This is a genomic window from Sandarakinorhabdus glacialis (genome assembly GCF_014643455.1).
In the GTDB taxonomy this organism is placed as follows: Bacteria; Pseudomonadota; Alphaproteobacteria; order Sphingomonadales; family Sphingomonadaceae; genus Sandarakinorhabdus; species Sandarakinorhabdus glacialis.
Window position 1 is genome coordinate 227189 of sequence record NZ_BMJM01000003.1, and the last position, 56106, is coordinate 283294.

Genomic DNA, 56106 nt, shown 5'->3' on the forward strand with positions numbered 1-56106 from the left:
CGGTCGATAGCGTTGGCTTCAACGCTGAGTCATTGCCGCGCCTGCACGGCTGGTTGGCGCGGCATTTGGAGTCAGCGTTGTTTGCACGGGCTATGGTTCGGCTGGGGCCGTGGTCGCCTGGCGCTCCGCCGGTGGTGTGGCCCGAATAGCTCTGCCGGCCAGCGGGCGCTCCCGTACGTCAAACGCCCCATTGGCCCAAATCACCCCGCTTCATAGCTATTGTGACGGATTGACGGCGAACACGCTGCAACCATCGAGACCTTGGGAGGACGAACCGGCCGAACTTTCGGCAGCAGGGGGACGAGATGATTGCGAGCTTCAGGGTCAAGACGGCGCTGCTATGTGCCAGCATGATGACGACGGCGATCGCCTCCGCACCGGCGATTGCCCAGGTCCAGCTGGCTTCCGCTGACGCGGCCGATGACGCTACCATGGATTCGGACGCGATCATCGTCACCGCGACCCGCCGGGCGGTCAGCCTCGCCGACGTGCCGATCAATATTGCCGCAATCGGGGCCGAGCAATTGCGCGAACAGCGGATCGACGACATCCGCTCGCTCGGCAGCTTCACGCCGGGTGTGACGATCATCGATTCAGGCCCGCGCGGTGCCGGCAACATCGTTTTGCGCGGCATTTCGGCCGATGACACCAGCACCGGCGGCGCCAATACCGACAGCGCGCTGGCGATCTATCTTGGTGAAATCCCGCTTTATCTCGACTTCAAGCTGCTCGACATGCAGCGTGTCGAAGTGCTGCTAGGGCCGCAGGGCACGCTGTACGGCCTCGGCACGCTGGCCGGTGCCATTCGCTATATTCCGAACCGCCCGGACACCGAGAACTGGTCGGTCGACCTGCATAGCCGGGTGTCGGCGCGGGCCGAGAGCAAGGACCTGGGCTTCGTCGGCGACTTCACCCTCAATGTGCCGATCATCAAGGACCATGTCGCCTTCCGGACGACCAGCGGCTATTATTACGAGCCCGGTTTTATCGATTATCCGTTCGTCCTGCAGAACCCCGGCACCTCGTTGCCGCAGCCGGGCGGGACCAACCTGGGCACTGCGGCGCAACAGGGCTCCAACCTGCGGCGGGAGCGCGATGTCAACTATGAGCGGACCTACACGACGCGCAACCAGCTGCTTTTGCAGGCCAACGACGACATCAAGGCTTATCTGACCTATGCCTTCCAGCAGACCGAAACCGGCGGCCGCCAGGCCAATGGGGCGGGCGTGCTGGGCAGCGGCAAATACGAAGGGCCATGGCGCTATCTCGAGCCGCAGAAGCGCAAGGCGCATCTGTTTGCCGGCGAGCTCGATATCAACCTCGGCGATATCGCGCAGCTGGTGACGGCGACGGCGTATACCAAACAGGATATCGATGCGATCGGCGACAATACCGACCTGCTGCTCGACCTCGATTACGACTATGAGCAGTTCCCGGCGTTCAGTTCCTATGCGCCGTCGCATAGCGAATACAAGCAGTTCAACCAGGAAGTTCGCTTTGTTTCGACGCACGGCGGCCCGTTCAGCTGGGTCGTCGGCGGGTTCTACAACAAGTTCGAGGTCGACAATAACCGGCAGGAATATGTACCGGGTTATTACGCCGCGTTCCCGACCGGGAAGCCCAACCCGAGCTTTTCGCGGACCCGGCCGGACGATCTCGAATATATGTCGTTCGTGCAGACCAAGACGGTCGAAAAGGCGCTGTTCGGCGAGGTGACCTTCAAGCCGATCGACGCCTGGCAGATCACCGGCGGCCTGCGCTATTATGACTACACCGCCGAAGCCACCGGCGGCACCGAGATCCCCATGACCGGCGGCGGCGTGCGGCGGACGCCATATCCGCTGGTCCGGTTCGACCCTTCGCGGATCCGCTCGGGCAGCACGAGTTCGGATGGTTTCGTCTATAAATTCAACACCTCGTACAAGTTCCGCGACGGTCTGCTGGCCTATGCGACCTATTCGACCGGCTACCGGATCGGCGGCGTCAACCGGGTGCCGCCGTGCATCATCCCGCTACCGGCGGGGCAGAATGTCTGCGCCTTGCCCAACGAGCTGGTGTTCGGGCCTGACAAGACCAGGAACAAGGAAATCGGGCTGCGCGCGTCGTTCTTCGACAACCGGCTGACGGTCAATCTGGCGGGCTTCATCGTCGACTGGAGCGATGTGCAGGTCGGTAGCCAGACGGCGAATGGTGCCGTCGGGATCACGATCAATGCCGCCGAGGCGAAGTCCCAGGGGATCGAGTTCTCGGGAACGGCGAAGCTGACCGACAGGCTGACCTTGTCGGCGACCTATGCCTATCTCGATGCCAAGCTGACGGCCGACGCGCCCGGGCTGGTGACCGGGCTCGATGCGTCCAAGGGTGATCGCCTGCCGGGTTCGATGAAGAATTCGGGCAGCCTGATCGCCAATTACGTCCAGCCGGTGACCGAGGATGGCGATGTCGTGCTCAATTGGGCCGTGACCTACCAGGGCGATGTCCTGACACGGGTGGGCGAGCGCAACTTCGGCGAGACACTGCCTGACTATTGGTTGAACCGGGCGACGGTCTTTTACCGCACCAGCCAGTTCGAGTTCGGGGTGTTCGCCAACAACATATTCAATGTCTATGCGGTTACTTCGATCGGACAGGACTATTCGAAGCAGACGGTCAATGATGGGCAGTATCTGCGATTCTACAGCCAGGGCGTGCTGACACCGCGGACTGTCGGGTTCGAGGGCCGTATTAAATTCTGAGCTGTTGACGGGGACGGGACGAGGGGCTGCTCCGGGAACCGGACGGCCCCTTTTTTTGGCGTCGGGTGTTTTTTGAGAAGTCGAGCGATTTTAGGGCGTTAAAGGCTACAAGTTCACTGGGACGCGAATTTTTTACGTGGTGTTTTTCGCGGTTTGGGCGGGTGTACGGATCGAGTCTGGAGGCGACTGCTTGCCATCAATAACCGATATGGTTTGTTTTGTCAAGGTTTGCGGTTGGGGGGCGGTTTTACGGCGACGGGGGACCATCCCCACCCGGGCCGCGAAGACGCGTCTCTCGCCTCCCCCCTTGAGGGGGAGGGCAAGATATGCCCTGTTCCTCGAGCAAAGCCTTGGCCGGAGCGAGGGCGCCGGCATGGGCTTGCCAGCGGGCGACCGCGTCGGTGTAGATCGGGCGGCGGACCTGCGCGGCGCTCGGGGTGGCGACGGGGGCGGACTGGGTGTGGAAATCGAGCGCCTTGTCGGTCCATTCGAGGTTGCAGTGCGCGTAGAGCGCGCGGCTCTGCTGCTCCTGGTTGGCGACAAGGGCTTCGTAGGAGAGTTGCAGGATGCGGCCGGGCAAAAGGCGGTCCCAGAAGGCCATCAGCCGGTCGAAACGGGCGTAGTAGCGGGCGGTGTCGAGCAAGTCGTAGCTGTAATGGTAGTAGGTCGAGGTCGTAGCAAAGAGGTTTTTGTAGTTGCTCCAGATGGTGTCGAGGGGGTGGCGGCGCAGGCAGATGATGGCGGCAGCGGGCAATGCGCGGGCAATATGAGCGATGTAGAGGCTGTTCGCCGGTAGTTTGTCGATGAAACGGCCCCCGGATTCTTGGGCGTACTGGTTGGCGCGGGACATGTAGAGGCGGCCGACGGTTTCGGGGGCGAGGGCGCCCGAGGCGGCGATGGTTTCGGGGTCGATGACGAGGCGCGAACGCGTGCCGGTGAGTTGCTTGATGGCCAGCGGCATGGCCTGGAATTCGCCGGCGCTGTGGACCTGGGGATGCGATGACAGGATGCGATCGACGAGGGTGGTGCCGGTGCGCGGCATGCCGGTGATGAAGATCGGCGCGTCGGTGACGGTGCTGGGGCCGGTGAAGAAACCGGGCGCGGAAAAGCCGGTTTCGAGGGCGTCGAAGATGGCGGCGTCCTGGGCAAAATCATAGCCGATGCGCGCCTTGTGGGCGGTGTTGGCGGCCTCGAGGTGACGGTATGCGGGTTCGGCTTGCCCTAGCTCCTCATATTCCTTGGCGAGGGCGTAGCGAATGCGGAGCGCGTCGGCGGGGGGGGCGGCGGGGAGGACGGCTTCGAGGCGGGCTATGTGGTTTTGTTCGGCGCTGGCCTTGGTCAGGCCGGACAGGGCGTAATGGGCGCGGCCGTTGGTGGGGGCGCGGGCGATGATGAACTCGTATTGCGCGGCGGACTCAGTGGTGCGGCCGATGAAGCCGAGGGCGGCGGCGAGATTGTAGCGGAATTCGAGGTTGCCGCCGTCCATGGCGACGGCGGGTTCGAAGGCGTGGAGCGCGGCGTGGTGATCACCCAATCGGGCATAGACGCAGCCGATGGTGTCGTGGGTGAGCGCGTCCTGCGGTCCGATGGCGCGGGCGGTGTCGGCGGCGGCGCGGGCCTGGGCTTCGCGGCGGACGGTGATGAGCAGACGGGCGTGCTGGGCGAGATATTCGGCGGTGGGGTGGAGGGCGATGGCGGCTTCGAGGTGGGTGATGCCGGCGGTGATGCGGCCTTGCAGGGCTTCGGCGAGGCCGGTGATGAAGCGGGCTTCGGCGGGATTGGCGATGTTGCGCGCGATGCGGCGGGCGGAATCGGGGTCGTTTTGGGCGAGGGCTTCGCGGGCGGCGGTGGTGCGGGGGTCCATCAGGGGGTGGTTCTTTGCATGGCGGGATAGCGCAGGAGAAACTGGGTCCCGGGTCAAGCCCGGGATGACAGATTTTGTTGGGGGTTTGGTATTACGACGAACAGAAGAAACACCCACCCCCGACCCCTCCGTTGACGCGAAGGCGTCGCCTGCGGCTGAAGAAGGGAGGGGAGAAGAGGGGTCAGGTGAAGCTGGCGACGCGTTCGAAGAGCCAGAAGCTGCCGATGGCGCCGGCGCCGTAGAGGGCGGCGAGGCGGAAGGGTTGGGCCTGGCCGGCGGTGCGGGCCAGCGCGGCGAGGCTGATGACGGCGGCGACGAAGGCCAGTTGTCCGGCTTCGACGCCGAGGTTGAAGAAGACCAGCCCGGTGACGCGCTCATGGTCGGGGACGCCGAGTTCGCCGAGGACGGTGGCGAAGCCGAGGCCGTGGAGCAGCCCGAAGGCGCCGACGACAACAGCATAGCGGAGGCGGGTGGTGCGGTCCTCGTGGCCGGGATTTTTGGCGAGCAGCGCCTCGCGCGCCATGAAGGCGATCGACAGGGCGATCACGGCTTCGACGGGGGGCACGGGGACGCTGACGACTTCGAAGAATGCCAGCGCCAGCGACAGCGAGTGGCCGACCGTGAAGATCGTTACCAGCATGACCAGGGTGCGGCCGCGGGTCAGCATGCAGAGGCAGAGGACGAAGGCGAGGTGATCCCAGTTGCCGAGGATGTGCCAGAAACCTTGGGTGAGGAAATCGCCGGCGACGGTGGTGAAGGGGCGCTGGACGACATCGGTGACGCCGATCGGCAGGACGACGCCGGTTTCTGTCGCTTGGAGTTGCGACTGCGCCTGGACGCCCATCGCGCTGCTGGTGAAGGCGGCGCCGTCGACCGCCCAGGGGGTGGTGATGGTGTCGGCGCGGACGAGGTCGCGGTCGCACTTGATCGTGAACGACAGGCGGGCGCGGCCGGATTGGGTCTGGCGGCTTTGATCGATCTGGGTGCAGCCGGCGGGCCAGATGACGGGGCTGGCGTTGGTGACTGCCTCGGGCAGGCTGACGATGAGCTCGTAGAGGCCGGGTTCTTCGCCGAGGATGAAGCTGTATTCGCCGAGGTTGAAGACGTCGGCGCGGGCGGGTTGGGCGGTCGAGAAGGCGATCGCCATGACGAGGAGGGCGATGGCGAGGAGACGGTTGAGGAGAAGGGACGAGGGGTTGGGGGCTGCGGTGGTCGGCAGGACAGTGGCGCCCTGACGCCGGCGATTGGTGCTTGGCGGCACGGCTGGATGCCAGCCTTCGCTGGCATGACGGGGGGGGAATTTGGTGGTGGTGGCCATTGGGTCAGCCTTTAATGTCGACGGCATATTTGGCTTCCATGCGCGTGATCGCGGCGTCGACGGCGCCGCTGGACTGGGCGGCGGCCATGTCCTGGCGGACCTGGTCGCGGACGTCGGTGTAACGCATCAGCGCGGGCGGGTTGCGGGCCGCGACGCGGAGGTAGTGGACGCCGCGTGCCGAGGGGTACGGGCCGACCCAGGTGCCGATGGGGGCCTTGCGTGCCGCGGCGAGAACCGGCGCGCCGAACATGCCGCGGAGCATCGATTCGCCGTAGTTGGGGAAACGCTTGCCCATCCAGAAATCGTCGCCGTCGATGCGGTCGCCGCGGTTGAGCGCAGCGAGGATCGCGTCGGGAGCCGGCGGCCCCTCCTTGGAAACAGGCAGGGCCGTGAAAAAGACCTGGTCGAGGGTGATCTGCGGTTCGGCGCGGTAGAGGTCGCCGTGTTCGGAATAGAAATCGAGCTGGTCGGCTTCGGACGGCGTCTGTGGGGCACCGGCGATGAGAAAGCGCAGCCGGTCGACAAGGCGGGCCTTGGTGGTGCGGTCGGTCAGGTGCATGCCGCGCTCGATGGCCTCGCGGAACAGGATTTCGTCGGCGACATAGTCCTTGACCAGCTTGCGGCGCTGGGCGGCGTCGGGCTCGCGGCCGGTCATCATCCTGTAGTCGGCGACTAGGCTTTGCTGGACCGCGGCCGAGATCTCGATGGTGTTGTGGCTGCGGCCGAGCGCCCACCAGCCGAGGAAAAGTGCGGCGCCGAGTGCGAGGAAGATGGCGAGCGGGTCGCGGAGCAGGCGGCGTGCGGTCATGGCTGACTCCGGGGCTTTTTCCGGGCCGGATACGGCGGCAGGTTGTGGTTGGTGGTCAGCGGGCTGAGATAGTGTTCCGACGTCAGGCCCCTTTTGCGCATGGCGAGGCCGGTCAGGCATTCGCGCAGGATGCGGTTGGCGTTAAGGGCGCTGGTGTAGCCGGGGTCGACTAGGGGATTGGTCTCGACGAGTTCGAAGCCGATAACGTTGGTCTCGGCGCACAGGCGGCGGACGATCGGCATGGCCTCGCGCATGGTCAGCCCGCCGGGTTCGGGGGTGCCGGTGCCGGGCATGAACGCCGGATCGAGAACGTCGACGTCGAAGCTGATGAAGATCTTGTCGGAGCCGTCGCGGGCTTCACGGACGGCCTTGTCCATGACGGTTTTCCAGTCGGTTTTTTCGACTTCGGCCATCGGGTGGTAGCGGAAGCCCTGCTCGCGCATCCATTCGAAGCCGGCCTGGTTGGGGAAATAGCCGCGCAGGCCGATCTGGACGAAGTTGCGGCCGTTGACGAGGCCTTCCTTGAAGATGCGGTAGACCGGCTGGCCGTGGCTGGTGAGGTGGTCGCCATACTGCGAGGCGTCGTAATGCGCGTCGAAGTGGACGATGCCGAACTTGCCCTTGCCATGGACGTCGGCCATGGCGCCGGCGTCGGGATACATCAGCGAATGGTCGCCGCCGACGATGATCGGGATGGTGCCGGTGCGGGCGACCGCGGCGACCTGCTGGCGAATATGGGCGAGGCTGCGCTCGGTCGACATCTGGTCGACGGCGATATCGCCGTAATCGACGACGTTGAGTTCGTTGAAGGGCGAGACCATGACGTGCATGTTTTCGGGGGTGACAAAGCCCATGCCCTTGTAGACTTCGCCGGTGCGGATGGCGCGCGGGCCATAGGCGGCGCCGCGATAGCCCGAGCCCTGGTCGAGGCCGATGCCCATGATGGCGACGTCGACCTTGCCGGCGACGAGGTCCTCGGGCGTGATGGCGACGGGCTGGTTGAAGAAGGTCGGGATGCCGAGCTTGGGTCCGGAGCCGAGGTAGCGGTTGAGGTTGATCGGGCCGGGGGTGCGCGGCGTGTCCATGGCGGGCGGGCGCAGGACCTTCCAGCCGTTGAAGCCGGCGTCGCCCGTGTTGAGCGGGATGGTGGCCTCGTCCTTGCCGGGGTGGAACTTGCGCTCCTCGACGACCGCCATCATGCCGTCGATATAGGCTTCGATCTCGGCGGGGGTCTTGGTTTCGAAGCGCTTGAAGAGCAGTTCCTTGCGGGCGGCGAAGCTGCCGGTGTCGTCGGACAGGAGGAAGGCGCGCTTGTCCTTGGAGAGGCCGGCGATCTTGGGGGCGAGCCAGTCGGGGATGGTGACGGCGGTCTGGGCGAAGACCAGCGCGCCGGATGCGGCAGCGAGGAGGAGGACGGCCCCTGCCCTTTTCAGTCGATGCAATGCCATTGGTTTTTCCCCTGCGCGGCCATTGAATACACCTTGGGCGAGGCCGCAAGAGCTACGTCAAATAACACATATCGGCATGGGGAGCGGCGACTAGAGAATTGGCGGCACGGGGCAATTTTTGTTGTGAAGGCTCGCCATGATCTACCGCTTTTTGCTTGGCTGTGCTGTCCTGGCTTCGGTGCCCGCCCATGCGGCGACGCCGGTCAAGGTCGGCGTCCTGCAGTCCCTGACCGGGACCATGGCGATCAGCGAAGTGACGGTCAAAAATGCCGAACTGATGGCGATCGACGAGATCAACGCCAAGGGCGGCGTGATGGGTCGGCCGATACTGGCGATCGTCGAGGATGGCGGATCGGACCCGGCGACGTTCGCGCAAAAGGCCGGCAAGCTGATCCAGTCGAACGGCGTGGCGACGGTGTTCGGCGGCTGGACCTCCGCCAGCCGCAAGGCGATGCTGCCGGTGTTCCAGCGCGCCAAGGGGCTGTTGTGGTATCCGGTGCAGTTCGAGGGCAATGAATGCTCGCCCAACATCATGTACACGGGCGCGCAGCCGAACCAGCAGATCCTGCCGGCGCTGCGCTGGGCGACGGCTGAGGGGTACAAGAACTATTTCCTGATCGGGTCGGATTATGTGTTTCCGCGCACGGCGAACTTGATCCTGAAGAAGCGCATCGGGCAGGCGAAGCTGGGCGTCGCCGGCGAGGAATATGTGCCGCTGGGCGGGACGGACTTCAGTGCCGTGATCGCCAAGGTGCGTGCCGCCAAGCCGGACATCATTTTTTCGACGCTGAATGGCGATAGCAATGTGGCGTTCTTCAAGCAGATGGCGGCCGCTGGCATGACATCGGCCAAATTGCCGGTGATGAGCTTCAGCATCGCCGAGCAGGAGGCGCAGGCGATGGGGCCGGCGCTGGTCAATGGCAGCTATGCAGTGTGGAATTATTTCCAGTCCTTGCCGACGGCCGAGAACAAGGCGTTCGTGGCGGCGTACAAGAAGAAATACGGCGCCAGGGCGGCGATTACCGACCCGATGGTCCATGGTTATGCCAACGTTTACCTGTGGAAGGCGGCGGTCGAGAAGGCCGGGAGCTTCGAGCCGGAAAAGGTGCGCAAGGCGGCAGTTTCGATGGCGGCGATCCCGTCACCAATGGGGCCGATCAAGATGGCGCCGAACCAGAGCCTCGTGCAGCGGGCCTATGTGGGGAAATTGCAGCCGGATGGGCAGTTCAAGGTGGTGTCACAGTTGGCCGGGATGATCGCGCCGCTGCCGTATGATGCGCTGGCGTTTCCTGGGAAGAGTTGCAAGCCGATTTGATGGTGGGCGTGGTTTCAGAGCCTCCGGCGGCTGGGGCCTGGGGTCCCGGGCCATTTTTTGTCGTGCCCGTGATTGCGGGATTTGTGCTTGCGGGGAGACTGGATACCAGCCTTCGCTGGTATGACAGTGGTGCGGAGGCCTTGTAGTGGAGTTGCTCCTTGGCCAGGTCTTTAACGGGTTCAGCGTGGCTTCGCTGTACCTGCTGGCGGCGCTCGGGCTGGCGCTGAGTTTCGGGTTGATGCGGGTCATCAACATGGCGCACGGCGAGATGCTGATGATCGGCGGGTACCTGGCGTATCTGACGTTGCAGGTGGTGCCGGGGCCGTGGAGATTGGTGGCGGCGTTGCCGGTGGCGTTTGTGGGGGCGGCCTTGTTCGGGGCGCTGATCCATGTGGTGCTCATCCGGCGACTGTCGGCGCGGCCGCTGGATACGTTGCTGGCGACATGGGGGCTGAGCCTGATCCTGCAGCAGGGGGCGCGGAGTTTGTTCGGGGCGATCGGTGTCGAGGTGACGGCGCCGGCGTGGCTCGATGGCGGGATAAGTGTTTTGGGGATCGAGTTGCCGGCGGTGCGGTTGTTCATCATCGGGGTGGCGATTGCGGTGCTGGCGGGGCTGGCGTTGTTGCTGTCGCGGACGCGGATCGGCTTGCTGGTGCGGGCGGTGAACCAGGACCGGATGATGGCGGCGGCGACGGGGATCGATGCCGGGCGGGTCGACCTGGTGGTGTTTGCGCTGGGTACGGGCATCGCCGGGCTGGCGGGGGTGATGCTGGCGTTGCTGGGGCCGGTGACGCCGACGGTGGGGCAGAGTTATATCGTGCCGGCGTTTTTGGTCGTGGTGATGGGCGGGCTGGGGTCGATCCGCGGAACGGTGGCGGCGGCGGTGATTTTGGGGCTGGTTGGGTCTTTGGCGCAGATCAGTGTCGATGCGAGCGTGGCGCAGGTGCTGATGCTGGTTTTCGTGATCCTGTTTATCCAGATCCGGCCCGAGGGCGTGGTGGCGAACAAATCGCGGGCGCTCGATGTTTAGGTTGAAGCGCCAGTTTGTCGTTGCGGCAGGGGTGGCGGGTGTCGCTGCGTTCGCGCCGTTCGTGCTAGGCGGGTATGATCTGAATTTGCTGGCGCGGTTTCTGGCGCTGAGCTTGCTGGCGCTGGGTATCGTGCTGACCTGGGGGCATGGCGGGATCCTCAGTCTTGGGCAGGGCGTGTTCTTTGGGCTGGGCGGGTATGCGCTGGCGATGCACATGAAGCTGACGCCGCTCGCGCCGGGCGAAGTGCCGGATTTCATGATGCTGGGCGGGCTGGAGGCGCTGCCGGCTTGGTGGGTGCCGTTCGGCAATCCGGGGTTTGCCTTGCTGGCGGTGGTGCTGGTGCCGGGGATCGTCGCGGCGCTGTTTGCCTGGTCGGTGTTCGGGCGGCGCGTTGGCGGCACGTATTTTGCGCTGATCACCCAGGCGCTGGCGCTGGCGTTTGCGACGTTGCTGGTGAGTGCGCAGGAGACAACGGGGGGGTTCAATGGCCTGACCGATTTCCAGGTCGTGCTGGGGCTCGACCTGAACGGCGCGGAGGCCGGGCGGACATTGTACTGGGTGACCTTGCTGGTGCTGGCGCTGGGCTGGGCTGGGGTAGCGGCGTTGCTGGCGTCGCGGTTCGGGACGATGCTGCGGGCGGTGCGTGACGGCGAGAACCGGGTGCGGTTCCTGGGCCATGATGCGGCGGCGTACAAGATCATCGCCTTTGCCGTGGCGGCGATGCTGGCGGGCGCGGCGGGGGCGTTGTTCACGCTGCATGCGGGGGTGATCTCGCCGGCGATGGTCGGGGTGGTTCCGTCGATCGAGATGGTGATCTGGGTGGCGATCGGTGGGCGGACGAGTCTGGCCGGGGCGATCGCGGGGACGCTGGCGGTGAATTTCGCGCGCGATGCGATCAGCAGCGCGTTTCCGGACTTACGGCCTTATGCGCTGGGGTTGTTATTTATCCTCGTGGTGACGCTGCTGCCGGGCGGGTTGGCGGAATTGCTGGCGGCGCGTTTTCGGAAGGTGGCACGATGAGCCCCCTGCCCGACCGGTTGCTTGAGGTGGACGGCGTCACGGTCGACTATGATGGCTTCAAGGCGCTCGACGGGTTTTCGCTGACACTGGATGCAGGCGAAATCCGGGTGGTGATCGGGCCGAACGGTGCCGGCAAGTCGACATTGTGCGATACGATCATCGGGCGGGTGCGGCCCTCGGCGGGGCGGGTGCTGTTTCGTGGGCAGGATATTTCGAAATTGCCCGAGCACCGGATTGCCGGGCTGGGGATCTGCCGGAAGTTCCAGGCGCCGGGGGTGCTGGCATCGCTCAGCGTGGCGGACAATCTCGGAATTGCCGCGGCGATCGACAAGCGGTGGTGGCGGTCGTTCGGCTTCGGTACGCCGCCTGCCGAGGCCGAGCGGATCGCGGTCATCCTCGAGCGTATCGGGCTGGCGGGGCGGCGTGATGTGCTGGCCGGCACGCTGGCGCACGGCGAGAAGCAGTGGCTCGAGATCGGCATGGTGGTGGCGACAGAGGCCGAATTGCTGCTGCTCGACGAGCCGACGGCGGGCATGGGACCGGCCGAGACGACGCGCACGGCGGAGCTGATCCGGTCGTTGGCGGGGGATCATTCGATCATCGTCATCGATCATGACATGGCGTTCGTCGAGCAACTGGCGGCCAGGGTGACGGTGATGCACCAGGGACAGTTCCTGATGCAGGGGTCGATTGCCGAGGTGCGGGCGGATGCGCGGGTGGCGGAAGTCTATCTGGGGCGGGCGAAGTGAGGGGGTCCAACCTGTTCGTCACCCCGGCGCAGGCCGGGGCCCATCTCCTGCACGTCCCGGAGATGGGCCCCGGCCTGCGCCGGGGTGACGGCAAGAGAGGGGCATGGTGATGCCGTTGGTCGTCATGACAGGCGTCGCTTCCGGCTATGGGGCCGCGCGGGTTCTGCATGACGTGGAGCTGGCGCTGGCGGCAGGGTCGGTTACGGCGCTGATCGGGCGCAATGGTGTCGGCAAGACGACGTTGCTGCGGACGATCATGGGCATCCGGCCGCTCGATGCGGGGACGATGATCTTCGACGGCGGCGATATCGGGCGTCTGCCGCCGTCGGCGCGGGCGCGGGCGGGGATCGGTTATGTGCCGCAGGGACGGCATATTTTTCCGCAACTGACGGTTGCCGAGAATCTGGAGACCGGGCTGAGCGCGCTGGGGCCGCGCGGCAAGGCCCGCGCCGGCGTGCCGGACCATATCTATGACCTGTTTCCCAAGCTGGCGATGATCCGCGGGCGCAAGGGCGGGCTGTTGTCGGGCGGCGAGCAGCAGCAGCTCGCTATCGGCCGGGCGCTGGCGGGCGCACCGCGGTTGCTGCTGCTCGACGAGCCGACCGAGGGCGTGCAGCCCAATGTCGTCCAGATGATCGAGGCGGTGCTGCTCAAGGTGCGGGCGGAGTTCGGGCTGACGATTATCCTGATTGAGCAATATCTGGATTTTGCGTGGAGTTTTGCCGATCATTATGCGGTGATGGATGGCGGGCGGATCGTTCGGCAGGGGGATACGGCGGCGGAAAGCGCGGCGGACGTGGCGCATCTGGTGCGGATTTAGAACAACCGGCGGCGTGACCTTGCGATACCGGGCAACCGACATCGCCCGCTCAAGTGCGAGAGGCTGGTCTATTGGGTCAGGGTCTTTACCGCGGCGGCGGCGGCCGAGGCGCGGTTTTCGATGCCCATTTTTTCGAACACCTGTTCGAGGTGCTTGTCGACCGTGCGCGGGCTGATACCGAGGATTTCGCTGATCTCGCGGTTGGCCTTGCCGCGGCTGATCCAGAGCAGGACCTCGGCTTCGCGGTCGGTGAGATTGTGGCGGGTGGCTAGCAGCCGTTCTTCGGCGCCTTCGCGGATTTCGGCGAGGCGGAACAGCCATTCGTCGGGGCCGCTGCGGGTGAGCAGGGTGAATTCGAGGCGGCCGCCGGGGATTTCGTGACGCAGGACGCCCTTTTCGTCGGTTTCGGCAAGACGGATGAGGCGGGTGATGACGGTCGGCGGGAGTGCCGCATTGGGGAAACTGGCGGCGAGGATCAGCATCGTGCGGGGGGTGGACCAGAGGATGCGGCCGGTGGAGTCGAGCGCCAGCAGCGGCCGGCCGCTGTCGTCGAGAGCCGACTGGCTGCCCTGGGTGATGCGGGCGTTGCCGAGGTGGACGCGAATGCGGGCGAGGAGCTCGTCGACGACGATCGGCTTGGTGACGTAATCGACGCCGCCGGCCTGGAGACCGCGGACGACGTGCTCGGTTTCAGTGAGGCCGGTCATGAAGACGACGGGAAGTACGGCGAGGCGGGGGTCGGCCTTGATGCGGCGCGTGGTTTCGAAGCCGTCGATGACCGGCATCATCGCGTCCATGATGACGAGGTCGGGGAGGACGAGCGCGAGCGATTGCAGCGCTGCGGCGCCATCGCCGGCAACGAGGACGGTGTAGCCGGCGGCCTCGAGCGCGGCGGTGACGAAGCCGAGCGATTCGGGCGTGTCGTCGACGACGAGGATGGTGGCGGTTTGAGGTGTGCTAGCCATGGGTTTCGAGCAACTTGAGATAGGATTTGAGATCGAAGGCGCGGACGTGACTGCGCAGCTGGTCGACGAGGGGCTGGCTGGCGGGGAAGCTGGTCGCCAGTGTGTCGAGGCCGGTTTCGATACCGCGGACATGGCCGACCTGGCCGAGGCGGCGGAGTTCGGCGAGGTTGGCGGCGGCACCGCGCAGTGCGGCACGGCTGAGGCTGGCCGGTGGCGGGGCGGCGGCCGCGGCGGAGTCGCCCGACTCCCAGGTCAGGCCGAGGCGCGCGGCGATGGCGTCGAGGAGCGATTCGAGCTCGACGGGCTTGAGGACGAAGCCGTCGTGCGCTGCGCCGCCATCGCCGCCGGTGGCGAATTCATGCGCGTTGGCGGAAACGAACAGGATTTTCACCGGGTTGGCCGAGGCGGTCTTCAGCCGTTCGTCGTCACCAGCGCGAAGGCGCTCCTCATCGATGGCGCGAAGGCGCTCCTCATCTATGGCGCGAAGGCGTTTGGCGACGTCCCAGCCGGACATGCCGGGCATCTGGATGTCGAGCAGGACCAGATCGGGTTGGCTGCGCAGCGCGAGGTCGATGCCGGCGGCCCCGCTCGAGGCGGCATAGACGCTGAAGCCGAGCGGGCGGAGAAGGCCCTGGAGGACGGCGAGCTGGGCGGGGTCGTCGTCGATGATGAGGATGGTGCGGCGCGGTCCGGCATAGCCCGAGATTTGGCGCTGGCGGGCGGTGGCCGGCGGTGCGTCGTGGGGTTCGGCAAGCATCAGGCGAAGGCGGAAGACACTGCCCTGCCCTGCCTCGCCGGCGCTGGTGACGGTGACATCGCCGCCCATGACCTGGGCGAGGACGCGGGTGATGGCGAGGCCGAGGCCGGTGCCGGGCTGGGCATGGGCGGCTTCGGAACTGCCGCGCTCGAAGGGTTCGAAGATGCGGTCGATGTCGGCCGGGGTGATGCCGATGCCGGTATCGGAGATCTCGAATTCGGCAATGAGTCCCCGGTAGCGGATCTTCAATGCGGCATGGCCGGCGGGGGTGTATTTGATGGCGTTGGAGAGCAGGTTGATGAGGATCTGGCGGAGGCGTTTCTCGTCGGTGCGGACATAGGCCGGCAGGTTGGCGGGGGCTTCATAGTGGAAATCCAGGCCCTTTTCCTGCGCCTGCATGCGGAACATGGCGGCGATGGCGTCGAGGAATTCGGGCAAGGGAACGGTGTCGCGGTTGAGCTTGAGGACGCCGCTTTCGATGCGGCTGATGTCAAGCAGGCCGTCGACGATGTTGGTCAGATGTTCGGACGAGCGGCGGATGACGCGGCCGGCCTCGACGGGGCCGATTACGGGGCCGGACTCGCTGCCGCGCTCCAATAGCTGGGCATAGCCGTAGATGGCGTTGAGCGGTGAGCGGATTTCGTGGCTGACGCCGACCAGGTAGCGGCTTTTCGCGAGGTTGGCGGCCTCGGCGGCGTCGCGGGCTTTCTTGAGCGCGGCGTCGGTGCGGGTGTGGGCGGTGATCTCGTCCATCAGCATGCCGGTTTGCTGCTCGGTCTGTTTTTCGGCGGCGCGGCGGCTGTCATGGGCGAGGACGAGTAGCGAGGCGGCGATGCCCGACAGGATAGCGAGGGCGAAGAATACCACTGACAATGTCGTGGCGATGGTGTCCCGGGCCTGCGGTTCGACGGCGACCGACTGGATGAAGATGAAATAGAGGACGGTGCCGTTGGCGAGGGTGAACAGCGCCAGGGCGCCGAGGAAGCGGCCGAGCTGGGTGTCGACCATCCGCGCGGCGGGAGTGGGCAGGATGCGTTCGAGCAGGTCGGTGGCCTGTTCGCCGAAGCTGCTGCGGTCCTTGCACATGTCGTGGCAGCGCGCCTCGAGGGTGCAGCATAGCGAGCAGATGTTGCCGCGGTGGGCCGGGCAGAACGCCATGTCGGGGCGCTCGAAGGCGTTGCTGCAGACGGCGCAGGTGAGCGCTTCGTCGCCGGCGGGGAGATCGGCATCGCGGGCGAGATAGTAGCGGCCGCGGGTGGCGAGCGCGATGGCGGGAGCGGCGATAAAGGCGATGGCGAGGCCGAGGACCGGGGCGAAGGCGTGCGCGAGCGGGCCGAACGCACCGACGACGGCGGCGGTCGAGACGATGATCGAGAGCAGCATGGCGCCGACGCCGACGGGGTTGATGTCGTAGAGGCGGGCGCGCTTGAACTCGATGGATCTGGGGGAGAGGCCGACGGGCTTCGAGATGGTCAGGTCGGCGGCGAGGGCGCCGATCCAGCCGGCAGCGAGGTTGGCATAGAGGATGAGGATGCCTTCGATGACGCGGAAGATGCCGATCTCCATGAGCAGCAGCGCCAGGACGACGTTGAAGACCAGCCAGACGACGCGGCCGGGATGGGCGTGGGTGAGACGCGAGAAGAAGTTCGACCAGGCGATCGAGCCGGCATAGGCGTTGGTGACGTTGATCTTCATTTGCGCGGCGAGGACGAGGATGAAGGTCAGGAGCATGGCGAGGCCGGGGGAGTGGGTCATCTCGCGGAAGACGACAAGGAACATGTCGGGCGGGCTGGCGGCGGCGACGGCATCGAGGCCGTGGCCCATGGCGTAGAGCGCGAGGAACGAGCCGAGCGAGAGCTTTATGCCGCCGATGATGACCCAGCCTGGGCCGCCTGCAAGCAGGGCCGACCACCAGGAGGTGCCGTTGCCCTTCATGCGCTTGGGGAGGAAGCGGAGGTAGTCGGCCTGCTCGCCGATCTGGGGGAGGAGAGATAGCAGGGTCGAGAGGGCGAGGCCGAAGAGAAGGAGGTCGGTGCTACCGTCTAGGGCGCCGAGGCGTCCGGGAAAGAGGCTCCATTGGGTGAGCGCGGCGGGCGCGTAGAACAGGATCCAGATGATGGGGGCGAGTTGCAGGACGAGCCAGACCGGCTGGGTCCAGGCCTGCATGCGGGTGATGGCGGCCATGCCGTAGAGGGCGATGGGGATGACGATGAGCGACGAGATGACATGGGCGACGGCGAGGTTGATGCCGAAGGCCAGTTGCAGCGCCATCGACAGGATGCTGGCCTCGATGGCGAAGAGCAGGAAGGTAAAGCTGGCGTAGATCAGCGAGGTGATCGTCGAGCCGATATAGCCGAAGCCGGCGCCGCGGGTGAGGAGATCGATATCGAGGCCGGATCGCGCCGAACGATAGGCGATGGGGAGGCCGATGGCGAAGAGCAGCACCATCGCGGCGATGATGGCGGCGATGGCGTTGGAGAAGCCGTAGGCCAGCGTGATGGTGGCGCCGATCGCTTCGCAGGCGAGGAAGCTGGCGGCACCGAAGGCGGTGTTGCCGATGCGCGCCATGCTCCACCGACGCGCGCTGTCGGGGGTGTAGCGCAGGGCATAGTCCTCGAGGGTGGGGTCGCCGGCCCAGACATTGTACTGGCGCGTGCCCTGGAGACGCCCGGCGCGCACACTGGCCCGCGCCGTCGTCATGGGCGCTGGGGGAGTCCGGCGGCGGTAATGAGGAAGGCGATGATGGCGTCGAGGCCGTGGCCGGATTTCAGGTTGCTGAAGATGAAGGGCCGGTCGCAGCGCATCTTTTTGGCGTCCCGGTCCATCACTTCGAGGCTGGCGCCGACGAAGGGCGCGAGGTCGATCTTGTTGATGACGAGCAGGTCGGAGCGGGTGATGCCGGGGCCGCCCTTGCGCGGGATCTTGTCGCCGGCGGAGACGTCGATGACGTAGATGGTGATGTCGGCGAGTTCGGGGCTGAAGGTCGCCGCGAGGTTGTCGCCGCCGCTCTCGATGAAGATGATGTCGAGGCCGGGGAAGCGGGCGTTCATTGTGTCGACGGCGGCGAGGTTGATGCTGGCGTCCTCGCGGATGGCGGTGTGGGGGCAGCCGCCGGTTTCGACGCCCATGATGCGGTCAGGCGTGAGCGCGCCCGAGCGGGTGAGGAATTCGGCGTCCTCGCGGGTGTAGATGTCGTTGGTGATGGCAGCGATGTCGTAATGATCGCGCAGGGCCTTGCAGAGGCGATCGGTGAGCGCGGTCTTGCCCGAACCGACGGGTCCGCCGATGCCGATTCTTGCCGGGCCGTTTGGGGAGGTCATGAGCGGAACAACCTGCTGTATTGGGTTTCATGGGCGAGGCTGGCGAGTTCGAGGAGCGGCGCCGAGGTGCCGAGGTCTTCGAGATCGGTGTCTTGGGCGCGGGCGGCGGCGAGCGCAATGACCGGGGCGAGCGCTGCGGTGGCAATCTGGCCATCGGTTTGCCCGAGAGGGACGAGGCGGACGCCGGCGGAAACGAGGTTGGCGGCGGTGCCATGGCCCCAGGCGGTGAGCGCCGGGGCGAGCGGGATGCCGTGGAGGCCGCAGGCGAGTGCGCCGATGGCGGGGTGGGCGACGGGGTGATTGCCGTTGCGCGCGGCGAAGGCGTCGAGGCCGGGGTGGGGGTAGGCCTTGCGGGTGACCGAGAGGAAGCTGAGGCCCATCTGGCGGCTTTCGAGGGCGGTTTCGCTGCTGGCGCGGAAGGCGGCGGCGTATTCGCTGATGGTGTCGAAGGCGGCGGGATCGTTGACGGTGCGGTGGGCGTGGGCGAAGACGACAAGGTCGGTCCAGCCGCCGCCGCGCGACATGACGGCGGTGATATAGTCGATGAGGGTGTGGCGGTTGGTGACCTGGCCGGCCTCGACGGCGGCTTCGAGGCCGTGGCTGTAGCTGAAGGCGCCGACCGGATAGCTGGGGCTGGTCCAGGCGAGCAGCATGGTGAGGCCGTGGTCAGTGATCATGGTGGTGGTCATGATTGTCGCCGTGGTGGGAGTGGTGGTCGCCGTGGCCGCCGGCATAGGCGCCCTGTTCGGGATTGAAGGGCGCCTCGAAGGCGGTGACGGTGCCGCCGAGGCCGCGGAGCATTTCGGCGATGACGTAATCCGCGCGCAGGCGGATGGCGGCGCCGCGGAGTTCTGCCGGAAGATGGCGGTTGCCGATGTGCCAGGCGATGGCGAGCAGCGCGGCGGGATCGGTGGCGGTGACTTCGAGGAGCGCTTCGGGGGCGGCGGCGACGGCGATGATGCGACCGTCCTCGAGGCGCAGGCCGTCGCCATCGGCAAGGACGACGGCGCGCGGCAGGTCTAGCAGGAAGCCGGCGCCGCTGGCTCCGTGGAAGTGGAAGCGGCGGCGGTGGCGGCCGGCGTGGTCGAGACTGACGCTGTCGATGGCGTCGGCGCGGTTCCATTGGCCGGCGGGAATGATCGTTGTGGCGCGTTGCATCAGAAGAGAAAGTAGCGCTGGGCGAAGGACAGCTCGGTGGCGGGCTCGCAGGTGAGCAGTTCGCCGTCGGCGCGGACTTCATAGGTTTCGGGGTCGACTTCGATATGGGGCAGCGCGTCGTTGAGGATCATGTCGGCTTTCGAAATGCCGCCGCGGGTGTTGGCGACGGCGATACAGGGGCGGGTGAGACCGAGGTGGTTGGCGACGCCATCGTCCAATGACGCGGCGCTGACGAACATGATCGACGAGGCGGCCCCTGCCCTGCCCATGCCGCCCCACATCGGGCGGTAATGGACGGGCTGCGGGGTGGTGATGCTGGCATTGGGGTCGCCCATCGGCGCCATGGCGATGCTGCCGCCCTTGATGACGAGGTCGGGTTTGACGGCGAAGAACGCCGGCGACCAGATGATGATGTCGGCGAGCTTGCCGACGGCGATCGAGCCGATGTGATCCGACATGCCGTGCGCGATGGCGGGGTTTATGGTGTATTTGGCGATGTAGCGGCGAGCGCGGAGATTGTCGGCGTCTGCGTCGTCGCCGGGCAGGGCGCCGCGCTGCTGCTTCATCTTGTCGGCGGTCTGCCAGCAGCGGATGATGGTTTCGCCGATGCGGCCCATCGCCTGGCTGTCGGACGACATCATCGAAAAGGCGCCGAGATCGTGGAGGATGTCCTCGGCGGCGATGGTTTCCTTGCGGATGCGGCTTTCGGCGAAGGCGACATCCTCGGCGATGCGGGGATCGAGGTGGTGGCAGACCATGAGCATGTCGAGATGCTCGTCGAGGGTGTTGACGGTGTAGGGGCGGGTCGGGTTGGTCGACGATGGCAGGACGTTGGCGAGGCCGGCGAGGCGGATGATGTCGGGGGCATGGCCGCCGCCGGCGCCCTCGGTGTGGAAGCTGTGGATGGTGCGGGCACCGATTGCGGCGATGGTGTCCTCGACGAAGCCGCTTTCGTTCAATGTGTCGGAGTGGAGGGTGACCTGGACGTCGTGGGCGTCGGCGACCGACAGGCAATTGTCGATCGACGCGGGGGTGGTGCCCCAGTCCTCGTGGAGCTTGAGCACGCAGGCGCCGGCGCGGACCATTTCCTCGAGCGCCTGCGGCCGGCTGGTGTTGCCCTTGGCCGAGATGCCGAAGTTCATCGGCAGGGTCTCGAGCGCCTGGATCATGCGGCCGATATGCCACGGCCCCGGCGTGCAGGTGGTGGCGAGGGTGCCGTGCGAGGGGCCGGTTCCCCCGCCGATGATGGTGGTGATGCCGGCGCACAGGGCTTCCTCGACCTGTTGCGGACAGATGAAATGGACATGCGCGTCGACGGCGCCGGCGGTGACGATCTTGCCTTCGGCGGCGATGACGTCGGTGCCGGGGCCGATGATGATGGTGACGCCGGACTGGATATCGGGATTGCCGGCCTTGCCGATATGGGTGATGCGGCCGCCGGTGATGCCGATGTCGGCCTTTATGATGCCCCAGTGATCGAGGATGACGGCGTTGGTGATAACGGTGTCGACGGCGCCTTCGGCACGGCTGCGCTGGGATTGGCCCATGCCGTCGCGAATGACCTTGCCGCCGCCGAACTTGACCTCCTCGCCGTAGAGCGTGTGATCGGCTTCGACGCGGATGATGAGGCTGGAATCGGCGAGGCGGATGCGGTCGCCGGTGGTTGGCCCGGACATGCCGGCATAGGCGCGGCGGGTGATGGTGACACTCATAGCGGGCCGCTGACTTCGCCGCGGAAGCCCCAGACGATGCGGTCGCCGCCCAGCGGGATCAGCGGCACGTCGCGGGTCTGGCCGGGTTCGAAGCGGATGACGGTGCCGGCGGCGATGTCGAGGCGCTGGCCGCGCGCGGCGGTGCGGTCGAAGGCGAGCGCGGGGTTGGTCCCGGCGAAGTGAAAATGGCTGCCGACCTGGATGGGGCGGTCGCCGGTGTTGGCGACGGTGAGGATGGTGACGGGGCGGGCGTCGTTGAGCGTGATTTCGCCCGGGGCTGTGAGGATCTCTCCGGGGGTCATCGGATCGGCCGGTGGACGGTGACGAGCTTGGTGCCGTCGGGGAATGTGGCTTCGACCTGGACGCTGTCGATCATCTCGGCGATGCCGGGCATGACCTGATCGCGGGTCAGGATGTGGCCGCCGCTGGCCATGAGGACGGCGACGCTGAGGCCGTCGCGGGCGCCTTCGACGACATGGTCGGCAATGAGGGCGACGGCCTCGGGATGGTTGAGTTTGACGCCGCGATCGAGGCGGCGGCGGGCGACGATGGCGGCCATGGCGACGAGGAGCTTGTCCTTTTCGCGGGGGGTGAGGTTCATTGGACGGTGCGCCCCTTGGTTGCTGGCTCACTCCGCCTTGCGGGGAGGGAGTTTGGTGGGGGGTGATATCAGCAATGCCAGACATTTGGCATGGNCGACTTGGCGCCAGCCGAGCGGGGTGGGGGTTCCGGTTTTTTGCTGTGAAAGGGGACCCCCACCCCGCTCGCGCAAGGGCGCGAGTCGCCCTCCCCGCAGGGGGGAGGGAGTTTGGTGGGGGGTGATATCAGCAATGCCAGACATTTGGCATGGCGGCGAGATAGCCGCCGGCAAGGTGGCGGAGGCCGGCGACGATGCGGATGACCGATCGGCGGAGCGCGGCGGCGTCGGCGGAGAGGAGGCGGACGATGAGCAGGCCGTCGAAAATTGTGGCTCCGCCTTGCGCGCCATCGATAAGGGTGCGGACGGCGGTAAGGTGGTCGGCGGCGTCGGGGCCGACGTAGAGGATGGTGGCAGTGGAGTTGGCGTCTCCGAACGCGAAAGGCGCGGCCATTTGTGCGGCGATGTCGCCTTCCAGATGGAGCGCGTCGACCCAGACGAGGCGGCCGTTTCGGCGGATATGCCAGCTGTCGTGAATGCGGCCGGTGCGGATGGTCTCGCCCATCGCGGTGCGGCCGAAGACGAGGCTCTCGACTGCGAGCATGCGGCCGGAGGCTGCAACATCTGCTTGAAAGCGTCGGCGGACGCGGGTGCCGTCGTAGAGGATGGCCTCCTGGGCGAGCCATTCGCCCCAGCCGCGGTCGCCGATCGTGAGGACCGTGTCGATCAGGATGTCGGGGTCGCCGGGGTGGACGCGGTAGAGGCGCTCGGCGGCCTGGGTGGTGAGGGTGGCGGCTGCATCGGCGGCGATGTCGAGCTCGAAGGCGATGCGGTCGCCGCCGGTGAGGCCGCCGGTTGTCGTGAGGGACACGGCTTGCAGGGGTTCACCGGGTTCGGTGTCGGGGAAAAGCAGGCGGCATGGGGCGCGTTGGTAGAGGTCGGTTAGGCCGTTTTTGCCAACCGCGAGTCTGGCCGCGCCGTCGACGCGCTGGTGGCGTGGTGGCGGCAGGCTCTCCCCGGCGGCGGATTGCGATTTCATGCGCGGAGGATTGGCGGGTGTGGGGGGTTCGTCAACATGGGGTGTTTGACGTAGTGACGTGGTGGCGGCTTTGTTCGGGGCGGGAGACACCCCCACCCGGGACGCGAAGCCGCGTCTCTCGCCTCCCCCCTCTAGGGGGAGGGGAAGATGGTTTTTACGGGAGTTTCGGGTTTGTAGCGTTTCTTGCCTGCCGGTGTGTCGGCGCCGTGTTCGGCGGTGACGTCGCTGAGGTAGCCGACTTGCTTGATGCCCTTCTTGCGCATGGCGACGCCGGTCAGGCAGGCGTGCATGATGAAGTTGGCGTTGAGCGGCGTGCGGTAGGAGACGTCGAGCTGGGGCGCGACCTCGACGATCTCGAAGCCGATGAGTTCGTTTTCGGCGCAGAGGCGCCGGACGATCGGGAGCGCCTCGCGCATGGTGAGACCGCCGGGGACGGGGGTGCCGGTGCCGGTGATGAAGGCCGGATCAAGGACGTCGACGTCGAAGCTGACGTAGAGCTTCTTGCCGCTGTCGCGGGCTTCCTTGAGCGCGCGTTCCATGACGACCGCCCAGCCGGATTTTTCGACCTCGGGCATGGCGTGGTAGCGGACGCCGTTCTGGCGCATCCATTCGAAGCCCTCGGGGCCAGGCCAGGGTCCGCGCAGGCCAACCTGGATGTAGTTCTTGCCGAGGACATGGCCTTCCTTGACGGCGCGGTAGACCGGTTGGCCGTGGGTGATGAAATGCACGCCGCCCTTGCCGGCGTCGTAGTGGCTGTCGAAGTGGACGACGCCGAAGCTGCCCTTGCCATGGACGTCGGCGAGCCCGGCGACATCGGCATATTCGAGGCTGTGGTCGCCGCCGACGATGAACGGGATGGCGCCGGTGCGGGCGATCTCGGCGACCATCTCGCGGACATGGCCCATGGTCATTTCGGTGCTCATGTTGTCGACGGCAATGTCGCCGTAGTCGACGATGTTGAGCTCGTCCGACGGATCGACCATGGTGTTCATGTCGATGCCGCCGGCGCCGTAGGTCATTCGCATGGCGGCGGGACCGCCCTTGGCGCCGCGATAGCCCGAGCCCATGTCGAGCGGCGCGCCGACGATGGCGACATCGACCTTGCCGGCGACGAGATCCTCCGGCGTCAGTGCGACGGGGGCGTTGGCGAAGGTCTTGATGCCGTTTTCCCAGGCGCCGAGGTAGCGTTCCAGAAAGATCGGGCCGGCTTCGCGTTTCGGGTTCATCGATTGCGGACGCTTGGTCTTCCACGCGTTGAAGCGCTCGTCGGAGGTGTCGAGCGGGATCGATGCCATGTCGGTGCCGGGCTTGTATTTATAGGCCTCGACGACCTGCATCATGCCGTCGATATAGGCTTCGATCTCGGCCGGGGTCTTGGTTTCAAAACGCTTGAAGAGCAGCTCGGGGCGGGCGGCGAAGTTGGCGGTTTTTTTCGACAGGAGGAAGTCGCGCTTGGCCTTGGACAACCCGGCGATCTTGGGCTCGAGCCATGCCGGTACCTCGACTTTCTTGTCGTCCGCCAGCACCATCGCACCACTGGCGACGCCGAGCAAAAGGATGGCGGCGAGACCGGCCTTGCGCAGCTTTATCATGTCGTTACGCGGCGTTCCGGAGTTTTGTCCTCATCCTTCTTTTTGTCGAGCGGCGGCACCGGGTTCTTCGTAAAGTCGCGCTTGTCCTGGTTGTGCTCCGAACTGAGCGGGCTGAGGAATTTCGCCGACTTTATGCCCTGCTTGCGCATTGCGACGCCGGTCATGCAGGCGTGGATGATGTATTTCGAGTTGAGCGCCGACTGGTAGGTCGGGTCCATGGTCGGGTCGAGCTCGACGAGTTCGAAGCCGACCATGTTGGTTTCGCTGCACAGGCGGCGGATCATCGGGACGACCTCGCGCATCGTCAGGCCGTTCGAGACGGGGGTGCCGGTGCCCGACATGTAAACCGGGTCGAGCACGTCGATGTCGAAGGAGATATAGATCTTGCGGCCGTCTTCGCTGGCTTCGGCGAGGACGCGCTTCATCACGGTTTCCCAGCCGGATTTCTCGACCTCGACCATGGTGTGATAGCGAAAGCCCTGCTCGCGCATCCATTCGAAGGTTTCCTCGTCGGGCGACTGCGAGCGCAGGCCGACCTGGATATAGCCGCGGCCGCGGACATGACCTTCCTTGAGCAGGCGATAGACCGGCTGGCCGTGGCTGATCAGATGGGCACCGCCGCGGCCGGCGTCGTAGTGGCTGTCGAAGTGGATGACGCTGAGCTTGTTCTTGCCATAGACGTCGGCCATGCCGGCGACGTCGGAATATTCGAGGCTGTGGTCGCCGCCGATGATGAACGGCATGGCGCCGGTGGCAGCGATCTTGCGGACTTCCTCCCGGATATGTTCCATCGAGCGCTCGGTGCTCAAGTTGTCGACGGCGATGTCGCCGTAGTCGACCATGTTGAGGATCTTGTTGGGGGCGACCATGGTGTACATGTCGAGCCCGGCGCCGAGGCGGCCGACGGTGCGGATGGCGTTGGGGCCGAGTTGGGCGCCGCGGGTGCCCGAGCCCATGTTGAGCGGGATGCCGACCATGGCGATATCGACGGCGCCGGCCTTCAGATCCTCGGGCGTGATGGCGACGGGCAGGTTGAAGAAGGTCGGGATGCCGCCGCGGTTGCCCATGTAGCGGCTGAGATTGAACGGTCCGGGTTCACGCTGCGGCTCGAGTTCGCGCGGGCGCAGGGTTTTCCACGAATTGAAGCCTGGCGTGGTGGTATCGAGCGGGATCGAGGCCATGTCGGTCTTGGGGTTGAACTTGTTCTGCTCGACGACCGACATCATCGCTTCGACATAGGCGGTGACCTGCTCGGGGGTCTTGGTGGCGACGCGCCGGAACATTTCGGCGTGGTTCGGGACGAAGGCGTTGACCTTACTGGACAGCAGGAATTCGCGTTGCTCCGGACTGAGCCCGGCAAGCTTGGGCGCGATCTCGGGCGGGACGGCGACTTGCGATTGGGCGGCAAGGCTGAGCGACAGGCCGGTAACGAGCGTCGCAGCGGTGAAGATTTGCTTCCACGACCTGGCCATGATGATCTGCTTCCCCTGCCCTCCCGAAATCCGGGCCGCGCCCTGTGGTAGGAAGGCGGGACGTGATGGGACATGGGGAGTTTGACGTAGCGGTTGCAGAAGGGTCGCCGGGCTGGGTGCCCCCCAAGGTTCGGCGTGATGAGCCGTATCGAGGTGACGAGGCGTAGTCGCTACCGGTTGTATTGTCGGCGCCGTAAACTTCATTGGTAATACGCGTGGCAACTACATTCAGTTCAACTGCGCAACGTCGCGATTCCCTACCAGTTGGTCGCAGCTTTCGTTTGTCATTAATTCGTCCAATGTGAAGGGCTTGAACCGGATCTAGACAATTTCGGATTCGTCAGAAATATTGCAACGTAAGGTTTTCAAGGCGTTATTACGTTGTTTGAAAGTGAGACATTGACTCAAGCCACAAAAGCATTCATGGGTGATGTGTTAACTTGGGTTTGACAATTTGGCTCGGTAACAGGGGTTGGGTGGTGGCAAAGCGCCTGAAGTCTGGCCTTTTCAGCTTGCCATCGAACCGCCGTGGTTCAGTGGCGGTCGAATTCGCCATGATTTCTCCACTGTTGATGGCGCTGTTTTTCGGCGCGCTTGAATATAGTTTTATTCTTTTCTCGTTCAGTTCGATGCAATTTGGTGCCAACGTGGTTTCGCGCCGGCTTTCAGTCAACAAGGTGACGATCGCCAACGTACCGGCCCGTGTGAAGACCTATCTTCCGGGGTGGTTTGCAAGCCGTGCGACGGTTTCAGTGACGCAGAGCGATCCGGCCAATCCACGGACCAATGTGATCAAGGTGCGGGTGACGCTGCCTGCCACCGCGGCAACGCCGATCGCACTCTTTACCCGCAACGCGTCCTGGACGCTGATTGCGGACGCGTCGCTGAACCAAGAAATCCCATACGAGGACTAGGTCGTGAAAAAGATGATCTTGAAAAAATGCGCCGTGATGCGTGACAAGAACGGCGCGGTTGCCTTTGTCGTGGCGGCCGCCCTGCCCGTCCTGATCGGCGGACTGGCACTCGCCATCGATGTGGCAAGCTATCGGATCGTCCATGGCCAGATGCAGGCTGCGGCCGATGCAGGGGCGCTGGCAGGCTTGATGCAGCTCGACACGGGGGGCAACATCGCGGCGAAAGCCAAGGACATCGTGACGCGGAACGTGCCTGCGAATTATGGCGAGATCACACGCACGAGCGATATCACGACCGGCTTCTATAGCAAGGGCGGAGGTTTCGTTCCCAGCAACGGCACCGACGTGAATGCGGTTCGCGTCGTGGCGATGCGCGACACGGGTCGCGGCAACGGCATCGGCCGCCTTTTTTCGCTGGTCTGGGGATCGAGCGAGATCAACGCGAGCGTGGTGGCGATCGCGGCGCGGCCGGAGAATTCCTTCTACACGCCCCCCGAGGGCGTTATCCTCGACAACGAAGCCGGCGATTTTAACGAGATGTACGCGTATTGCTTCGACCAGCTCGGTGGCGGCACGCCGGCGTCGCGGCGTACCCAGATGACGCGAATTGCCAACAACGTGCCGACGAACCAGAGTATCGCCTCGATCAGCGGCGGTCGCGAGGTCAATCCGATCGTCCCCATGCAGTGGCCGAACTGCAACGACAAAGGCCAGACGCTCAGTTTCCGGCTGCGCAATGTCCGGCATGTGAAGAGCAATCCGCAATTGTGGAACAACACCAACGCTGAAATCTCGGGTCGCCGACCCGGACGCCCGGTGTCCGACTATTACACCGATACGACCGTGGCGGACGGCGTCGAGACATTCCACATCGCCGCCAGTGAAAAGGTCCTCGAGACGGTTCGCTGCGATACGGCCCAATGCAGGCCGGCGAAGACAGGCAAGAACCGCACACCGGTGCTCGCGACAGAGCCGTGCCAGCCGGGCAAGTTCATGTATTTCGGTTGGGAGGATCGGCCGCCAGGGCGGTCAGGCGCAAAGGCCGACTGGCTCGACCCGGCGTGGACCGATACCGACTACGACGATATCGCGATCCGGATGAAATGTCCTGCCAGCGGCAAGCTCGGCGATCCTTCGGTTCGACTGGTCGGCTAGAAATTCGGACGATGGCCCGCCCACGTACTGCTTCTTTGCGGTGCGGGGGCGGGCCTTTTCGTGTCGCGTGACTGTCCGGACTTGACCTTCGAAGCATGGCCCCGTCTGGTCCGCTGGACGCAACCGTGTCGAAGGTGGCCTCAAGAACATGACTGCGCCTGCCCTTGCTGTTGCCGCGATTAGCCTGGCGGTGGATTTTTTCTCGTCGCCTGCCGTGCAGCTTGCACCGGCTGCGGCGAGAGCGAAGATCGACATCGATATCGCACAAGGGAACCGGGCGGTCTGCAGAACCGCTCCTCAAGTGCGCGGCATCTGGCTGCCGATCGCCGGCATCAACTGGTTGTTCGCGATCGGCGCGGCGATCCGGAGCAAATCTGCGCCGCTGCCCGGCGGTGTCGTCGACGCCCGGAAGCCGGGCGACCTGCTGACATTAGCGCTCGCCGACGTTGTTGCCAGGATTGCGCCGCCCAGAACATCCGCCGCGTCGAGGCCTTGCGCGTGCCGGCAACCGGCAAGATCGCCCTTGTGACGCCGAACAGCATGATGGTGGCCGACGAGCTGGTGGCCGCATGAAATCACCGCGATACGGCTTGACGATCTGGGGGCTGGTCGTCGGCGCAGTGCTTGGCTGGCTGTCGGCGGATTCCGTCGCCGTCGGTCTCGTGTTCGGCGGGCTCGCCGGCGCGCTTGCTGCAAAATGGTTGGCGAAGTCCATCCGCGACGTGGTGCGCGCCGAGACCGAAGCGGTGTTCGACGACCTGTCCGCGCAGCTTGCGGTTGTTCAAATGGGCGCGGCTGTGCCGCCTGCGCCGAAACCGGTGCCGCCGCCCATGGTGCTCGAACCTGTCGCCATTGGGCGCGATACTGTCACCGACAGCGTTGCCTTGCCCTTTGCTGCATCCGAACGGACGTTTCGGCCGATGCCCGTGGCGGACGATGGGCCCGGCGTGATGGCGAGTGCACTGGACACCGCGCGGGCGTGGTTATTGGGCGGCAATACCATCGTGCGTGTCGGGCTGATCATCCTGTTCGTCGGGCTGTCCTTCCTGGCGCGCTATGCGGCGATGGCGGGCATGTTCCCGATCGAGGTGCGGCTGGCGCTGGTCGGAGCGGCGGGTGTTGCGCTGCTCGGCGTCGGGCTGTTGCGGCGGGCGGCGCGGCCGGCGTTTGCGCTGGCACTGCAGGGCGCCGGGGTCGGGGTGATCTACATGACGGTGTTCGCAGCGGCGCGGTTGTTCGAGATCGTCTCGCCGACTGCGGCGCTGGTGCTGATGGTCATCGTCTGCGCGCTCGGGTGCTGGTTGGCGCTCAGGCAGGACTCGCAAGGGCTGGCGGCGGGATCGTTTGCGGGCGGGTTCGCGGTGCCGGTACTGCTTGGCGGCGAGGGCAGCAGCATCGGGCTGTTCGGCTATTATGCCGTGCTCAACCTGGCGATCCTGTTCATCGCGCACCGGCGGTCGTGGCGGATGATCAACCTGATCGGGTTCGTCGCGACCTTCGGCGTCGCGACGGCTTGGGGACTGCTGCGCTACACGCCGGCGACCTACGCCAGCTCGCAGGCGTTTCTGGCGCTGTTTATCGGCATCTATGTCGTCGCCGCGATCCTTTATGCGCGCAACACGCCGGGTCGGCTGGGCAACTTCGTCGACAGCACATTGCTCTTCGGGCCGGCGCTGATTGGCTTCGGCTTGCAGGTCGGGCTGGTGCGATCGTTCGAAAACGGCGACGCGATTTCGGCGGTGGCGTTCGGGGTGTTCTACCTCGGGCTGGCGGCGTTGCTGTGGCGGCGGACGGGTCCCGGATTTGCCTTGCTCGTCGGCGCGATGACGGCGATCGGCATCGGTTTCGTGACTGCGGCGGTGCCATTGGCGCTCGGCGCGCGCTGGACGGCGTCGGCCTGGGCGATCGAGGGGGCCGCGGCGTATTGGGTGGGGCTGCGCCAGTCGCGGTGGCTGCCGCGAGTGTTCGGACTCGCGCTGGTCGGCGTATCGGCGCTCATCTATCTCGGCACGATTGGCGACAATGTCGCGGCGCTCGCCGGGCTCGGGCAGCATGTGATCGGCGCGTTGACCATCGCTGCGGCGCTGCTGGCGATTGCCTGGTGGCTGCGACCAGGGGCGCCGCGGTCGCAACTGCTCTCGGGCGAGCAGGCGCTGCCCGAGGCGGCGTTCATCGCCGGGTTCGGGTTCGTATGTCTTGCAATCGGGCTCGAGGTGACGCGGCGCGTGCCGGCGGGCGATGCGGCCGTCACACCGGCGTTGCAGAGCCTGTTGTTCCTGCTGGGTGTCGCGGCAAGCGCTGCGCTGGCGACTTTTGCCGGACGGAAATTCGCCTGGCCGGTTGCGACCTGGCCGGGGCGGGTCTTGCTGGTGCCGGTGGCGATCGTGCTGGTGGCGCGGCTGGCGCTCGGCGAGCATGTGCTGGCCGGCCCCGACGGGGCGATCTGGCTGGCCGTCGCCGGGCTGCATGTTTCGGTCCTGTGGGCGAACGACCATGATGCTGGAACCGCGAGCGGCGGGCTGTTGCGGATCGCTCATGTCGGCAGCGTCTGGGTGGGCACGCTGGTGCTGGCTGATATCATCTGGTTCGGTATCGACCGCGGCGGGCTTTGGCATACGGCATGGGCGGCGGTCCTGCCGCTGCTCGGCGGGATTGCGGTGCTGGCGATCCTTGCGGCCTGGGGCGGCAGATCGGGGGCGACCGGGTGGCCGCGCGATCGCCATGCGAATGCTTATTACCGGACGGCAGCGACGCCGATCGCGCTGTGGGTCTATTTTGCGGCGATGGTCGCCGCCGTGGTGGTGCGCGGTCATGCGGCGCCCCTGCCCTATATTCCACTCCTCAATCCTCTCGAAGTGACGCTCGGGCTGGCGGTCGGCGTGCTGGTGTTTTGGCAGCGGACGCTCGAAGCGCGGCGACTCGACAGCGCCGGCAACGTGACCGGCAACGGCGTATGGGTGATGCTGGCGGTGCTGGTGTTCGTTGTCGTCAACACGGCCTGGCTGCGGATCGCGCATCATCTGCTCGGGGTGGAATGGAGCGCCGGTGGCTTGCTGGGCAGCCCCGTGGTGCAGACCGGGATCTCGATCTTGTGGACGTTGCTGGCGCTGGCTTCGATGCTGGCTGCGCATCGGCGGGTGTTGCGCGGGCTGTGGCTGACGGGCGCCGGGCTGCTGGGGGCCGTGGTGGTCAAGCTGTTGCTGCTCGACCTGTCGGCGACGGGCGATGGACAGCGGATCGTGGCGTTCGTCGTGGTGGGCGTGCTGATGCTGGTGGTGGGGTATTTCGTGCCGTTGCCGCCGCGGGCTGCGGAAGCTGACTAGGGCTCGGTGTTTTCGGGGAATGGCAGTGTGCGGCGCGGTGGATGCTGAAACGAGTTCAGCATGACGAGTGGATTTTTTGGGTTAGCTGGCGCGTTCGAGGAGGGCGGCGAAGGCGTCGACGTCGATCGCTTGGGCGCATGAGCCGCGGGCCATGGCGAGGAACATGGCGTCGCCGCGTTCGGTGCGTTTGGTCGCCGCCGAGGCGAAGATTGCCGTCGAGACACCCTGGAAGACGGTGACGCGATAGCCGCGCCACATCGCGTCCCAGCCATAGTCGCGGACGCCGTGGCGGCGGAGCTCGTCCATGTAGAGGCGGAGCAGGTCGTCTTCGTGCTTGCGGCGGTCGTCGAGCGAAAGCCCGGCCCCGAGGAAGTAGGAAATGTCGAGCAGGCCCGACGAGACCGACACCGATTGCCAGTCGAGCACGGCCAGCGGCACCGTGCCGCCGTGGGCGTCGAACAGCATGTTGTCGAGGCGGAAATCGAGATGGGTGAGGGTGATCGGGCTGTGCTCGACACTGAAGAAGGTCGCGACGAGGCTGGCGTAGCGATCGGCGACGGCCATGTATTCGGGTTCGAGGATGCCATCGTAGCGGCGGTGGAATTCGGCGATGAAGCCGGGCATGCCGTCGATGATCGACTGACCGCTGGCGGCGCGGCCGTTGATCCAGGCGATGTCACGCAGGGACGGATCATTCCAGCGCGGGCCGTGGAGGGCGGCGCCCTGGACCATGGCGTGCTCGGCGTCGGCCACCGAGCAGCCGGTGAGCTGGTTGCCCTGCCGTGCCGGGCCGAGATCCTCGAGCAGGACGACGAAATCGCCGCTGGCTTCGTCGATGGCGGCGAAATAGCAGGCGGGGGCACGGATGGCGACGGTGGCGGCGATCTCCTGGTAGAAGCGGACTTCGGTCAGATAGAGGCCGTAGTCGATTCCGGTGGCGCGGCTGACGGGGTCGGTCGAGGCGAATTTGCCGACGACCGATGCCGGGGCATCCTCGTCGCGGTCGTAGCGGAGGTCGAAGCGGATGCTGTCACCGAGCATGCCGGCGCCGACCGCCACCCAGGTGAAATCGGTGACGCGGGCGGACCGCAGGATGCCGGCATGGCGCAGGACGGCCGTCAGCCAGTCGGTCGTGACCGCCTGCGGCGTGGCTCGAATGTCCAATTCGGCGGGGCCTCAGGCGGCCAGCCTGGCGAGGCGTTGCTGGATGATGCCCTCGGCCTCGGCCATGATGCGATCGATGAGCTCCTTGACGGTGGGGACGTCGTGGATGAGGCCCTGGACCATGCCGGCGCTCCAGATGCCGTGTTCGGGATCGCCGTTGACGAGACCTTCCTTGCCGCGGGTGCCCTTGACGAGATGGGCGATCGACTCGAATGGCTCGCCGCTGCGCTCGATGCGGACGGCTTCGGTCGAGACGGCGTTCTTGGCGACGCGGGCGGTGTTGCGATAGCTGCGGAACATCAGCTCGGTGGAGCGTTCGTCGTTGGTGACCATCGCCTGCTTGATGCCGTCGTGCATCGGGGCCTCGACGGTGGCGCAGAACCGCGTGCCCATGTTGATGCCGTCGGCGCCGAGGGCCAGCGCCGCGACGAGGCCGCGGCCGTCGCCGAAACCGCCGGAAGCGAGCATCGGAATCTTGACCTTGTCGGCGGCGGCGGGGATCAGGATGAGGCCGGGAATATCGTCCTCGCCGGGGTGGCCGGCGCATTCGAAGCCGTCGATGCTGATCGCGTCGACGCCCTTGCGCTCGGCCGAGAGGGCGTGGCGGACGCTGGTGCATTTGTGGATGATCTTGACGCCGGCGGCCTTGAACATCGCCCATTGCTCGGCGATTGCCGGGGTGCCGGCGGTCTCGACGACCTTGATGCCGCTGTCGATGATGACCTGGGCGTAGCCGTTGTAGTCGGGCGGATTGATCGACGGGAACAGGGTCAGGTTCACGCCGAAGGGCTTGTCGGTCATCGTGCGGCAGCGGGCGATCTCGTTGCCGAGTGCGACGGGGTCGGGCTGGGTCAGCGCGGTAAGGAAGCCGAGGCCGCCAGCGTTGGCGACGGCGGAGACAAGTTCGGCGGTGCCGACCCATTGCATGCCGCCCTGGGCGATCGGTTTCTCGATGCCGAACATTTCGGTGAAGCGGGTGCGGATCATGAATTTGCCTCGTTTTCAGGAATCAGGTGCGTGTAGACTTCGTTGAGCGCGATGCGGTCGCCCGACAGGAGGACCAGGTCGAAACCGCGCAGGCGGCCGGCGCCGGGCATGTCGCAGTACCAGCGGCCACAGAAACCGCCTTCGATGGGCCAGGTTTTGTCGGGGACATAGGTCATCGGCGGGTGCCGGCGAAAAGCTGTTCGAGGTAGGCGCGCAAGGCCGGGTGGCCGGTGATGCCGACGGGGGTCTGCTGGTCGCGGTACTCGACATCCTCGGCATAGAAGGTCAGCAGGCGGTCGACATCCTTGGCGGACGAGGCGGCGAGCCAGTCGGCGTTGTAAGCGGCGATATCCATCAGGCCCCTGCCCCCAGTACGCGGGCGCGGTGTTCGGCGCCGAAGACTTCGGCGGGCACCGCCTCCGGACCTGCCATCACGGCGAAACCGTGCATGCCGAGCGTCGGATCGGCAGCGGCGGCCTCGTGATAGCGGCGGCGGCGTTCGCGGGCGGCGTCGCCGAATTCCATGTCGAGCCCGGCCTGGAGATCGGCGGCGGCCTTCAACCGGCGCATCCGCTCGGCGCGCTCCTCGGCATAGGGGCGGAAGTCGGGCTGGGCGCCGGGGGTGGTGTGCTTGAGAATGTCGGAGACTAGCCGCGTGTCGCGATAGGTGATCGACAGGCCGAGGCCGAGGATGGGATCGTTCCAGCCGGCGGCGTCGCCGACGAGCAGCCCGGCGAACCAGTGGTGGGGCTTGTCCTGGGTGAGCGCGATGCCGGCGGCACGGCGGACGGACGACTGGCGACCGTCGGCGCCGACGACAAGCGCGGCGCGGGCGGTGTGCTCGGCACCTTCATGAAGGTAGGTCACCGATGGCGATGCGCCGAGTTCGACCGATTGGACGGTGACGCCGCGAAGTGCCTGCGCTCCGGCGGCGGCGGCGGCGTCGAACAGGGTCTGGCAGTGCACGGGGTGGCGGATGCAGAGTGGGCCGGGGACGCCTTCGGCGAAGATGCCGAGCGGCAGCGGAGTCGCTTCGGCTTCGGCGGGATCGCGGGTTTCGTCATAGGTGACGTGGCTGGTCAGGTGATGGCCACCGGCGGCGACGAGCGTGTCGTAGAGGCCGAGCCGGCGGGTTTCGGCGACGCCCCATGGCGCGATCCATTCGCCGCGGACGCGGTCTTCATAGACGGTGGAAAGCTCGAGCAGCAGCACCGAGCGGCCGGCCTGCGCCATGACGGCAGCGAGCGAAGCGCCGCCGATCCCGCCACCGACGATGATCAGATCGTAAATCACGCGACCTCCTGGACCAAGCCAGTCGTTGAACCCTGATGTTCACTGGACGTTTCCTCCATTCCGCCGGCGTTGTCGAAATGGCAAAGCTGACAGGTGACAAGCGGGGCAAGTAATCCTTGGCATTCGGTGTAGAAGGCGGAATGATCTCGTCATCCTCGCCGCAAGCCATCGTGCCGCCGTCCGGGAGCGCTTTGGCGCCGGGGTATGCCGGGGCCGACCTCGTGGATGCCTATGCGATCGCACTGCCGGCGGATGCGACGCGCGATATCGAGGCATTGGCGCGGGCGATACTGACGCATCCGCCGGCGTGGGTCGGCACACTCATGCTGCTGCGCGACGCAATCATGGGACGTCTCGGGATCAAGACGGCGGGGCAATTGCGGACACGCGGCGACCGACGCGACCGCATCGATTTCTTCCCGGTCGTGTCGCGCTCCGACCGCGAGATCCTCGTCGGCGAGGACGACCGGCATCTCGATTTTCGGGCGTCGGTGCTGGTATTTGCCGATGGCGGCCAGGACATCGTCAGCATGACGACGGTGGTGCATTGCCACAATCGGCTGGGGCGGTTTTACCTGATGGTGATCGGTCCTTTCCATGTCGTGATCGTCAGGACATTCATCCGGAATGCTGCGCGGCGCGGGTGGCCAAAAGTCTAGAATTCACCGGCGACCCCGACACGCGCGGCGTTGTTGCCCTCGCCGGCAAAGGCGAAGCCGGCGGTGAGGGCAAACGGCTGTGCGGTACCGAAGCGGTGTGCGACCGAACCGCCGATGGCCTGTTCGCCGCGGAAGGTCGACCCGTTGAGGGTGTAGCTGGTGCGGCCGGGCGCCGACGGCATCGGGGCATAGCCGATGGCGACGGCGGCGGCGGTGCCCTTGCGCGCATCGCGCTCGACGTTGCGCAGGTCGAAGCCGAGCGCCGAGATGCGGCTGTCGGTATAGGCGTTGGACGCGGCAAGCCCCGCCGTCAGCCCGGACTGCAACTGCCCGACATTGGCGGCATCGCTGGCGGAGGTGCCCGGCGCGACATTGGTGATGCGGCGGGTGGCAAACGCCGAGCCGACCGAGACCACGTTGGTCGCACCATCGTCGCGCGAACCGGCGCCGAGGGCGACCGAGTTGGTGCCGGTGCTGACCGCGCCGGCACCGACGGCGACGGTGTTGGCTGCAACAGCAGCGCTGCCGTTGCCCATGGCGAGCGACTGGCTTCCGGATGCCACGGCGCCGGCGCCACCGGCCGAAGCATTTGCGCCGCTTGCCACCGGCCCCAATGCCCCGGCATTGTTGCTGGAAACGAAGCCCAGGCCTTGGCTGACGACCAGTGTCGAGAGGTTGACGACGGCGGCGTTGGTGGTAGCCAGTTGCGAGCCGTTGACCGCGTCACGCGATGCGGCGGCGACAAGCCCGTCGGCGACGCCGGTGACGGTCCGGGCGCCGCCGGTCCCGGTGACGTCGACGACAGTGCCGCCGGTTGCAGCCGCCACGGTGACCGGCGCCGCCGGGCCGGATTGCTGGACGATGCCGATGGTACCGGCGTTGATCTGACCGGTGAGATTGGTGACGTTGCCGGCGACGTTGGCGATGCCAGCTGCGTTGGCGGCTACGCCGGCTGTGTTGGCGGCTATGCCGGCGGTATTAGCGGCGATGCCGGCGGTGTTCGTCGTTGTCTGGCCCTGCAGCGTGGTGATGGCGCCGGTGTTCGTTGCGGTCTAGCCTTGCAATGTGGTGATCGACCCGGTGTTCGCCGCGGTCTGGCCCTGCAGCGTGCCGATGTCGCTCGAGTTCGTTCCGACCTGGGCGGTCAGGGCAGTGATTGCCCCGGTGTTGCCGCTGGACTGGCCTTGCAATGCCGTGATGGCGCCGGTGGTGGTCGTCAACTGGGCGTCGATCGCCGTGATGGCGCCGCCGACACTCGATTGAGCGCTGCCCTGGACGGTGTAGGCAGGTGCCGTTACCGAGCCATCGGCGGACACGACGGCGCCGCCGCCGAGCGCCGAAGCGACGCTTTGCGCGGTGTTGGCGAGTTGGCTGCCGTTGACCGCCTGCACCGAGCCGGCACCGACCGCGCCGGCTGCAACGCCGACAAGCTGCCGCGCATCGCCGGGATTACCGGTGCCGGTGCCGGTGAAATCGACTGCCGCACCGTTGGCGGCCGCGCCGGCGCTGATGTTGGCGCCGCTGGCGGGCTGAATCACCAGGCCGATACCGTTCGACGGCGCGCCCGCGGTCAAGCCGGTGATGGCAGCAGTATTCGAATTGATCTGGGTCTGCTGGCTGCCGTTTTCGACCTGGAGCGAGGTGATGGCACCGGTGTTGGTCGTTGTCTGCGTCTGCAGTGTGCCGATATCGGTCATGGTGCCCGCAACCTGACCCTGCAGCGCCGTGATGCTGGAGTTGTTGGCGCCGATCTGGGTAGTGTTGGCGGCGATGGCGCCGGTATTGGCAGTTATAGCGCTGGTGTTGGTCGCTATGGCGCTGGTGTTGGTCGCTATGCTGCTGGTGTTGACTGCTATGCCGCTGGTGTTGGTCGTGACCTCGCCATCGAGGGCGGTCAGCGCGGCACCGACGCTCGGTTGGACCACGCCTTGCACGGTGTAGCTGGGCTGGGTCAACACGCCGGTTGCGGCATCGTACGCCGCGCCGCCGCCGAGTGCCGATGCGGCAGCCGATGCGATAGTATCGGCGCGGACGCTGACCGATTGCAGCTGGCTGACATTGACGGCGTCGGTGGCCAGATTGCCCGCGGCGACCCCGGTGACCTGGCGCTGTCCGGCCGCGGTACCGAACGCGACTTCGCCGATCGATGTTTGCGGTAGCGTCAGCGCAAAGCCTGTATAGCCGGCTTGCGCACCGCGGCTGGCAAGCGAGTTCCGGCCCAGCGCGACGCTGTTGGCCGCGGTTGCCGAGGCAAAGCTGCCGATCGCCGAGCTGTCGACGGCCGTGGCCGAGGCGCCCTGCCCCAGCGCCGTGGTCCGCACGCTGCCGGCGACGGCGTTGACCCCATAAGCGACTGCCGAATTGCCGGCGGTGGCGTTGGTACCGGTAGCGGTCGAATTGGTTCCGGCGCGCGCGCCGTCGCCGAGCGCGGTGCCTTGCGGACCGTCGGCGACGGCGCCATCGCCGATCGCCGTCGAATTCTGGGCGCTGGCCACCGCCGCGTTGCCGATCGCGATGGTGTTGACCCGGGTGAGATCAGCGAGAGATCCGGCGGTAGCGAAGTTGCCGATGGCGATGCTGTTGACGCCGAACGCCGCGGCATCGCGGCCGAGCGCCGTCGTGGAGGCGGCGGTCGCTTGCGCGCCGTTGCCGATGGCGACACTGTCGCTGCCGCCCGCGAGCGTCGGCGCTGTCCGATCGTTGCCGATGGCGATACCGCCGTCGGCGGTGACCCGCGCTGCCGGTCTCGTGCCGGCGGGGCAATCTCCATTGCCGCTGATGGCGACGCCGCCCCTGGGAAGCCCCCCTGCCACGACGGCGGGCGGATTGGCGACGCACGCCGGCGCCGCGGGCGGATCCTGCGGATTGACCGCGACCTGCGCCAGTGCCGGGCCCGCGAACAACGGCAGCGTCATGGCGCCGGCAAGGCACAATGCGCGGCGGCGGCTTGGTGCAGGCGTGGCGATCCGGTTGTTGAAGACGCGCATGTTGGTACTCCCCTTGAAAATTCTACTGAATGACTGGCGACAACGTGCCGTCATGACGGCGTGGTGGCGCGGAGAAATCGACCAGCGGCGTGATCGCTGCGGGCCTGGATGGCCAACCGGTCCTTCCCCGAATCAGCCAATGTCGCCTGATACTGGCCCGGCGGCATGTGATCCCCCTGGCCGCACCCTATCTGAGGCCGACGCTGATCGTGTAGTTGCCGGTTTCATTGCGGCGGGCGGCGCTGGGCAACAGGAAGACGCTGATCTTGTAGTCGCCGCTGGTCGGCATTTCGCCGCTGAAGCTGTTGCCGCCGGTGGTGCCGTCGAACATGGCCTCGTCGACGCCGGGGGCGGTCACGTTGAAATGATTGGCGCTGTTCGACGAGCGGAACGCCACCGCCAGTGTTTGGCCGGCCTTCGCGCCGATGACATGGACTTTGGTGGCGAGGCCCCTTACCGCACCGCGGACGATCCTGGACGAAGTGCCCCGGGCGAACTCTACACGTTCGGTGTGGACGGGGTCCCGTGCGGATGCGGGGGCAATGGCCAATGACGCGGCGACGGTGAATGCCAAGGCATATCCGGGATCATAGCAGGGCAAGCCAGTCCGCATGATTCAACACTCGTGCCGCAAAAATGACTATACCTCCAAGTAGGTAAGCGACCTATAGACAAAAAATCGGTTTCGTTTCGGTGCCGACATCATCGACCCGGTTGCCTTGCGTGATCCAGAGTACAGCAGCGCATGGTCAGTCGATCGGCGCACGGGCTGTCATGTCGGCACCGCCAGGAAGGGGGATTTCGCGCAGGCCCGCGGTCAGGCCATCGAGCGCCTCGCCGGGAAGCGCTATTGCCAACTGCTTTTCCAACGCCCGAAAACTGTCGAGTATTACCCGGCCCTTGGCAGTCAGGCGGGCGCCGCGGCTGGTGCTGCCGCCGGCGGTGGTGTCGACGAGGCGCTCGGTCCAGCAATGGTTCATGCTGTCGACGAGCAGCCAGGCGCGGCGATAGCTCATGCCGAGCGCGCGGCCGGCGGCCGAGATCGAACCGGTGCGGTCGATCGCTTCGAGGAGATCGGCCTTGCCGGGGCCGATCGCCGGTTCGCCGCCGCAAAGCAGTTGCGTACGGATCTTGACGGGCCCGACCTGCACCGGACTATTTCCCGATCAGGACGTCGCTGGCCTTGATGATGACGGTGACCCGGTCGCCGAGCGCCAGCCCGAGGTCGGCGATGGCCTCCTCGGTGATGCTCGAGGTGACGATGTTGCCGCCGCCGATATCGATCTTGACGATCGCGTTCACGGCGCCCGGTTCGAGACCGGTGACCGTCCCGGAAATCTGGTTGCGCGCACTGATTTTCATCTATTCGGTCCCGATTGCTGCCGGGAGTGTATCGCAGCCGCTGCCCCGCCGCTACAGGCAGCGGCCCTGTCACGCGCCCCGCGCTGCCTCAGCGACCCTGAAGCGCACGTCGCGAGACGATGATGCCAAGCCTGAACAGGCGCCGTTCGATCTGCAGGCTGTTGCGGTCCAGGCCATCGATCATCGCGTCCATTGAGCTGCCCGCCGTCCACATCGACTGCAGCAAGTCATCGTCATCAGGCGACCAGCCGCTTTCGGCCGGGACCGGCGACGGCGTGGGGACGTCGAGCAGGCGCTCGACACGCTCGACCAGCGCCGACCATTGCGAACGCGTCACGCTGATCCAGCCACCGTCGAGCGTTGCGATCTGCAGGCGATCGTCGGCGTAATGGACGGTGAACTCACGGCGTGAACCATGTCGCCGCGGGGGGGCAAAACGCGCCTCGATCTCCACACCACACTCCTGCCCAACAGTATCAGGCCCCGGGGAGCACCGCCGCCAAGCTACGCGCCGGCGGTGTTTCCGGATGCGGACAATATCACAAAAATGGCGGGCAAGTTACATTGTAAAATCTTGTAGTTAAAAGACGCCGAAACTGAAGGGGATACGTAATGTGGTGCGTACATCGGCGGCGTCGCGGGTGGCACCTACTTCGACATTCCAGTTGATCGTCGTCGACTGCGAAGCCCGGTAGCTGACGCCGAACAGGAAGCGGCCAAGCTGGAGATCGCGCAGCTCGGTGGTGAACGGCGTTTCGCCGATGACGGTGCCATTGATGGGATCGCGCGTGGTGGCGCGGCCGGTGGTGGTCGAGCCGAACGACCAGTTATGGGCATAGCCGAAGCTGACGGCGGTGCGCTGGTTGAGCGAGATGCCGACGCCCGCGCTGAGTTGCAGCGCGTTGCCGGGATCGACCAGGTCGATGACGGTATCGGTGTTAATGCGCCGGCCGCCGACTTCGTTGTCGAAGTTGTAGGTGTAGCCAAGCGTGGCGAACAAGACTGCGGGATCGGTCGGCAGCAACGCGGTTACGCTGGGTGTGACACCCCAGAAGCCCGCGCCGGTGGCGGCTTCGGTGGCGACGCCGGCGCCGTTGCGCGGCACCTCGAAGGGGTCGGTGCCAGTGGGGGCGACGGCCTGCACGCCGGCGATGAGGAACGGCTTGCCGCCGCGGCCGTCGGTCACCTGGTAGCGAAAGCCGAACTCGACATCGCCGATGTTGCGGCCTTCCGCCGAGACGTCGGTGGTGCCGGCGCTTGAGTCCGCCGGGTTGGCGACGATGGGCGCCAGGACCGAGGAATCGCTGCGATAGACATATGGCAGGCGGCCGTTGATCTCGAACCGCCCGGTGATGCCGAGACGCGCGGTGATTGCGGCGGTCAGGATATCCTGGCGGTTTTCGTTGATGTCGAAGGTGCCGACGAGCACCGACTGCGGCACTTCGATGCCGCGGAAAATGGCACGGTTGCGATCGGCGCGGGCATATTCGATCGAACCTTCGAGGGTCAGTCGGCCGGGCTGGGTGATGACGCCGCCCTGATCGGCGAGGACGGCCACTTCGGGCGCGCGGTCCTGGTCCTCGGGGGCCTGGCCGACCGGGCGGCTGACGTCGGCGGCCGGGGGTGGTGCGGCCGAGGCGACCTGTGTCGGGGCCGGCGACCCGGCCGGAGCGGGCGACTGGGATGCGGCGCCAAGTTGGGTGAGCAGCCGGCTTTCCAGCGCATCGAGACGGGCTTTCTGGGCCTGCAGCGCCTGGCGTTCGGCGGCGATCTCGGCGCGCAGCTGCTGGAGATCGGACGCTTCGTTCGACTGCGCCAGTGCCGGCGCGGCCGCGAGCAGGGCCGCAAAAGAGAACGCCCCTGTCCACACCGGCGTCTTCGAAAGAGAAATCATTGCAGGTCCTAGTTGCGGCGGGCGGCCGCCAGCATCGCGGATTCGATCTGGGAGCCGAGGTTGTTGATGATCGTGCCGGCGTTGCTCAGATCGACGTTGACATGGGCGACAGTGTCGATGACGCGATTGTCGGCGGTGTTGCCGATGACGACGCCGGTGGCCTGCCCGACCAGTTGCCGGATTTCGATGGTGGGCCCGACCAGCGTGGTGACGAAGCCGCCGGCGTTGGTGGTGACGCGGGCGTCGCCGAACCGGGTCGGCGCCGAGGGTCCGCCCGGCACCAGTGGCAATGGCGTGCCGTCGCTGGCGGGGGCGCCGCTGCCGTTGAGCGTGACGACGACGGGCGCGCCCGGGGCCGAGGTGACGGTGGTGCCGGTGCGCGCGCGTTCGGTGATGACCACGGGGGGCTGCCAGGTGGTGATGCTGACGCGCCGGCCGTCGCCGACGGCGCCGGTGCCGCCGGTCGCGACCATGACGCCGGGGCGCTCGGTTGAGACGCTGGTGCGCAGCGCGAGGACGCCGTCGATGCGGGTCTCGATGGTGATGCCGATCGCGACCGACAAGCCGTTGGGTAGCAGGATGCCGCCGCGCATGGATGCGAGTTCAGGATCGGACAGGGCTTGTTGCGCCGAAAATGTCGACGCAGCGGCGGGAGCCGCGAGCGCGAACGCCATCAGGACAAGAGTGCGGGTCATTTGCGGGCTTCCCATGGTCAGATGTCGCCAAGGATGGGGCGGGTCAGGCTGAGCGCTGCTTGGCTCAGGGGTTCGGTCGGGGCAAAACTGGGCGCGCCGGGGGCGAGTGCCCATTCGGTGGGCGAGGCGAAGCTGCCAGTCTTGCTGCCGGCGCGCGCATTGATGACGAAATAGACGCCGTTCCAGATTTTGCTGAACTCGCCGGTCGTGATGCGGCGCAGGCCAAGCGCCGGGTCGCCGACGAGGACGCGGCCATTGTCGAAACCCTTGACGACGACGAAATGCTTGTAGCCCTGGGTATCGACCAAGGCGATGCCGGGTGAGCCGACGCGGGCGATCTGTTCGAGGGTGACCTTGTAGCCATCGGCGGCGATGCCGCGGCCGGCGAGGTAGCGTTTCATGTCGAGCAGCGAGAACCCGAGCCGGCGGATGGCGGCGCGGTCGCCTTCGCGCCACATGCCGAGGAAGACCGATTGCTCGTTCTGGGGGTCGCCATAGTGAAAGCGCAGCAGCGTTGCGAGTGCGCCGGAGCCGCAGCTGAAATCATATTGCTGCTGGATGACGGTCTGGAACTTGCGCTGCTGGACGCTCGCGACCGGCAGCGCGATATCGACGACGCCGGGCTGGTACAGGCGCGCGCCATCTAGGCCCGGCTGCGGGGTACAAGCAGCGGTCAGCACGAGGGCACCGATCAAGGCGGTGTTACTGCCGGATAGCGACATTGACGTTCAATGCGGCATTGATCGAGACGTTGTTGCCGGTGTTGGCGCTGACCACGGCGAGGCCGTTGAGGTTCTGGAAGGCGTTACCGCCAAACGACAGCGCGCCGGTCGTGGTCTGGCCGCTGACGCTGTTGTTGGAAACGACGCTCGAATTGTCGGCGCGCGCCAGTTGGGAGAGATCGGCCTTGCCGGCGATGCCGCCAAGGACGGCGTCGGTCACGGGAGCGCCGAAGCTGTCGGCGGCAATAGCGGGTGCCGCCATGACGAGCGCCAGCGCGGCGAGATGGATTTTCACGATTTGCCTCCTGAGCCAGGGACGGTGAGGCCGACGCGGATGCGCCGGCCCCGATCGCACCGGCGCGCTGCTGCGTGCCGGCTGCTTGAACGGCGCGCTGCTGCGTGCCGGTCGTTTTAACCGGCGCGCTACTGCGTGACGCCACCAAGGCTGATGCCGCCTGCCGAGACCGCGACGCTGACCGCCGCGTTTTGCGACGCTGCGACGCCGGTGTTCATGTTGAGCGACTGCAGGCCGGCGAAGTTCTGGAAGGCCGAGCCCGAGACGTTCAGGCTGTTGTCGACCGCGCCGCTGGTGCCGGTGCCGCCAGTCGACGAACCGCTGGGGGTGCCGCCGCCATCGCCACCGGGGGTGCCGGTGCTGCCACCGCTGCCGCCGCTGCTGCCGTTGTAGGCGACCGAGTTGCCGGTGACATAACCGGCAAGGCTGGCAGTCGAGACGACCGAGCCGCCGCCGAACTGGTTGCTGACGGCCGAGCTGCCGGGCGTCGTCGTCGTGGCAGCGCCGGTCTGGGCCAGCGAGCTGTCGGACGAATTGTCGTTGTACGAACCGTCGACCGAATTATCCGAACTGTCGTTGTTCGAATCATTGACCGAGTTGTTGGAATTGTCGCTGTTGTCGGTGTTGTCCGTGTTGTCGGTCGTGGAATTGTCGCTGTTGTCGGTGTTGGTGGTGGTGTTGGTCGTCCGCTGGTCGTTCGAATTATAAGTCGTCGACGAGCGATCCGAATTGTCGGTCGCGGAGCCGCCATTGTTGGCGCCAACCGTGCCGGCGCCCACCGAACTGTTGTCGGTCGACGAATTGTCCGAGCTGTCGTTGCCCGAATCATTGGTCGAGCTGTTCGAATTGTCGCTGGCGTCGGTCGTCGTCGTCGAATTGTCGTTGCCCGAATCGGCAACCGTCGCGCTGTAGGTCGCTGTCGAATTGTCGTTGCCGGAGTCGGCGACCGAAGTCGTCGAATTATTGTTGTAGGAGTTTGTCGTGCGAATAGTGTCGGGCACGACCTGGGCGGATGCAGCCCCGGACAATACCAGCGCCGCCAGCGACGCCGTGAGTAACAGTGTCTTTTTCATGATTTGATCCTGTTGCCAAAGTGCGATCTGCAGATCCCCCCACGAAATCGTGCGATTTCGCGCCCTCCCGAGGATCGGCCGACGTGCTGACTCTCTGGTCAGTGCGCCGCCCGTGATCACCTGGCGAACGGCCGCCAAGCCCGTACTGGATAGATAGACGGCTAATTCTTTGATGCTCCCCGTTCGGAAAAATCGGCCACCCTGTTTGGGGGGGCAGTTGCCATCCGATCGACATCGCCGGGCACCGGCATCATGCTGAGCAGCATCAGGCGGACAAGATTTGCCTGCCGGTGCACGCCGGTCTTGGAGAAGACCTGCTTGAGATAGACTCGCGCGGTTTCGTGCTGGACGCGCATTCGCGTCGCCGCCTCGCCAAGGCTGCGGCCGGCGACGAGATGATGGACGAGACGGGTCTCGGTGGGTCTGAAACCATAAAGCTGGCAGGCGCCCGCGAGCAGGGGCTGCACGTCGAGCTCAGGATCAACGATATAGAGGATCACCGACGGATCATCGTCATTGCCCGCGCGCTCGACCGGCATTGCGGCAACCGCCAGTGGGTGGCGGCCCTGGCGGCGGATTTGCAGCACCGGCGGCATCATGCCGCTCGGCCTTCCGTCCTCGGCGACGCTGCCGACGGTGTCGGCCAGTCGCAGCTGGTCCGCGCGCAGGACGGCGCGGACGCGGCGGTCGGCCTGGAGCAGCCCGTCACCGTCGGCAAGCAGGGCGTGGGCACTGCGGTTGGCTTCGAACAAGTGACAATCGGCGCCGACCAGCATGATGCCGAAGGGCGACGCCGACATGGCGCTGCGCAAGGCGTGGGCCTGTGACGATTGCCGCTGGTTCCGGCACCACAGGTCGATCCAGCCAGCAAGCCAGGGGTAAAGACGATTGAGCGCGCGCGCTTCGGTTCGGGTGAAGCGCGACTGGCCGGGATCCCTTAACAGGCACAAGGCAAAATGAGCGGCAGGTGTCGGCTCGAAGCCGATCACGAGGGCGTGGGACGAGCATTCGATCTGTTCGAGCAAGGAGTGGCGGAGCAGGCCGGCAAGCGCCTCGGGCGTGTAGATGCCGGATCTGTCGGCGCGTCCGGCGGCGGCGATCACCGTGCCCAGACCGGCGCCCGGCACGACCGGATAAAAGGCGACGGCCGCCGCATTTGCCGCCGACAGGACCAGTTCCAAGATTTTATCTATCTCGCGCGGCGCGGCGCGGTGGGCAGCAACTTCGATAAGTTCCATCGAGCCGAAACCCACGGACTGCTGCATCGTCCGCAACTTCAACCTCCCCTGCCGCTTAGTCTCCAAATAACCGATTTTGCATTGTGACGTTCCATACCAATAATGGGTAAGACAACAGGCGCCGCACCCCCGAATTAGTCATCGGGAGCAAGGCACCGGAATGCAGTGTCTTTGTGTACTGACAGCGCGATGATTGGCGTCTGGCACGACACTGCTGCGCCATGCACACAGCGGCCGGGCGCGGCGCGTGCTACCATCCGATTTCGACATGATGGGTTTTGATGGTCGGGGAGACAGGATTCGAACCTGCGACCCTCTGGTCCCAAACCAGATGCGCTACCAGGCTGCGCCACTCCCCGACGAGGGCTCACTAGGGGGAAATTTGCGGCGATGCAACAGCGGAGCGGCGGCGAACAGGAATGAAGCGGCGTTATCCCCAGGAATCAGCCGCAAATCAGGCCTTGAGCCGATAGCCGGTCCGGAAGATCCACCAGATGGCGACGAGGCAGGCGAGCAGGAAGGCGGCGGTGGCGGCAAGGCTGATGCCGACGGCGACATCGGCGGTGCCGAAGAAGGTCCAGCGGAAGCCGTTGATGAGATAGACGACGGGATTGAACAGCGTGATCGTCCGCCACGGTTCGGGGAGCATGTCGATCGAGTAGAAGGCGCCGCCGAGGAAGGTCAGCGGGGTGACGATCAGCAGCGGGATGATCTGGAGCTGCTCGAACCCCTTGGCCCAGATGCCGATGATGAAGCCGAACAGGCAGAAGGTGACCGCGACGAGGACGAGATAGGCGAACATGAGAAACGGATGTTCGACGCGCACGTCGACGAACAGGTTCGCCGTCAGCAGGATGACCAGCGCGACGATCGTGGCCTTGGTTGCGGCGGCGCCGACGAAGCCAAGCACGGTCTCGAACGCCGACAGAGGCGCCGACAACAATTCGTAGATTGTGCCGGTGAAGCGCGGCATGTGGATGCCGAACGAGGCGTTGAAGATCGATTCGTTGAACAGTGACAGCATCATCAGCCCGGGGACGATGAAACTGCCATAGTCGATGCCGTTGATCTCGGTCATCCGCGAGCCGATCGCGGTGCCGAAGACGACGAAATAGAGCGATGTGGTGATCACTGGCACCGCGAGGCCGGTCCACAGGGTGCGTTTGAAGCGGTGCATCTCGAAGCGGTAGATCGACCAGATTCCGCGGGCGTTGATGCGTTGGATGTTCATGCCGGCCGCCGATCACTGACCAGGCTGACGAAGATATCCTCGAGCGAACTCTGCCTGGTGTTGAGATCGGTAAAGGCGATGCCGAGATCGCGCAGGCGCGCCAGCAGCGAGGGGATGCCGGTGCGATCGGCGTGCCGGTCGAAGACATAGCGGAGCTCGCGGCCGTCGGCGTTGAGCTCGAGCCGCCAGTCGGCAAGTTCGGGCGGCAGCGCGGCCAGCGGTTCGGCGAGCAGGACGGTCAGCTCCTTGGTACCGAGCTTTTTCATCAGCGCCGACGTGTCCTCGACGAGGACGAGCTCACCGTTGTTGATGACGCCGACGCGATCGGCCATTTCCTCGGCTTCCTCGATGTAATGTGTCGTCAGGATGATGGTGACGCCGGTATCGCGGAGCGCGCGGACGAGCCCCCACATGTCGCGGCGCAGCTCGACATCGACGCCGGCGGTGGGCTCGTCGAGGAACAGGATGCGGGGCTCGTGCGCCAGCGCCTTGGCGATCATGACGCGGCGTTTCATGCCGCCCGACAGTTCCTTGATCTGTGCGTCGCGCTTGTCCCACAGCGTCAGGTCGCGGAGGATACGCTCGACGAGTGCCGCGTCTGGAGCGTGCCCGAACAGGCCGCGGCTGAACGCCACGGTATCGCGGACACGCTCGAAGGCGTCGGTGTGGAGTTCCTGCGGGACCAGCCCGATGGTGGCGCGCGCCTGCCGGTAATTGCGGACGATATCATGGCCATCGACGCTGATCGAACCCGCCGTGGCGTTGACAAGGCCGCAGATGATGCTGATCAGCGTCGTCTTGCCGGCGCCGTTGGGGCCGAGCAACGCAAAGATCTCGCCGCGCCGGATGTCCAGGTCGACGCCCTTGAGCGCGCGGAAGCCGCCGGCATAGGTCTTCTCGATTCCCTTTATGCTGATGATCGATTGCATCTGATACTGCCAGGCCGTGAAGCTGGAGACGGCTTAGCCTAATGCCGGGGGCTTGCAACCGATTGCCTGTCGCGGCGGGGGCACCGGTTGCCAAGACGGTGTAATCTGTCCAGCGTAGGGCATTGGCCCCTGCCCTGCTCGAAGGATGGTTCGATGAAGTTGTATTTTTCGCCCGGCGCCTGCAGCCTTGCCGCCCATGTTGCCCTGCACGAAGCCGGCGCGGCGTTCGACAGCGAGAGCGTCGATCTCAAGGCCAAGCGGACGGCTTCCGGCGCCGATTTCAACGCCATCACGGCCGAGGGCTATGTCCCGGTGCTGATCCTCGACAACGGCGAACTGCTTACCGAGAACGTCGCCGTGCTCGACTATCTGGCGAGCCAATATCCGCAGCTTGGCCTTGAAGGACCGCTCGGCCGCACCCGGCTGCTGGAAGCGCTGGCGTTCATTTCCAGCGAGATCCACAAGAGCTTCAAGCCGTTCTTTGGCGGCGGCGGCGATAGCGAAAAGGCCGACGCCGGAGCGTATGTCACCAAGCGCATGACCTATTTCGCCGAGCGCGTCACGAGCGACTATTTGTTCGGCGACGCGCCGAGTGTCGCCGATTTCTACCTGCTGGTGACGATGCTCTGGGCCGAGCGTCTTGGCATCGTCATCCCCGGCGCACTTGTCGGCGTGCTGGCGCGGTTGAAGGCGCGGCCGGCGGTGCTGGCGACATTGAAGGCCGAGGGCCTGGCCTGATGCCCACTCGCCCTTTCACCTTTGCCAACGCCGCCGGGCAGCAATTGTCGGGGCGGCTCGAGCTTCCGGTGGGGCGCGCGAGGGCCTGGGCGGTGTTCGCCCACTGCTTTACCTGCGGCAAGGACAATCTGGCGGCTGTGCGGATCGCGCGGGGGTTGGCGGGCGCGGGCATCGGCGTGCTGCGCTTCGACTTTGCCGGGCTGGGCGACAGCGACGGCGATTTCGTCGATAGCGGTTTCGGCCTGAACGTCGACGATCTGGTCGCGGCCGCCGGCGCCATGGCGGCCGCCGGAATGCCGCCGACCCTGCTCGTCGGGCACAGCCTCGGCGGGGCGGCGGCGCTTGCAGCGGCCGGGCACCTGCCCGACATCCGCGCCGTCGCGGTGATCGCGGCGCCATTCGATGTCGCCAACGTCCTTCACCAGCTGTCGCCGGCTGCCATCGCCGACATCGAGCGCAGCGGCAGCGCCGGCGTCACCCTTGGTGGGCGACCGTTCACCATCGGCCGAAAATTCATCGAGGACGTCCGCCATCAGGACCAGCGGGGGCGCATTGCAGCATTGGGGCGACCGTTGCTGATCCTGCACGCCCCAGGTGACGCGGTGGTCGGCATCGACGCCGCCACCGGCATCTATCTCGCCGCGCATCACCCCAAGAGCTTTGTCTCGCTGGAGGGCGCCGACCATCTCCTGTCCCGTGCGCGCGATGCCGAATTCGTTGCCGACATGATCGGCGTCTGGGCCGGCCGTTACCTCGGCGAACCGGCCAGCGATGACGCGAGCGCGTTCGATGCCGAGGCCGAGGAAACGGGTGCGAGCAGGTTCGACGTCGCCATGCGCGCCGGCACGGCAGATTTCATCGCCGACGAGCCTGAAAGCATGGGCGGGCTGGGAGCGGGCGCGACGCCGTATGACCTGTTGTGCGCGGCGCTGGCGGCATGCTCGACCATGACGCTGCGGATGTATGCGGAGAAGAAGGGCTGGCCGATCGGTCGCATTCGCACCGGCGTCGCGCACCGGTACGAGGCCGGCACCGCCCAGCCCGACGTGCTGGTGCGGCAGATCACCATCGAAGGCGACATCGACGATGAACAGCGCGCCGCGCTGGGCCGCGTCGCCGACCGCTGCCCGGTGCATCGCATCCTGGAGCAGGGCACGCGTTTCGACAGCGTCGATGTTCGGGCGGCGCATATGGCCGACGCCGGGACGCTCGTTCTTCCCGGGAACTGACGGGGGACAGGGCCTGACACCCTCAGATCAGAGCTGATTTCGCCTCATAGGCCAAGCAGCAGCTTGGCGATCAGGTTGCGCTGGATTTCATTCGACCCGCCGTAAATCGAGGCTGCGCGGTTGTTGTAGTAGCGCGGCACAGCCGTCAGCGCGCTTTCGGGCCCGACATAGGCCATCTGGCTGAGCGCCTGCCGCGCAGCGGTCTGTTCGACGGCGCCGTAGAGGCCGGCCACCTCGACCGCGAGTTCGTCGACTTTCTGCATGGCCTCGGTGGCCTGGATCTTGAGCAGCGACGACAGCGACCCCGGGTTGCCGCCGCCGACAAAGGCGCTGAGGATGCGCTGCTCGGTCATCTCGATGGCGGCAATGGCGACCTTCAGTTCGGCAACGCGCTGCCGGTAGTGCGGTTCGTCCATGAGACCTTCGGCGCGCGCCTGGTCCTCGACGCGCTGGATGCCGACCTTGAGGCCCGACGAGGCGCGGCCGCCGCGTTCGAACTCGAGCAGCACCTTGGCGACGGTCCAGCCATCGTTTTCAGCGCCGACGCGGTTGGCCTTGGGCACGCGGACATTGTCGAAAAAAACCTGGTTGAGCTCATGGTCGCCCGACAGCGAGATGATCGGCCGCACGGTGATGCCGGGGCTGGCCATGTCGATGAGCAGGAAGGTAATGCCCGCCTGCGGCTTGCCGGTTGTCGAGGTGCGGACAAGGCAGAAGATGCGGTTGGCGAAATGGGCGTGGGTGGTCCAGATCTTGGAGCCGTCGAGCACGTAATCGTCGCCGTCGCCGATCGCCGACATCCGCAGCGAGGCGAGATCGGACCCGGCGCCGGGCTCGGAATAGCCCTGGCACCAATAGTCCTCGCCCGACAGGATGCGCGGCAGATAATGGCGTTTCTGTTCCTCGGTGCCGTAGCGCATGAGCACCGGGGCGACCATCTTCAGGCCCTGCGGGGCGAGTCCGGGAGCAGAGGCGGCGGCGCATTCGCCGGCGAATATCCAGCGCTGGGTCTCGCTCCAGCCCGGGCCGCCGTACTCGGTCGGCCAGTCGGGCGCGGCCCAGCCTTTCTCGTTGAGGATCGCCTGCCAGGCGAGGTTGTAGTCGCGGTCGACGAAGACCGACGTCATCCGCCGGCCGACTTCGCGAAGCTCGGTCGTCAGTCGCTCGGCGAGAAAGGCCCGGACCTCGTCGCGGAACGCCAGGTCCTCGGGGGAAAGCTGGACGAGCATCAGTTGACCCGCCGCGTCTTGCCGGCCCAGTACGGATCGCGCAGTTCTCGGCGCAGGATCTTGCCCGAGGCGTTGCGCGGCAGGGCGTCGATGACGTCGATCGACTTGGGCGCCTTGAAGGCGGCGATGCGGGTCCTGGCGAAGGCGATGATGTCGGTTTCGTCGATGACGGCGCCGGGTTTGGCGACGACGACCGCCTTGACCGCCTCGCCCCATTTGTCGTCGGGGACACCGATCACGGCGACTTCGGCGACAGCGGGATGGCCGTAGATCGCGCTTTCGACTTCGGCCGGATAGACGTTCTCGCCGCCGGTGATGATCATGTCCTTGACCCGGTCGTGGATGTACAGATAGCCGTCGTCGTCGAGGTAGCCGGCATCGCCGGTGCGCAGCCAGCCGTCGGGGGCGATGGTCGCGGCGGTCGCTTCGTCGAGCTTCCAGTAGCCGCGCATATTGGCATAGGAACGCGTCGCCACTTCGCCGACAGCATTGGCCGGGACCGGATTGCCATCGTCGCCGAGGATGCGGATCTCGACGCCGGGCATCGGCAAGCCGGCGGAGCGCATCCGCGTGTTGCCGGCGGGGTCATGGTCCTCGGGCGGCAGATAGACGATGGTGCCGGTGGTCTCGGTCATGCCGTATTGCTGGCAAAAGCCGCAGCCGAACACTTCGATGCACTCCCGCAAAAGGTCGAGCGGAATCGGCGAGGCGCCGTAGAGAATGTATTTGAGCCGGCTGTAATCGACCTGCCGGGCCCGCGGCTGGCGAACGACGATCTGCAGTGCGGCGGGGACCATGAACATCTTCGAGACCCGGTCGTTCTCGATGTAATCGAGCACCTTGAGCGGGTCGAATTCACGCGCGATGACGCCCTTGGCGCCGTTGACGAGGCCGACCAGCCCCCAGCCGGTGCCGCCGATATGCGCAACCGGCATGGCGACGAGGCTGACGTCGTCGGGCCCCCAGTCGTTCCAGTCCATCGGGTGCTCGCGGCCAAGCCGGCGCCCGGTGAGCAAATTGTCATGTGTAAGCATCGCGCCCTTGGGCCGGCCGGTTGTGCCCGAAGTGTAAAGCTGAATGGTCACGTCGCCGGGCTGGACGATGACGTCGGGCGCGATGCTGGCCTGGGCGTCGCGCCAGTTTTCGAAGGTCGGGAACGCCGAGCCGGCTTCCATTGCGATGACGGTGCGGCCCTCGAGCTCGGCGGAATGGGCGACGACCATGTCGGCGAACTCGCCACCGACGAACACTAACGCCGCTTCCGAGTTGTTGATGATGAAGGCCATTTCCGCCGGGGCCAACCGCCAACCTACGGGGACCATGACGACCCCGGCCTTTGCCGCCCCGAGCAAAAGTTCGAAATAATGGTCGCTGTTTTTGCCGAGGTAGGCGATGCGTCGGCCTTGCGCGATGCCCGCCGCGGCCAGCGCATTGGCGACCTGGTTGGTGTGCGCGTCGAGCGCTGCAAAGCTGGTATGACGCCCTTCGAATTCGAACGCGGTCGCGTCTGGGCGCACCGCTGCATGGCCGCGCGTCACGTCGCCGAGGGTCTGCATATCAGCCAGGTCGAGGCCGCCGGCGACGGCCAATGGTCTTGCGTCGTCGAGCTTCATCTTCACTCCCTCGCGCCGGTGATCCGGGCGTCGAGCGGCATGCTAGCGGAGATTCAGGCCGGCTGTCAGCCTGTAGGTCTTGCTGGTTCATCGCGGCCGACAAGGGCGTCGGCGACGGCGGCGATTATGGCATCGGCGTCGAGGCGGTATTCGCGGTAGAGGTCGGGCAAGTCGCCGGTCTGCCCGAAGCGATCGACGCCAAGGGGCACGACGCGGTGGCCGCGGACACCGCCGAGCCATGACAATGCGGCGGGCGAACCATCGAGCAGGGAGACGAGCCTGGCACCGGCGGGCAATGCGCCGAGCAATTCTTCGATGTGCGACAGTCGGTCATCGCCATTCCATCGGCCAGCACCGGCTGCGCTCCAGCCGCGGTGAAGGAGGTCGGGCGAGGTGACGACAAGCAGGCCGAGGCCGGGGACTTCGGCACTGAGCTCCTCCCAGGCGGCGAGAGCTTCGCGGATGAGCGCGCCCATGGCGACGATGGCTGCCTGGGCGCCCTGCCCCGGGGTCTTGAGCCAATATCCGCCGGCGATGCTGCCGGCGCGCCAGTCGTCGTTGTCGCGAGCGATCTGGACGAGGTTGCGGGTGGTCAGGCGGAGGTACACCGAGCCGCCGTCCGGTTCCTGCAAATGGTTGAAGCTCCAATGCATCAGCGCGGCGAGTTCGTCGGCATAGGCGGGTTCGAACATGGTGAGGCCGGGCTGGCCCATGGCGATGAGCGGCGGGTTGATCGACTGGTGGGCACCGCCTTCGGGCGCCAGCGTCAGGCCGGACGGCGTCGCGACGAGAAGGAACCGGGCGTCTTGGTAACAGGCGTAATTGAGTGCATCGAGACCGCGGGCGATGAAGGGATCATAGACCGTACCCACTGGAATCAGGCGGGTGCCGAACAGCGGAGCCGCGAGGCCGGCGGCGGCGAGCATGAGGAAAAGATTGTTTTCGGCGATGCCGAGCTCGATGTGCTGGCCGGCGTCGTCGCCGCGCCATTTCTGCGGGCTGGGGATCTTCGCAGCACGGAAAACGTCTTCGAGCGCGGCGCGGCGGAACAGGCCGCGGGCGTTGACCCAGGGGCCGAGATTGGTCGAGACGGTGACGTCGGGCGAGGTCGTGACGATGCGATCCGACAGCGGGCCGCCGGCCTTGGCGATCTCCAGCAGGATGCGGCCGAAGGCGGCCTGGGTCGATTGTTCAACGCCGTCGGGGACGGCGATTCTCGGAACGGACACGGCCGAAAAATCCCGGTCCTGCGGCAATGTTGCGGCAGGTGAGGCGGCGACGAACGCCTGCAACGCCTTGACCTGGTTATCGCCGAGGCCGGCCCAGGGCTGCCATTCGTCGCCTTCGGCGATGCCGAGCGAGGTGCGCAAGGCCGCCATTTGCGGAGCGTTCATCTGGCCGGCGTGGTTGTCCTTGTGGCCCGCCAGCGGCAGGCCCTTGCCCTTGATCGTGTAGGCGATGATCAATGCCGGGCGGTCGCTTGCGGCGGCTTCCCGCCACGCGCCGAGGAGAGATTCGACACAATGGCCGCCGAGGTCGGTCATCAACCGGGCCAGTTCGGCATCGTCGCGGCGGGCGAGCAACGCCGGGGTGCCGTTTTTCTGGCCGATATCAGCCAGTAATCGCGTCCGCCACGCGGCGCCGCCCTGGTAGGTCAGCGCGGCGAAATCGACGTTGGGGCAACCGTCGATCCAGGCTTCGAGGGCGCTGCCGCCGAGTTCCAGGAAGGCGGCTTTCTGGCGCTTTCCGTGCTTGAGCGTGATGACCCGCCAGCCGCAGGTTTCGAAAATATCGTCGAATCTCCGGAACATGCGGTCGGCGGTGGTGTGGTCGAGGCTTTGGCGGTTGTAGTCGACGACCCACCAGCAATTGCGAATATTGTGCTTGTAACCCTCGATCAGGCATTCGTAGATATTGCCTTCGTCGAGTTCGGCGTCGCCCATCAGCGCGATCATGCGGCCGGCCCTGTCGGCGGGGAGCTGACCATGGGCAATGAGATAGTCCTGGACGAGGCTGGCGAAGGCCGTGACGGCGACGCCGAGGCCGACGCTGCCCGTCGAAAAATCGACGGGGATGCTGTCCTTGGTACGGCTTGGGTAGCTTTGCGCGCCGCCTAATGCGCGAAAACCTTTCAGCTTGTCGAGCGACTGGTTGCCGAGGAGATAGTGGATGGCGTGGAGCAGCGGCCCGGCGTGAGGCTTGACGGCGACGCGGTCGTTGGGGCCGAGGCCAGCGAAATAGAGGCTCGCCATGATCGTCGACATCGAGGCGCAGCTGGCCTGGTGGCCGCCGACCTTGACGCCGTCGCGGCTGGGGCGGAGGTGGTTGGCGTTGTGGATCGTCCATGCCGAAAGCCAGCGCAGCCGGTCGTCGAGTTGCTCGATCATGGTGATGGTGTCGGTCTGCGTGGCGGTTTCGATCACGGGGCGATTCCTGGGCTTTTCGGGACGTTTGCGGGGCGGTCGGCGGTCGTTCATAGCCCTGTCCGGAGCAGTTCAGCGGCCTCGAACCGGTGTTTTCGAGATAGTGGCGAGCATGTCTGGGGAAAAGGTCGAAATTATCGCGTCGTTTTTGGCTCGGGATCGAAGGTCAGCGCGCCTTTTCCGGTGACGTCGACCGGCATGTAAAGCCCCTGCCCCACCGGCACCACGGCGCCGTTGATGACGTTGTCGACTTGCGCCTTGACGACAAAATCGCCGACGCGTTTTTGGCTGATGGCCTTGGTCGCCGCAGTAATGACCTTGGCATAGTCGCGGGCGAAATCCTGCGACAGTGCGCCCTTCAGCTGGGCCATCACCCTGTCCGACTGGGCAACCGCAAGCAGCACCCCGAAGGCCGGCGATTCGGGGCGGCCGTCGATACGCAGGTCGGTGACGGTGACACGCTGCGAGCCGGGACTGTTGTGCGGTACGCCCGTCAGCCACACGGTGCCCTTGACGTCGACAAGCTGGCGCGGCGTGTCGACCGACATTTCAACGCCGATGGCGAGGCGGTTGGCTTGGGTGGTGGACATGGTGACTTCGCCGAAGCGCGGCTTGACGGCACCGATGGCGGGCGGTTGCCGACGAAGGTTTCGGTGTTCGCCATCGCGGCCAGTTCGAGGATGACGTCGCCGCCGGCGAAGCGATAGCCTTCGTAGCGGAGCCGCTGCGGGGTGACGCGCAGCCACACCGGCGGGTTTTTGCGGTTGAGCAGGACTTCGGTGAAGCCGAGTTTCCAGCCGGCCTCGAGCCGGGCGCACGAATGCAGCCAGTCGATGTGGCGGGGGATGTCGGCCTCGATCTTTCGGATCAGCCTGTGCAGTTCTGGGTCGGCCTTGCCGGCGAAGGTGAAGCGGCGACCAGCAGCAACAACAGCACGGCGAAGGCGCGTGCGCCGGTGCCGGCGGCTGGGCAGTTCAGTCGAACTGCTAGCATCGGTTGCGGCCCCCGTCGCCGAGGTGACATCGGTTCATGGCATGGCGACCGCCAAATGCAAAACGGCGTTCGCTTGACCTTCGATACCATGCGCCGCACAGCGTGATGGCCGGGTAATTGCAGTGCGGGGGCGTGCAGCGATACCAGGCCGGGGGACGAAGCGGTGACCAGCATGGGCCGGATATGAGCGGCGACGTCCG

55 protein-coding genes and 1 tRNA gene (1 of these 56 running past the window's edge) are annotated in these 56106 nt (G+C 66.0%); 16 read left to right on the forward strand and 40 right to left on the reverse strand.

All coding sequences use genetic code 11. From position 1 onward, the window contains the following. Both IEW98_RS05990 and IEW98_RS05995 read left to right on the forward strand, forming a co-directional pair. Window positions 1-149: the final stretch of a glutathione S-transferase gene (locus tag IEW98_RS05990; RefSeq protein WP_188762019.1), read on the forward strand. 475 nt of this gene lie to the left of the window's left edge; only the last 149 of its 624 coding nucleotides appear in the window; its start codon lies off the left edge, out of view; its stop codon occupies window positions 147-149. A 201-nt stretch (window positions 150-350) separates the two neighbouring features. Then, window positions 351-2735 (forward strand): TonB-dependent receptor, encoded by a 2385-nt coding sequence (locus tag IEW98_RS05995; protein ID WP_243450574.1) that lies wholly within the window; start codon window positions 351-353, stop codon window positions 2733-2735. 247 nt (window positions 2736-2982) lie between these two features. Here IEW98_RS05995 and IEW98_RS06000 read toward each other — a convergent pair whose 3' ends face one another. From IEW98_RS06000 to IEW98_RS06015, 4 genes are all read right to left on the reverse strand, one after another. Continuing rightward, entirely contained in the window at window positions 2983-4599 is a 1617-nt protein-coding gene (locus IEW98_RS06000) for a tetratricopeptide repeat-containing sulfotransferase family protein (RefSeq protein WP_188762021.1), read from the reverse strand. A 181-nt stretch (window positions 4600-4780) separates the two neighbouring features. Beyond that, window positions 4781-5917, reverse strand: a complete 1137-nt coding sequence (locus IEW98_RS06005; protein WP_243450575.1) for a HupE/UreJ family protein — start codon at window positions 5915-5917, stop codon at window positions 4781-4783. A gap of 4 nt (window positions 5918-5921) precedes the next feature. Next, window positions 5922-6725 (reverse strand): peptidylprolyl isomerase, encoded by an 804-nt coding sequence (locus tag IEW98_RS06010; RefSeq protein WP_188762022.1) that lies wholly within the window; start codon window positions 6723-6725, stop codon window positions 5922-5924. Beyond that, window positions 6722-8173 (reverse strand): agmatinase family protein, encoded by a 1452-nt coding sequence (locus IEW98_RS06015; protein WP_188762023.1) that lies wholly within the window; start codon window positions 8171-8173, stop codon window positions 6722-6724. Before IEW98_RS06015 ends, IEW98_RS06010 begins: the two co-directional genes overlap by 4 nt. A gap of 136 nt (window positions 8174-8309) precedes the next feature. On the opposite strand from IEW98_RS06015, the gene urtA reads away from it, so the two are divergent. The 5 genes from urtA (at window position 8310) to urtE (ending at window position 13108) form a co-directional block, all read left to right on the forward strand. Further along, window positions 8310-9488: an urea ABC transporter substrate-binding protein gene (urtA, locus tag IEW98_RS06020; RefSeq protein WP_188762024.1), complete on the forward strand. Its 1179-nt coding sequence runs from the start codon at window positions 8310-8312 to the stop codon at window positions 9486-9488. Window positions 9489-9633: 145 nt separating this feature from the next. Then, window positions 9634-10518 carry an urea ABC transporter permease subunit UrtB gene (urtB, locus tag IEW98_RS06025; protein WP_188762025.1) on the forward strand — a complete coding sequence of 295 codons (885 nt, stop codon included), beginning with the start codon at window positions 9634-9636 and terminating at the stop codon, window positions 10516-10518. Next, window positions 10511-11539, forward strand: coding sequence for an urea ABC transporter permease subunit UrtC (gene urtC / locus IEW98_RS06030; protein ID WP_188762026.1), 1029 nt, complete (start codon window positions 10511-10513; stop codon window positions 11537-11539). The genes urtB and urtC overlap by 8 nt, the downstream gene beginning before the upstream one ends. Then, the gene (gene urtD / locus IEW98_RS06035) at window positions 11536-12288 is read left to right on the forward strand and encodes an urea ABC transporter ATP-binding protein UrtD (protein WP_188762027.1); all 753 of its coding nucleotides are present in this window, start codon (window positions 11536-11538) and stop codon (window positions 12286-12288) included. Before urtC ends, urtD begins: the two co-directional genes overlap by 4 nt. A gap of 103 nt (window positions 12289-12391) precedes the next feature. Continuing rightward, window positions 12392-13108, forward strand: coding sequence for an urea ABC transporter ATP-binding subunit UrtE (gene urtE / locus IEW98_RS06040; RefSeq protein WP_188762028.1), 717 nt, complete (start codon window positions 12392-12394; stop codon window positions 13106-13108). Between the two features lie 68 nt (window positions 13109-13176). Here the strand turns inward: urtE and IEW98_RS06045 are convergent, their stop codons facing one another. From IEW98_RS06045 to IEW98_RS06095, 11 genes are all read right to left on the reverse strand, one after another. Then, on the reverse strand, window positions 13177-14073 hold the full coding sequence (locus tag IEW98_RS06045; RefSeq protein ID WP_188762029.1) for a response regulator: 897 nt from the start codon (window positions 14071-14073) through the stop codon (window positions 13177-13179). After that, window positions 14066-17530, reverse strand: a complete 3465-nt coding sequence (locus IEW98_RS06050) for a hybrid sensor histidine kinase/response regulator (RefSeq protein WP_188762030.1) — start codon at window positions 17528-17530, stop codon at window positions 14066-14068. The genes IEW98_RS06045 and IEW98_RS06050 overlap by 8 nt, the downstream gene beginning before the upstream one ends. Beyond that, complete coding sequence (gene ureG / locus IEW98_RS06055; RefSeq protein ID WP_188762031.1) at window positions 17527-18150, reverse strand: urease accessory protein UreG; 624 nt, start codon at window positions 18148-18150, stop codon at window positions 17527-17529. Before ureG ends, IEW98_RS06050 begins: the two co-directional genes overlap by 4 nt. Continuing rightward, window positions 18147-18839 carry an urease accessory protein UreF gene (locus tag IEW98_RS06060; RefSeq protein ID WP_243450576.1) on the reverse strand — a complete coding sequence of 231 codons (693 nt, stop codon included), beginning with the start codon at window positions 18837-18839 and terminating at the stop codon, window positions 18147-18149. The genes ureG and IEW98_RS06060 overlap by 4 nt, the downstream gene beginning before the upstream one ends. After that, window positions 18817-19308, reverse strand: a complete 492-nt coding sequence (ureE, locus tag IEW98_RS06065) for an urease accessory protein UreE (protein WP_188762032.1) — start codon at window positions 19306-19308, stop codon at window positions 18817-18819. The genes IEW98_RS06060 and ureE overlap by 23 nt, the downstream gene beginning before the upstream one ends. Next, complete coding sequence (gene ureC / locus IEW98_RS06070) at window positions 19308-21020, reverse strand: urease subunit alpha (RefSeq protein WP_188762033.1); 1713 nt, start codon at window positions 21018-21020, stop codon at window positions 19308-19310. Before ureC ends, ureE begins: the two co-directional genes overlap by 1 nt. Continuing rightward, window positions 21017-21322 (reverse strand): urease subunit beta, encoded by a 306-nt coding sequence (locus IEW98_RS06075; protein WP_188762034.1) that lies wholly within the window; start codon window positions 21320-21322, stop codon window positions 21017-21019. The genes ureC and IEW98_RS06075 overlap by 4 nt, the downstream gene beginning before the upstream one ends. Beyond that, window positions 21319-21621, reverse strand: a complete 303-nt coding sequence (locus IEW98_RS06080) for an urease subunit gamma (protein ID WP_188762035.1) — start codon at window positions 21619-21621, stop codon at window positions 21319-21321. The genes IEW98_RS06075 and IEW98_RS06080 overlap by 4 nt, the downstream gene beginning before the upstream one ends. Window positions 21622-21844: 223 nt before the next feature. Beyond that, a complete protein-coding gene (locus IEW98_RS06085) occupies window positions 21845-22696 on the reverse strand; it encodes an urease accessory protein UreD (protein WP_188762036.1) in 852 nt (283 codons plus the stop codon). A gap of 131 nt (window positions 22697-22827) precedes the next feature. Next, window positions 22828-24288 carry an agmatinase family protein gene (locus IEW98_RS06090; protein WP_188762037.1) on the reverse strand — a complete coding sequence of 487 codons (1461 nt, stop codon included), beginning with the start codon at window positions 24286-24288 and terminating at the stop codon, window positions 22828-22830. Then, on the reverse strand, window positions 24285-25760 hold the full coding sequence (locus IEW98_RS06095) for an agmatinase family protein (protein ID WP_188762038.1): 1476 nt from the start codon (window positions 25758-25760) through the stop codon (window positions 24285-24287). The genes IEW98_RS06090 and IEW98_RS06095 overlap by 4 nt, the downstream gene beginning before the upstream one ends. 479 nt (window positions 25761-26239) lie before the next feature. On the opposite strand from IEW98_RS06095, the gene IEW98_RS06100 reads away from it, so the two are divergent. From IEW98_RS06100 to IEW98_RS06115, 4 genes are all read left to right on the forward strand, one after another. Beyond that, window positions 26240-26674 carry a TadE/TadG family type IV pilus assembly protein gene (locus IEW98_RS06100; protein WP_188762039.1) on the forward strand — a complete coding sequence of 145 codons (435 nt, stop codon included), beginning with the start codon at window positions 26240-26242 and terminating at the stop codon, window positions 26672-26674. 12 nt (window positions 26675-26686) lie between these two features. Then, the gene (locus IEW98_RS06105; protein ID WP_243450592.1) at window positions 26687-27829 is read left to right on the forward strand and encodes a pilus assembly protein TadG-related protein; all 1143 of its coding nucleotides are present in this window, start codon (window positions 26687-26689) and stop codon (window positions 27827-27829) included. A 148-nt stretch (window positions 27830-27977) separates the two neighbouring features. Continuing rightward, a complete protein-coding gene (locus IEW98_RS06110; protein ID WP_188762041.1) occupies window positions 27978-28358 on the forward strand; it encodes a hypothetical protein in 381 nt (126 codons plus the stop codon). Window positions 28359-28398: 40 nt separating this feature from the next. Beyond that, the gene (locus IEW98_RS06115) at window positions 28399-31152 is read left to right on the forward strand and encodes a DUF2339 domain-containing protein (RefSeq protein WP_243450577.1); all 2754 of its coding nucleotides are present in this window, start codon (window positions 28399-28401) and stop codon (window positions 31150-31152) included. 81 nt (window positions 31153-31233) lie between these two features. Here the strand turns inward: IEW98_RS06115 and IEW98_RS06120 are convergent, their stop codons facing one another. From IEW98_RS06120 to IEW98_RS06135, 5 genes are read right to left on the reverse strand one after another with little or no spacing between them, the layout of a single operon-like run. Then, window positions 31234-32316 carry an oxidoreductase family protein gene (locus IEW98_RS06120; protein ID WP_188762042.1) on the reverse strand — a complete coding sequence of 361 codons (1083 nt, stop codon included), beginning with the start codon at window positions 32314-32316 and terminating at the stop codon, window positions 31234-31236. A 12-nt stretch (window positions 32317-32328) separates the two neighbouring features. Beyond that, window positions 32329-33303: an NAD(P)H-dependent flavin oxidoreductase gene (locus IEW98_RS06125; protein WP_188762043.1), complete on the reverse strand. Its 975-nt coding sequence runs from the start codon at window positions 33301-33303 to the stop codon at window positions 32329-32331. Then, window positions 33300-33479, reverse strand: coding sequence for a hypothetical protein (locus tag IEW98_RS16140; protein WP_207792516.1), 180 nt, complete (start codon window positions 33477-33479; stop codon window positions 33300-33302). The genes IEW98_RS06125 and IEW98_RS16140 overlap by 4 nt, the downstream gene beginning before the upstream one ends. Further along, complete coding sequence (locus IEW98_RS16145; RefSeq protein ID WP_207792517.1) at window positions 33476-33658, reverse strand: nuclear transport factor 2 family protein; 183 nt, start codon at window positions 33656-33658, stop codon at window positions 33476-33478. Before IEW98_RS16145 ends, IEW98_RS16140 begins: the two co-directional genes overlap by 4 nt. After that, window positions 33658-34596 carry an FAD-dependent oxidoreductase gene (locus IEW98_RS06135; RefSeq protein ID WP_188762044.1) on the reverse strand — a complete coding sequence of 313 codons (939 nt, stop codon included), beginning with the start codon at window positions 34594-34596 and terminating at the stop codon, window positions 33658-33660. Before IEW98_RS06135 ends, IEW98_RS16145 begins: the two co-directional genes overlap by 1 nt. A 140-nt stretch (window positions 34597-34736) precedes the next feature. Here IEW98_RS06135 and IEW98_RS06140 point away from each other — a divergent pair, with 140 nt between their 5' ends. Then, window positions 34737-35255: a DUF2867 domain-containing protein gene (locus IEW98_RS06140; RefSeq protein WP_188762045.1), complete on the forward strand. Its 519-nt coding sequence runs from the start codon at window positions 34737-34739 to the stop codon at window positions 35253-35255. Here IEW98_RS06140 and IEW98_RS06145 read toward each other — a convergent pair. Then, on the reverse strand, window positions 35252-36082 hold the full coding sequence (locus tag IEW98_RS06145) for a YadA-like family protein (RefSeq protein WP_188762046.1): 831 nt from the start codon (window positions 36080-36082) through the stop codon (window positions 35252-35254). The two genes, IEW98_RS06140 and IEW98_RS06145, sit on opposite strands and share 4 nt — an antisense overlap. A 64-nt stretch (window positions 36083-36146) precedes the next feature. Between IEW98_RS06145 and IEW98_RS06150 the strand changes: the two genes are divergently transcribed. Continuing rightward, on the forward strand, window positions 36147-36311 hold the full coding sequence (locus IEW98_RS06150; protein ID WP_188762047.1) for a hypothetical protein: 165 nt from the start codon (window positions 36147-36149) through the stop codon (window positions 36309-36311). Here the strand turns inward: IEW98_RS06150 and IEW98_RS06155 are convergent. The 14 genes from IEW98_RS06155 to IEW98_RS06220 form a co-directional block, all read right to left on the reverse strand. Next, window positions 36308-38242, reverse strand: a complete 1935-nt coding sequence (locus tag IEW98_RS06155) for a hypothetical protein (RefSeq protein WP_188762048.1) — start codon at window positions 38240-38242, stop codon at window positions 36308-36310. The two genes, IEW98_RS06150 and IEW98_RS06155, sit on opposite strands and share 4 nt — an antisense overlap. Before the next feature lie 187 nt (window positions 38243-38429). Further along, complete coding sequence (locus tag IEW98_RS06160) at window positions 38430-38816, reverse strand: DNA breaking-rejoining protein (RefSeq protein ID WP_188762049.1); 387 nt, start codon at window positions 38814-38816, stop codon at window positions 38430-38432. 175 nt (window positions 38817-38991) lie between these two features. Beyond that, the gene (locus IEW98_RS06165) at window positions 38992-39393 is read right to left on the reverse strand and encodes a winged helix-turn-helix domain-containing protein (protein WP_188762050.1); all 402 of its coding nucleotides are present in this window, start codon (window positions 39391-39393) and stop codon (window positions 38992-38994) included. A gap of 4 nt (window positions 39394-39397) precedes the next feature. Beyond that, on the reverse strand, window positions 39398-39604 hold the full coding sequence (locus IEW98_RS06170; protein WP_188762051.1) for a TOBE domain-containing protein: 207 nt from the start codon (window positions 39602-39604) through the stop codon (window positions 39398-39400). 88 nt (window positions 39605-39692) lie between these two features. Then, window positions 39693-40058, reverse strand: coding sequence for a hypothetical protein (locus IEW98_RS06175; RefSeq protein WP_188762052.1), 366 nt, complete (start codon window positions 40056-40058; stop codon window positions 39693-39695). A gap of 126 nt (window positions 40059-40184) precedes the next feature. Beyond that, window positions 40185-41498, reverse strand: coding sequence for a transporter (locus IEW98_RS06180; RefSeq protein WP_188762053.1), 1314 nt, complete (start codon window positions 41496-41498; stop codon window positions 40185-40187). 8 nt (window positions 41499-41506) lie between these two features. Next, complete coding sequence (locus tag IEW98_RS06185; protein ID WP_188762054.1) at window positions 41507-42193, reverse strand: hypothetical protein; 687 nt, start codon at window positions 42191-42193, stop codon at window positions 41507-41509. 17 nt (window positions 42194-42210) lie between these two features. Then, window positions 42211-42888, reverse strand: coding sequence for a C39 family peptidase (locus tag IEW98_RS06190; protein ID WP_243450578.1), 678 nt, complete (start codon window positions 42886-42888; stop codon window positions 42211-42213). 7 nt (window positions 42889-42895) lie between these two features. Next, a complete protein-coding gene (locus IEW98_RS06195; protein ID WP_188762056.1) occupies window positions 42896-43210 on the reverse strand; it encodes a hypothetical protein in 315 nt (104 codons plus the stop codon). Window positions 43211-43338: 128 nt separating this feature from the next. After that, on the reverse strand, window positions 43339-44283 hold the full coding sequence (locus tag IEW98_RS06200; RefSeq protein WP_188762057.1) for a hypothetical protein: 945 nt from the start codon (window positions 44281-44283) through the stop codon (window positions 43339-43341). Between the two features lie 161 nt (window positions 44284-44444). Further along, window positions 44445-45521: a helix-turn-helix transcriptional regulator gene (locus tag IEW98_RS06205; protein WP_188762058.1), complete on the reverse strand. Its 1077-nt coding sequence runs from the start codon at window positions 45519-45521 to the stop codon at window positions 44445-44447. Between the two features lie 282 nt (window positions 45522-45803). Then, window positions 45804-45880, reverse strand: a tRNA-Pro gene (locus IEW98_RS06210). A gap of 95 nt (window positions 45881-45975) precedes the next feature. Beyond that, window positions 45976-46752, reverse strand: coding sequence for an ABC transporter permease (locus IEW98_RS06215; protein ID WP_188762059.1), 777 nt, complete (start codon window positions 46750-46752; stop codon window positions 45976-45978). Further along, window positions 46749-47681 (reverse strand): ABC transporter ATP-binding protein, encoded by a 933-nt coding sequence (locus IEW98_RS06220; protein ID WP_188762060.1) that lies wholly within the window; start codon window positions 47679-47681, stop codon window positions 46749-46751. The genes IEW98_RS06215 and IEW98_RS06220 overlap by 4 nt, the downstream gene beginning before the upstream one ends. A gap of 153 nt (window positions 47682-47834) precedes the next feature. Between IEW98_RS06220 and IEW98_RS06225 the strand changes: the two genes are divergently transcribed. Next, entirely contained in the window at window positions 47835-48419 is a 585-nt protein-coding gene (locus IEW98_RS06225; protein WP_188762061.1) for a glutathione S-transferase N-terminal domain-containing protein, read from the forward strand. After that, window positions 48419-49648, forward strand: coding sequence for a bifunctional alpha/beta hydrolase/OsmC family protein (locus IEW98_RS06230; RefSeq protein WP_188762062.1), 1230 nt, complete (start codon window positions 48419-48421; stop codon window positions 49646-49648). Before IEW98_RS06225 ends, IEW98_RS06230 begins: the two co-directional genes overlap by 1 nt. Before the next feature lie 44 nt (window positions 49649-49692). Here the strand turns inward: IEW98_RS06230 and IEW98_RS06235 are convergent, their stop codons facing one another. The 5 genes from IEW98_RS06235 to IEW98_RS16915 all read right to left on the reverse strand — a co-directional run bounded on the left by IEW98_RS06235 (window position 49693) and on the right by IEW98_RS16915 (window position 55793). Further along, window positions 49693-50877: an acyl-CoA dehydrogenase family protein gene (locus IEW98_RS06235; protein WP_188762063.1), complete on the reverse strand. Its 1185-nt coding sequence runs from the start codon at window positions 50875-50877 to the stop codon at window positions 49693-49695. Further along, a complete protein-coding gene (locus IEW98_RS06240; RefSeq protein ID WP_243450579.1) occupies window positions 50877-52490 on the reverse strand; it encodes a fatty acid--CoA ligase in 1614 nt (537 codons plus the stop codon). The genes IEW98_RS06235 and IEW98_RS06240 overlap by 1 nt, the downstream gene beginning before the upstream one ends. 65 nt (window positions 52491-52555) lie before the next feature. Continuing rightward, complete coding sequence (locus tag IEW98_RS06245; RefSeq protein ID WP_243450593.1) at window positions 52556-54877, reverse strand: thiamine pyrophosphate-binding protein; 2322 nt, start codon at window positions 54875-54877, stop codon at window positions 52556-52558. Window positions 54878-55047: 170 nt separating this feature from the next. Continuing rightward, window positions 55048-55503, reverse strand: a complete 456-nt coding sequence (locus tag IEW98_RS16910; protein WP_188762065.1) for a DUF4403 family protein — start codon at window positions 55501-55503, stop codon at window positions 55048-55050. Beyond that, complete coding sequence (locus IEW98_RS16915) at window positions 55407-55793, reverse strand: DUF4403 family protein (RefSeq protein WP_371870757.1); 387 nt, start codon at window positions 55791-55793, stop codon at window positions 55407-55409. Before IEW98_RS16915 ends, IEW98_RS16910 begins: the two co-directional genes overlap by 97 nt. Here IEW98_RS16915 and IEW98_RS16365 point away from each other — a divergent pair. Continuing rightward, the gene (locus IEW98_RS16365) at window positions 55734-56012 is read left to right on the forward strand and encodes a hypothetical protein (protein ID WP_243450580.1); all 279 of its coding nucleotides are present in this window, start codon (window positions 55734-55736) and stop codon (window positions 56010-56012) included. The genes IEW98_RS16915 and IEW98_RS16365 overlap by 60 nt on opposite strands. Window positions 56013-56106 lie beyond the last annotated feature (94 nt).

Bases quoted from the DNA above. Each gene is read 5' to 3' on its own strand.
- IEW98_RS16140 (WP_207792516.1), bottom strand. From the start codon at position 33,479: ATGACCTATGTCCCCGACAAAACCTGGCCCATCGAAGGCGGTTTCTGT.
- IEW98_RS06215 (WP_188762059.1), bottom strand. From the start codon at position 46,752: ATGAACATCCAACGCATCAACGCCCGCGGAATCTGGTCGATCTACCGC.
- IEW98_RS06245 (WP_243450593.1), bottom strand. From the start codon at position 54,877: ATGATCGAGCAACTCGACGACCGGCTGCGCTGGCTTTCGGCATGGACG.
- IEW98_RS06235 (WP_188762063.1), bottom strand. From the start codon at position 50,877: ATGCTCGTCCAGCTTTCCCCCGAGGACCTGGCGTTCCGCGACGAGGTC.
- IEW98_RS06005 (WP_243450575.1), bottom strand. From the start codon at position 5,917: ATGGCCACCACCACCAAATTCCCCCCCCGTCATGCCAGCGAAGGCTGG.
- IEW98_RS06085 (WP_188762036.1), bottom strand. From the start codon at position 22,696: ATGAAATCGCAATCCGCCGCCGGGGAGAGCCTGCCGCCACCACGCCAC.
- ureG (WP_188762031.1), bottom strand. From the start codon at position 18,150: ATGACCTCCCCAAACGGCCCGGCAAGAATCGGCATCGGCGGACCCGTC.
- IEW98_RS06170 (WP_188762051.1), bottom strand. From the start codon at position 39,604: ATGAAAATCAGTGCGCGCAACCAGATTTCCGGGACGGTCACCGGTCTC.
- IEW98_RS06015 (WP_188762023.1), bottom strand. From the start codon at position 8,173: ATGGCATTGCATCGACTGAAAAGGGCAGGGGCCGTCCTCCTCCTCGCT.
- IEW98_RS05995 (WP_243450574.1), top strand. From the start codon at position 351: ATGATGACGACGGCGATCGCCTCCGCACCGGCGATTGCCCAGGTCCAG.
- IEW98_RS06110 (WP_188762041.1), top strand. From the start codon at position 27,978: ATGACTGCGCCTGCCCTTGCTGTTGCCGCGATTAGCCTGGCGGTGGAT.
- IEW98_RS06225 (WP_188762061.1), top strand. From the start codon at position 47,835: ATGAAGTTGTATTTTTCGCCCGGCGCCTGCAGCCTTGCCGCCCATGTT.
- IEW98_RS06075 (WP_188762034.1), bottom strand. From the start codon at position 21,322: ATGACCCCCGGAGAGATCCTCACAGCCCCGGGCGAAATCACGCTCAAC.
- IEW98_RS16365 (WP_243450580.1), top strand. From the start codon at position 55,734: ATGCAGCCAGTCGATGTGGCGGGGGATGTCGGCCTCGATCTTTCGGAT.
- IEW98_RS06240 (WP_243450579.1), bottom strand. From the start codon at position 52,490: ATGAAGCTCGACGACGCAAGACCATTGGCCGTCGCCGGCGGCCTCGAC.
- IEW98_RS06105 (WP_243450592.1), top strand. From the start codon at position 26,687: ATGATCTTGAAAAAATGCGCCGTGATGCGTGACAAGAACGGCGCGGTT.
- IEW98_RS06050 (WP_188762030.1), bottom strand. From the start codon at position 17,530: ATGACGACGGCGCGGGCCAGTGTGCGCGCCGGGCGTCTCCAGGGCACG.
- IEW98_RS16910 (WP_188762065.1), bottom strand. From the start codon at position 55,503: ATGTCCACCACCCAAGCCAACCGCCTCGCCATCGGCGTTGAAATGTCG.
- urtD (WP_188762027.1), top strand. From the start codon at position 11,536: ATGAGCCCCCTGCCCGACCGGTTGCTTGAGGTGGACGGCGTCACGGTC.
- urtA (WP_188762024.1), top strand. From the start codon at position 8,310: ATGATCTACCGCTTTTTGCTTGGCTGTGCTGTCCTGGCTTCGGTGCCC.
- ureC (WP_188762033.1), bottom strand. From the start codon at position 21,020: ATGAGTGTCACCATCACCCGCCGCGCCTATGCCGGCATGTCCGGGCCA.
- IEW98_RS06060 (WP_243450576.1), bottom strand. From the start codon at position 18,839: ATGACCACCACCATGATCACTGACCACGGCCTCACCATGCTGCTCGCC.
- IEW98_RS06000 (WP_188762021.1), bottom strand. From the start codon at position 4,599: ATGGACCCCCGCACCACCGCCGCCCGCGAAGCCCTCGCCCAAAACGAC.
- IEW98_RS06220 (WP_188762060.1), bottom strand. From the start codon at position 47,681: ATGCAATCGATCATCAGCATAAAGGGAATCGAGAAGACCTATGCCGGC.
- IEW98_RS16145 (WP_207792517.1), bottom strand. From the start codon at position 33,658: ATGGATATCGCCGCTTACAACGCCGACTGGCTCGCCGCCTCGTCCGCC.
- urtC (WP_188762026.1), top strand. From the start codon at position 10,511: ATGTTTAGGTTGAAGCGCCAGTTTGTCGTTGCGGCAGGGGTGGCGGGT.
- IEW98_RS06205 (WP_188762058.1), bottom strand. From the start codon at position 45,521: ATGGAACTTATCGAAGTTGCTGCCCACCGCGCCGCGCCGCGCGAGATA.
- urtE (WP_188762028.1), top strand. From the start codon at position 12,392: ATGGTGATGCCGTTGGTCGTCATGACAGGCGTCGCTTCCGGCTATGGG.
- IEW98_RS06115 (WP_243450577.1), top strand. From the start codon at position 28,399: ATGAAATCACCGCGATACGGCTTGACGATCTGGGGGCTGGTCGTCGGC.
- IEW98_RS06140 (WP_188762045.1), top strand. From the start codon at position 34,737: ATGATCTCGTCATCCTCGCCGCAAGCCATCGTGCCGCCGTCCGGGAGC.
- IEW98_RS06010 (WP_188762022.1), bottom strand. From the start codon at position 6,725: ATGACCGCACGCCGCCTGCTCCGCGACCCGCTCGCCATCTTCCTCGCA.
- IEW98_RS06155 (WP_188762048.1), bottom strand. From the start codon at position 38,242: ATGCGCGTCTTCAACAACCGGATCGCCACGCCTGCACCAAGCCGCCGC.
- IEW98_RS06090 (WP_188762037.1), bottom strand. From the start codon at position 24,288: ATGATAAAGCTGCGCAAGGCCGGTCTCGCCGCCATCCTTTTGCTCGGC.
- IEW98_RS06200 (WP_188762057.1), bottom strand. From the start codon at position 44,283: ATGAAAAAGACACTGTTACTCACGGCGTCGCTGGCGGCGCTGGTATTG.
- IEW98_RS06045 (WP_188762029.1), bottom strand. From the start codon at position 14,073: ATGGCTAGCACACCTCAAACCGCCACCATCCTCGTCGTCGACGACACG.
- IEW98_RS06185 (WP_188762054.1), bottom strand. From the start codon at position 42,193: ATGACCCGCACTCTTGTCCTGATGGCGTTCGCGCTCGCGGCTCCCGCC.
- IEW98_RS06125 (WP_188762043.1), bottom strand. From the start codon at position 33,303: ATGATCCGCACCCGCTTCACCGAAATGTTCGGCATCGAGAAACCGATC.
- IEW98_RS06095 (WP_188762038.1), bottom strand. From the start codon at position 25,760: ATGGCCAGGTCGTGGAAGCAAATCTTCACCGCTGCGACGCTCGTTACC.
- ureE (WP_188762032.1), bottom strand. From the start codon at position 19,308: ATGCAACGCGCCACAACGATCATTCCCGCCGGCCAATGGAACCGCGCC.
- IEW98_RS06080 (WP_188762035.1), bottom strand. From the start codon at position 21,621: ATGAACCTCACCCCCCGCGAAAAGGACAAGCTCCTCGTCGCCATGGCC.
- IEW98_RS06180 (WP_188762053.1), bottom strand. From the start codon at position 41,498: ATGATTTCTCTTTCGAAGACGCCGGTGTGGACAGGGGCGTTCTCTTTT.
- IEW98_RS06230 (WP_188762062.1), top strand. From the start codon at position 48,419: ATGCCCACTCGCCCTTTCACCTTTGCCAACGCCGCCGGGCAGCAATTG.